Raw genomic sequence first — 55,104 nt, forward strand, 5'->3', positions numbered from 1 at the left:
CGAACGGCAACCGCGTCACCTACCTCGCCGAAGGTGCCGCGACCGGCGGCCTGTTCGGGCTCTACAAGTGGGAGTTCTCGGAGGCGGTGAGCGGTCCCGGCGCCCACTTCCACCGCACCATCGCGGAGTCGTTCTACATCCTCACCGGCGAGGTCACGGTCTACGACGGCAAGGACTGGGTGAAGGCCTCCCCGGGTGACTTCCTCCACGTCCCTCCCGGCGGACTGCACGGGTTCCGCAACGAGTCGGGCGCGGCGGCGTCGATGCTGCTGCACTTCGCCCCGGGGGCGCCGCGGGAAGCCTACTTCGAAGGCCTCGACCGGCTCGCGCGCGGCGAGGAGTGGACGCCGGAGGAGTACGACCGGTTCATGGCCGAGCACGACAACCACTGGACCGACTGAGCCGGCTCACAGCGGGCGGCGCACCACGACCAGGGCGACGTCGTCCTCGACACTCTCGTCGCCCAGGCCGACCGAAATGATGCGGCTGCAGATCGTCTCGGCGTTGTGGCCGGCCGAGAACGCTTGACGGACGAGCTCCAGGCGCTCGCCGTACTGGTCGGGGTGGCGATCGGGTCCGCCTCGGCGCTCGACCAGTCCGTCGGTGAAGAACGCGAGAGCGGTGCCCGGCTCGAGGACGATCTTCTCGCTCTGACGCTGGCCCTCGGGTTCGAGGCCCAGCAGCAGTCCGGTCTGGATGTCGGCGGGATCGGCCGCGGTTCTGCCCGCGCGCGCGATCAGGGGTGCCGGGTGGCCCGCGCTGCAGATGACCACCTGGTCGAAGGGCGGCTCGGTGACCGCGTAGACCACGGTGGCCGAGATCTCGGACTCGAAGTAGCAGAGCTTGCGGTCGAGGCGCTGCACGACCTCGGCCGGGTCGTCGTGATCGAGGGCGTAGGCCCGCAGAGCACTGCGGAGCCGACCCATGACGATGGCCGCCCGGAGCCCGTGCCCCTCGACGTCGCCCATGACAAACCCGGTCTTGCCGTTGGGCAGCGTGAACACGTCGTACCAGTCGCCGCCGAGGTCGCCTTCGGCCGGCAGGTAGCGCACCGCGACGTCCAGGCCGTCGATAGTCGGCGGCGCGGCGGGGAGCAGACTGCGCTGGAGGACCAGCGCGGCGAGGTGGGCGTCGTCCTCGGTCCGATCGGACAGCCGCGCGCCGATCTCCGCCGCCGCCCCCTCCAGCCGCTCTGCGTCGTCGAGGGTGAACTCCCGCGCACCGAGGCTTCCGACGTGCAGGACCCCGAGCAGGCCGTTGCGGCCGAAGACCGGCACGCCGAGCAGCCGCTGGACCCCCGCCTCGCGCAGGATCGGGTTGAGCACCGAGCCCTCGTTGACCTCGTTGACGAACGTCGGTCGGCGGTCCTCGGCGACCTTGCCCGCGAAACCGGACCCGACCCGCACGTGTGGCGCACCACGCCATCGACGGCCGAGCCCGGCCGACGCGGCCGGCTCCAGCACCCTGCCCGTCTCGTCCAGGAGGAGCAGGGTCGCGGTGTCCGAGCTCATCATGGCCCTGACGTTGTCGATCAGGCCTTGAACTGAGACCAGATCCATGGTCACAGGTGTCGCCTCCCCGACCGTCGATCCCGAGGGCCGGTTACTTGGGCCCTGGCGCGCATCCTTGCACAGACGCGTCGTGGACCTGGTGCACGGAGGTGCTCGGCTACCGTGGCGCCATGGCGCGTTACGAGGTCAACGACGGGGCCGTGGCGAAGGCGCGCGCGCTGATCGCCGGGCGGCAGTACGTTCTCGACAGCGACTGGGGCGACGTGCAGCCGGATGCAGAAGCCGGCAACGCGTTCCTCGAGCGGAACTCGTGGGAGCAGTACGCCGCCTGGCACCTCGGTCTGACGGAGGGCGCCAACGACGGGACGAAGGCCCGCTACGCGTTCGTCTACGGCGACTTCCGTCGGGTCCACCGCACCGGACTCATCGCGTGCGTCTACCGGGCCTCGGAGTGGCGCCACAAGCAGGTCGAGCTGGCGGCCCACGACCTGTTGCAGCTGCTCGACCGGACCGCCGGGATCGGCTGACTCAGAGCCCGTCCAGGAGGCCCGGCGCCATCCGGCCTGGGTTCGCAGGCAGCGTCGGCTGCCCGGGACGGCGTACCGACGCGTAGGCGCTGAGCACCGGCGCCAGCTGGCTCGGCGTGGAGCCGTGCAGGATCACGCTGTCGACGCCGGTGATCCCGAACGAGTCAGCCACCTGCTGGGCACAGGATCCGGCGGTGCCCGTGATCGCGCAGTCGAGCCACTCCTGCGGGATCACCCGGTCGGCGAGGTAGGCCAGCTGGTCCGGCGTCGCCACGGCGTCGAACGCGCCCGAGAACCCGGTCACGAGGGGGTCCTCCCGGAACCGCTGCAGGGCTGCCGGGTCCCAGTCGTTGATCCGGACCAGCAGGTCGCCGTACCCCTGGAGGTATGTCGCGAGCCGGCCCACCGTCTTCTTCAGGACCTCCTCGGCGGGGATTGTGTCCTCGACCACCGCGGTGCACGCCCAGATCCGGAGCGCGGCCGGGTCCCGTCCGGCCGCCTCTGCCCCGGCGCGGGCGGTCGCGACGCTCCTGGCCACCGCCGCATCGGTCATGAACGTGTGCAGCACGACTGCGTCAGCCACGCTCCCTGCGAGCTCGAGCGCCTTCGGACCAAGGGCGACCATCAGGACCGGGATGTCCTCGGCGATGTCGTCGTCCATCAGAAACAGGTAGGGATAGGTGCCGGACGGTCCGTCGTGGTCGAACCGCTCCCCCCGCCACAGGCGTCGCTGGACGGCGATCGCGTCGCGCAGCTGGGCATTGGTGATGCGAGGGACCCCCATCAGGTCGAAGAGCATGTCGAAGCCGCGCCCGAGGCCGAGCGCGAACCGTCCGCGCGACATCCGGTGCGCCGTCGTCGCCATCGTGGCCGTGACAAGCGGGTGCCGTGTGTTGTGGTTCGTCGCCGCCGTCGCGATCCCCAGGGTCGTCGTCGCGGCCGCAGCTGCCCCCGACAGCACGGCGGCGTCCTTGTAGTTGAAGCGCTCGGAGAGGAAGACGGCCCCGAGGCCGATCCGCTCCGCCTCACGCACCTCGTCGAGCAGCGCGCGCGGATCGGCGGCGTGGCCGGCCAGGCCGTAGCAGCCCAGCTCGGGGAACTGGTGCGGTTCGTCCACGACGGCTCAGACGTTGGTCGGGATGTGCATGACGGTGCCGCCGTCCACGACGAACTCGGAACCGGTGGCGAAGGACGACTCGTCGCTGGCCAGGAAGACCACGAACGCCGCCACCTCGTCGGGCCGACCGGGACGTCCCAGCGGGATCGGGATCAGGTCCTCGGGCATCTGGTCGGTCGCGGGCGTGCTGATCCGGCCCGGGTGCAGCGAGTTGACCCGGATGCCGTGCGGTGCGAGCTCCATGGCCACCGACTTGGTGAGCCCGGTCAGACCCCACTTGGCAGCCACGTAGCCGTGCGCCCACGGCGTCCCGCGGAGGCCCTCGATCGAGGACGTGTTGATGATCGACCCGCCCCCCGAGTCGATCAGAGCGTCCGCAGCGGCCCGGATGCCGAGGAACGCTCCGGTCAGGTTGACGTCCAGCATCTGCTGCCACTGCTCGCTCTTGTAGCGCTGGAGCTGGCCGCCGTTGAAGATGCCGGCGTTGTTGAACAGGACGTCCAGCCTGCCGAGCTCGGCGACGGTGAAGGCGACCGCGCTCCGCCAGTCCTCGTCCTGGGTCACGTCGAGGTGGACGTAGCGGGCTGCCCCCGGCCCGAACTGCTGGCAGAGGTCATCGGCGAGAGCCTCGCCCTCGTCGTCGAGGAGGTCGCCGATGACGACCCTCGCGCCTTCCTCCACCAGCATCCGTGCACTCGCCCCGCCGATGTTGCGCGCACCGCCGCTGATCAGCACGACCTTCCCGTCCACACGTCCCATGACGTGAAGATAGCCCATGAACTAGAACACGTTCCATTTTCTCTCGTAGAGTCCTCGCCATGACGATTCGAGTCGCCCAGGTCGCCACCGGAAACGCCGGCATGCTCACCCTGCGCCAGCTGATCAGCGACGCCCGGTTCGAGCTCGTCGCGGTGAGCACGTCGACCCCCGGCAAGGTCGGCACGGACGCGGGCGAGCTCGCCGGGCTCGACCTCGTGACCGGGATCGGTGCCGTCGGCGACCTCGACGCCCTGATCGCGGCAGGGCCCGAGTGTGTCGTCTACTGCGCCATGGGCGATACGCGTCCGGTCGAGGCGACCAACGACGTCCGCAAGCTTCTCGAGGCCGGCATCGACGTCGTGGGCTCCGCTCCGGGCACCCTCCAGTTCCCGTGGGGGACGATGCCGCAGAAGGTGATCGACAAGGTCGAGGCCGCGGCCCGGGCCGGCGACGCGACCGTGTACATCACCGGGGTCGATCCCGGCTTCGCCAGCGACCTGGTGCCGCTCGCCCTGGCCAGCACCTGCCAGCGCATCGAGCAGGTCAAGTGCTACGAGCTGGCCGACTACGCGACGTACGACGGTGCCGAGGTGATGTTCGACCTCATGGGCTTCGGCAAGCCGGTCACCGACACCCCGCTGCTGTTCCTGCCCGGTGTCCTCGGGCTCGCCTGGGGCACCGCGATCCGGATGATCGCCTCCGGTCTCGGGATCGAGGTGGACGAGATCGTCGAGCACTGGGAGGTCGAGCCCGCTCCCGAGTCCTACGACGTCGCGGCCGGCCGGATCGAGAAGGGCACCATCGCGGCCCTGAAGTTCTCGATCTCCGGCATGGTCGACGGCCACCCGGCGATCGTCGTCGAGCACGTCACCCGGACCCGCGACGACCTGCGACCGGACTGGGCGAGGCCGGCGTCCGGCGGAGGCTCCTACCGGGTCGAGATCACCGGCGAGCCGAACTACGTCGTCGACATCGTGCCGAGCAGCGAGCACGGCGACCACAACCACGCGGCGATCGTCGCCGCCTGCGGGCGGATCGTGAACGCCATCCCCGACGTCGTCGCTGCGGCTCCGGGCATCCGCACCACCCTCGACCTGCCGCTGCCCACAGGCCGCGGGACCTATGTCGGACAAGGGACGCTCTGACGCCGTTACGCTGCCGCGATGCCGATGACGCTCGCCCATCCCGCGGCGGTCCTGCCGCTGAGGCGCTCGGGGCTGCCCATGATCGCGCTGGTCGCAGGCTCGATGGTGCCCGACATCCCGCTTTTCCTGTCCTGGGTCCGTGGCTACGAGATCACCCACAGCCTCGTCGGCGTCCTCGTGGTCGATGTCGTCCTCGCATCAGTCGTCGTGCTCGTCTGGTTTCGCTGGATCCGTGACGCCGTGGTGGACATGAGTCCCGGCCCCGTCCGCGCCCGGCTGGCCGAACACGTCCGGCTGACGAGCCGGCAGTGGCTGCTGGTGCCGCTCGCCGGATCCGTGGGCGCCGCCACGCACCTGCTCTGGGACTCGTTCACCCATCCCGGGAGGTGGGGTCCGCGCCACATCGAGTGGCTGCGCACCGAGCACGCCGACCTGCTCGGACTGAAGTGGGTCCAGTACGCCTCCGGTGTCCTCGGCCTCGCCGTCGTGATCTGGGTAGCGGTCGCGTACCTGAGGTCACTCGAGCCGCTGCCCGGCACGCGCCGCCCGCCGGCCCTGCCGCCGTCCGTGCTCCCGGTCGTGATCGTGACCGCCGGACTCGTCGGACTGACGTCCGCCGCCGTCAGCGTGCCCGACGGCTTCCACCTGATGGCGTTCAACGGCGTGGTGGACGGCCTGATCGCCGCGACGGCGCTCGGCGCGGCCGCCTGCTCCTGTTGGCACCTGGCTCGCCGGCGCGTCAGCGACCCGTCCGACCGTCAGTCTGCTCAAGAATGACGACGGGCGAGGAACTCATCACTCATTTCGGCGCGCGTCCAGATCGACAACATCTGCCCGGCGCGGCGAACCGCATGCTGCGACGGCTCGAGTGGGCGCCGACAGGCGGCGGTAACAAGCGGGTAGTGCGAGGCCGCCAAGGAGTCGCGGGAGGATGTACCTGACGGTCGAACGGCGCGGTGGCCGGGGTGAGCGCCCTCGATGGCGACACCGCGGAAGCTAGGCAGGAGACTCTTGCCATCGGCGGCTTCCGTTGCGCGGGGTAGCGGCGCAGACTGTCCTGAAAACCCAGGTTGCAACCTGGGGCTCCACTCAGGACCGAGTCATCCGTCACGGAAGCGGGCTGAGTGGGGCGCTGAAGGAAGGGGGTGACGCCGATGTCGACAATCATTCGATTACTCTCGGCATGGCGATCTCCTGGTTCTGGGGCCTGGTTCGCCCAGTCGTTGAAGTGGCAATCGTCCGTGCAACCGGTCAGGCCCTGGGCGTCTAGCTAAGGGCACGCCGTCGCCCCGGCCGATCACCGGGGCGACGGTGCCAGATCTAGGTGTTCGAGTAGGTGTCTCGCTGCCGGGCACCCAACGCACGGGCGAGAACTTGCCGCGGATCATGCCCACTCGAAGTCGCTGTAGAGGCCGAGCCGCCGGGGCCTGGGTACGTCTCTTCGATCCGGCTGCTACGCGGCCCGGCAACCTCGCGCAGGTAGGCCAGCGGGGAAAGACGCAGGCGAACGCGAGCGGAGGCGCCACGGCCGGACACGCCTCAGTCGGCAATCGGTGCGTCGACTCACGACAGGTGCGCCAGATCGATTCGCGAATGTCCCGGAGGCGATCGACGGCGAGCCGGAGATCTTCGCGCTCCCCCGGGCGGCATGGTCATCGCGCTACGGCCCGACGAGCCTGACCGGTCAGGAGGCCGGCTCGAAGAGTTCGACCACGTTGCCGGACGGGTCCTCGCACAGAATCTGCCGACCACCAGGCCCGGTGACGATCTCGTTGCGGAACGACACCCCGTCGGACCGCAGTTCCTCCACGCGACCGCGCAGGTCGTCGAGGGTGACCACGACGCGGTTCCAGCCCCCCGGCTCGGGTTGCCGGCCGTCCGGCATCGGGCGTGCTGCGGACGCCGCCGGGCCGGCGAGCCACAAGTCAAGGTCGTCGCACCGCACGATCGCCATCGCCGGACCGAACTGTTGCACGAGGGTGAAGCCGAGTCGGTTGTAGAACGTGATCGACGCGTCCACGTCGGCCACCAGGTAGCGCATCACTGCCATCCGATCCTCCAGGTCTCGAGCGCCGAAGTCTGTCCAGGGAGTTTGCCACCACCCGAGGCCGAGAAGTGAGCGACCCCGATGCGGCTACTTGGCGCTGGCGCCTCGCGGCGCAAGGACGCACTCCACCCGAAGGACTGACCGCACCCTTGTCAGCGGAGGCGGTGACATCGATGGTGGTGGTGTTCTCGCCGAGATGCTTGGCCGTGGTCAGACGTTCGGGTCCGGGGGTAGCGTGCGGTTGATGAGCGAGCAGGAGCCGAGAGTCGAGGAGCGGGGTTGGCCGAAGAGGTGCCCGCACTGCCAAACCGAACTGCAGACCGCGACCCAAGGTTTCAACCCTGCAGGTGAGGACGACATCGATCACGGCGAGATGGGCGAAGTCCTGGCCGTTGATTTCTGTCCCAACCCAGATTGCCCCGGCAAGGAGACTGACCCGGCCCGGGCCTCTCACGATCAGTGAGGCAGCGACCGGGCCCCGCTCTCGGAAGGACGAACGTCATCCAAGCACCCCGCGCGACTCGGGATGTCCGTGCGCATGCCGCCGCGCTGACCCGCGGAAACACGCACCCCGACTCGGTGGTGTTGGTGCTCGCCTCGAAGTGCCGCGGTCAAAGGCGCACGCTGTCTCCGTCGGGCTGCGCGAGTGTCGCGGAATAGGCTGCCGACGAGTCCGTCTCCAGCGAAGGAACCGCCATGACCGAGATACCGGCCACCATGCGCCAGCTCCGGAGCCTGGTCACACCGGAGCGCGAGCTCCGGCTGTCGGTGGAGGCCGTGGACACACCGCCGCCGGGGGAGCGGGAGGTGTTGGTTCGGGTTGAGACGGCGCCGGTCAATCCCTCCGACTTGGGACTGCTGCTGGCGATGGCCGACGTCTCTCAGGCGGTTGCGGGCGGATCGTTGGACGACCCGACCGTGACGGCACCGATCCCGGAGCCGGTCATGCGCTCTTTGGCGGCGAGGGTCGGCGAGGCCATGACCGTGGGCAATGAGGGGGCCGGTGTCGTAGTCGCGGCGGGGGCGTCGCCGGAGGCAGAAGCGCTGCTCGGCCACAAGGTGGGGTTCATCGGCGGCGCGACGTACGGCGAGTACTGCCTGGCCTCGCCGCGGATGTGCCTGCAGCTGCCCGAGGGCGCCAACGCGGTTGACGGAGCATCGTCGTTCGTGAACCCACTGACCGCCCTGGGGATGGTCGAGACCATGCGCAACGAGGGGCACACCGGGCTGGTGCACACCGCGGCCGCGTCCAACCTCGGGCAGATGCTCAACCGGATCTGCCTGGCCGACGGCGTACCCCTGGTCAACATCGTCCGGCGTCCCGAGCAGGCCCGGCTGCTGCGGGAGCAGGGGGCCGTGCATGTATGCGACTCCAGCGAGTCGACTTTCGAGGTCGATCTGGTCACGGCGCTCAAGAACACCAAGGCGACCCTGGCGTTCGACGCGGTCGGCGGCGGGACGTTGGCTGGCCAGATCCTCAACGCAATGGAGGCGGCCATCGTGGCGCCCGACGCGCCATACAGCCGCTACGGCAGCGACGTGCACAAACAGGTCTATGTGTACGGCGCCTTGGACCCGCGGCCCATCGAACTACGCCGCCGGTTCGGCTTCGCCTGGGGTGTTGGCGGCTGGCTGCTGACGCCGTTCCTCGCGCGGACCAGCGGCGAGGACCTGGTCCGGTTGCGGCAGCGGGTCGCCGCCGAGCTCACCACGACGTTCGCTAGTCACTACACCGATCAGATCTCGTTGCGCGAGGCTTTGGACGTGGAGACGTTGCACCGATACGCGCGCCAGGCCACCGGGGAGAAGTTCCTGCTCCGCCCGCAGCGCTGACTCACGATCAGTCCTCGATCTGCGCTGCGCCCTGCCGCCTCAACGCATCAAGTCCGTCTCGCATGGCTTGCAGCTTCTCCGCGGAGTGACTGACCCAGCCGACGAGCTCGCCGACGACACGCAGCGGCTCGCGGGTGCGGAAGGACTGCGTCGGGTTCCCGGGGAACCTCTTGTCGGTGACGTTGGGGTCGTCCTCGAACTCGCCTGTGGGCTCGACGATGTAGATACGCCCGCGGCCCGCACCCGCTGCGAGCTCGGCGCCCCAGGTCGCGGCGTCGAGGGTCGCGGTGAAGTAGACGTAGTTCATCACGCGGCCCTCCTCGAAGTTCGACTCGCGGCCGGGCACCAGCATGTCGCCGGCAGCGAGATCCACCTTGGTGCCGTGCAGGTAGACACCGGCTTCGTACACCTCGAAGGCCACGGGCTCCCTCGCGACGTTCATGCGCCGACAGTAGCTCCAGCGCCGGGCTGACCAGCGGATGCCACCAACGATCCGCAGACTGCTCGGCCGAGTTGTTCTCGATCTGGGGTTACTGCACTTGCGGCGACGCGGCAGGGCGACTCGACCCTGCGACCTCGGTTGGTCAGCGCGCACGCCGCGGAGTGACCCACGCATCCTTCCCACACCGCTCATGTGTCCGCCCTGGCCGCCCGGGCGTACACGAGGACTGACCCGGGGTCAGCTCTACCTCACCTCCTGGGCAAGCATGACGAGGATGCCGCTGGGGCCGCGCACGTAGGTGAGCTTGTACACGTCCCCGTAGGTCGCCACGCCGCGCAGCGGGTGGCAGCCGTGCCTCGCGGCGACTTCGAGGGCCTCGTCGATGTCGTCGACGGAGAAAGCCACGCGGTGCATGCCGATCTCGTTAGGACGGCTGGGCTCGGTCTCGATCGCATCGGGGTGGATGTACTCGAAGAGCTCGAGACGACCGTTGCCGTCTGGTGTCTGGAGCATGGCGATCTTGGCGTGGTTGCCGTCGAGGCCGACGGCCGTGTCGGTCCACTCTCCACTGACCGTGTCACGGCCGAGGACGGTGAGTCCGAGGTCGGTGAAGAAGGCAATCGTCGCTTCAAGGTCGCGGACGGCGATCCCGACGTTCTCGAGCTTGATGGGCATGCGTTGCACGCTATCGAGTCAATGGCGAACCGCTCGAGCCAACTGACTTCCGGTTCCGGTTCGGCCGGACCAGGGAGCGTCGTGCGGAGCCCGACTGGCGGCGATAGGACGCACTCATCGCGAGTAGCACAATCCGCCTCGCGATCCCTACTCGCTGCACGACCGAGGGCGAGTGTGCATGGCGAAGGAGCGCGGCTGTCACCCTGTTAGGGATGGCAGGCGCGCACCGGTAAGCGCGGGTGCGGCAATCTCCGTGTCTGGCGCGGGACAAGCAGCGATGCCGGCCTCGAGCAGCGCCCCCAGCCGTCGGTCACAGTCGGGGCTGCCGCTCGCGATGACGCCGTCCACGGCGCATCGGACCATCGCCGGCGCGCAGCGCTTGGCGAAGGTGTTTGCGTCGATCCGGCTTCGCACCCCAAGTCGATCGACCCAGGCAGCCGCGCCAGGAACCATCCCGAGTGCGAGCTGAGCCTCCCGTCGGGTGGCGGCCAGATCGGGTCCGGCATCCGCACACAAGCGCTCAGCTTGAAGAAGACCAGCGGCCAGCGCGCGCTGGGTTCCCTCGGGGACATCGAGGACGACCTGCGCCGCAACCGCGACCGCGACCGCGAGCCAGGTCCGGTCGTTCCCACGCCGGTACACGACCGAGGGGATCAGTGGAGCCAGCTTCTGGCGTCCGTCGTCGCTGGTGTGATCGTTCACCAGCCTTGCCAGATACGCGAGTAAGGGATGAGTACAGGAGGGGTGATCGCTCCACCGCTCACCGGCGAGCACCGAGGCGAGCTCCATGAAGCACGCGCCGCGTCGTGGCGTTCGATGCCGGCCACGTGACAGAACCGGGATGCCGTCGGGAATGCTTGAGGGCTTCATCGCAACCTCCTACTGCGAGCATGCGCCGACGCGCTGGCCCGATCAACCCTCGGTACTCATGAAGAACGCGCAGCGGAAACGTGATCTCTGCCGATGACGGGATTGGGGAGGAGGTCGCACTGGTATTAGAGACTTCCTCGAGGGATTGGGCCTTACCGGAGGAGTAGCAGGCCAGCGTCGGGCGCGAGATCGACCTGCGATCCGAGTCCACGGCTGGCCTTGCGCAGAACCCGGTGCAGCCATCTCGCGTCCTCCTTTCGTCGCGCCGCAAGTGCATCTGCCGCGACTGCCAGAGGGCACCATCCGCAGCTCGACCGGGCGAGCAAGCCTGGCGGCACAGCGATCGCTGATCGGTGGCATGGCGTGGCAAGTGAGCACCGCCGCGACTACCGTGCATCCCATGGCAGACGTCGTGCTCCGTGTGCGGTTCACGAGCGGTGACCACACCGATGTCACGTATCAGGACCGGGATGCGACCAATGAAGACGAGCTGATCGAACACGTCGTCTCAACGCTGGCTTCCGACTCCGGTGTCCTTCGTTGCCATCACGGTGATCGGCTACTCGTAATATTCGCGCGCGGCGTTGCCACCATCGAACTAGCACCGCGCGGCGCAATCCTGTAACCGGTCCTGATGGTGAGCGACCCGGACACTGGCGGCGAAAGGACGCATCGCCTTCGCCGAGATAGCCACGGCCGATCGGAGCCACACGGCGGCTCAGTCCCGCGCGGCGATGATCTGCTCGCGCAGGATGTCGCCGTGCCCGGCGTGCCGGGCGAGCTCCTCGACCATGTGCACATACATCCAGCGGAGGCTCACCGGCCCGCGGCGCGGGTGCGCGCCGGTGTCGTCGAGGTCGTGGTCGAAGGCCAGCCGGTCGGACTCCGCGCAGACGCGTCGGAAGTTCTCGATGATCGAGGCGATCGTGTCGTCGGGCGCCAGCCGGAAGCTGTCGTCGATGTCGTCGGGGACGCCGACCTCGGCGCGGGTGCGACCCGGCAGGGTCACGTGGAACCACACCTGCTCCGCGAACGCGGCGTGCTTCACGAGGCCGAGCAGCGTGGTCAGCGACGGCACCAGGCGGCGCCGCGCCTCCTCCTCGGTGACGCCGTCCAGCAGCTCGAGGATCTCCGCCCGGTTGCTGGCGAGGAGGTCGACCAGGGTCTTCCGCTCCGAGGCGGTGGTGTCCTGCTGCTCGCTGCTCACCGGGTCAGGTTACGGGCGCCGCGACGTACCCTGAGCCATGGTCCAGACCCGGGTCCGCGCCACTCTCGGCACGATCGTCTTCTTCTTCCTCGCACCGGGCAGCACCGCAGGTCTGGTGCCGTGGCTCATCACCCGCTGGGAGGGCGACGTCCCGGCGTGGGCGCAGCTGACGGGCGCGACCGTTGTCGTGGCCGGGACGCTGCTGGTGGTCGCCGCGTTCGCCCAGTTCGCGCTCGAGGGCCGCGGGACACCGGCACCCACCGCGCCCACGCAGGAGCTGGTGGTCGGCGGTCTCTACCGCTGGGTCCGGAACCCGATGTACCTCGGCGTGAGCACGGCGATCGCCGGCCAGGCCGTGCTGTTCGGCAGCGTCGGCGTCGGGATCTGGTTGGCGGTCTTCGTGCTCGCCACCACCACGTTCACCCTGGCCTACGAGGAGCCCACGCTGCGCCGCACGTACGGCGCGTCGTACGACGCCTACGCCGCCGCGGTGCCTCGGTGGCGGCCACGGCTGACTCCCCGGCGCCCCTAGTCCGTCGAGAACCCCGCTGCCCCGTCCGGGTCGACGTCCCGGACGTCGACCCGGTCGACGCTCGCTCGGGGGCTGCCGGTGTGGCACCAGCCGACGAGCTCCTCCACGGCTTCCGCCGTGCCTTCGAAATGGCCGCGCACCGAGCCGTCGTTCTCGTTGCGGATCCATCCACGCACGCCCAGCCGCGCCGCCTGGTCGGCGCAGCGGGCCCGGAAGAACACGCCCTGCACCAGCCCGACAACTCTCACCTCGACCGCACGAGGCTCCATGCGGCCATCATCGCGCAGTGGCGGCAGGCGCAACCAGTGCGCCACTAGGACGCGGCGAGGATCAGCCCACTGGTCGGCACACCCGTGCCGGCGGTGACGAGCACATGATGGGCGTCGTCGACCGGGTTGACCGAGGTGCCGCGGATCTGGCGGACGCCCTCGGCGATGCCGTTCATGCCGTGGATGTAGGCCTCGCCGAGCTGGCCGCCGTGGGTGTTGAGCGGGAGGCGGCCGCCCACCTCGATCGCTCCGTCCTTCACGAAGTCCGGCGCCTCCCCGCGGCCGCAGAAGCCGAGCTCCTCGAGCTGCATGAGGACGTACGGCGTGAAGTGGTCGTAGAGCACCGCCATCGGGATGTCGTCCGGCGTCAGCCCGGACTGCCGCCAGAGCTCGCGGCCGACGACGCCCATCTCGGGGATCCCGATGTCGTCTCGGTAGTACGACGTCATCACGAACTGGTCGCGGCCGCTCCCCTGCGCTGCCGCCGCGACGTACGCCGCCGGCTGGGCCAGGTCCCGCGCCCGCTCCGCAGACGTGATCACCAGCGCCACGGCGCCGTCGCTCTCCTGGCAGCAGTCGAGCAGGTGCAGGGGGTCCACGATCATCCGCGACGCCTGGTGGTCCTCGAGCGTGATCGGCTTGCCGTAGAAGAACGCGTTGGGGTTGGTCGCCGCGTGCCGGCGATCGGCGACCGCGACCCTCCCGAAGTCCTCCGAGGTGGCGCCGTACTCGTGCAGGTAGCGGCGGGCCTGCATCGCGACGGTGGCGGCCGGCGTGCCGAGACCCATGGGATAGGTCCACGCGTTGTCGAGCCCGTTGGTGTTGACCTGTGTCGCCGCGGCGACCGAGACCTGCCCGAACCGTGACTCCGACCGCTCGTTGAACCCGCGGTAGGCCACCACCACGTCGGCGACGCCGGTCGCGACCGCCATCGCGGCCTGCTGGACCGTGGCGCAGGCTGCGCCACCGCCGTAGTTGATCCGGCTGAAGAACCGCAGCTCTTCGATGCCGAGCTCGCGGGCGAGGGCGATCTCCGAGGAGGTGTCCATCGTGAAGGTGGTCAGCCCGTCGACGTCGGCGACGGTCAGGCCGCAGTCGGCGAGGGCGTGCTGCACGGCCTCGACCGAGAGCTGCAGCTCGGAGCGGCCGGACTCCTTGGAGAACTCGGTCGCCCCGACACCGGCGATGGCGGCCTTGCCGGAGAGGCTCACCGGGTCACCCCTTGGGCCACCCGGACGGTGCCGGTCACGTGGTCGCCGAGGGAGACCCGCCCCACGACGTCGAGGACCGCGACGCCGTCCTCCACCGCCACGACCTCCCCGCTGAAGGTCAGGGTGTCGTAGGGATGGGCGGGCGCGCCGAGCCGGATGGCGATGCCCTTGAGCTCGCAGTCATGGCCGACCCAGTCGACGACGAACTTCTCGACCAACCCGTTGGTGGTCAGGATGTTCATGAAGATGTCCTTCGACCCGGCAGCCTGGGCGACGTCACGGTCGTGGTGGACGTCCTGCCAGTCACGGGTGGCGATCGCGGTGCTGACGATCGTGGTCGGGGTCATCGGCAGGCTCCACTCGGGGATGACCTGGCCGGGCTCGAGCTTCCTCATCGGGTCTCCTCGACGGCGCGGTTCCAGACAGGCAGCGTCAGGTCGTCGTCGACCCGGTTGAAGTCGACCCGCAGCCGGATCCCGATCTCGATCTCGTCGTCCGCCACGTCGGCGACCTCGCCGACCATCCGCACGCCCTCGTCGAGGTCGATCAGCGCGATCACGATCGGCAGCTCCTTGCCGGGTATCGGCGGGTGCCGGTGCACGACATAGGAGAAGACGGTGCCGAGCCCGGACGCGACGACGTAGCCTCGGTCGAGGGCACCGCACCGGGGGCAGGCGGGACCCGGTGGGTGCCGGAGCACGCCGCACGCGTTGCAGCTCTGGATCCGCAGCTCGCCCTTCTGCGTGCCCTCCCAGAAGTACGCGCTGTCGCGGTTGACCATCGGCCGGATCACGACGAGTCCTTGGGGACGAACTTCAGCACCCGGAACAGCATGCTCGCCACCTTCTCCTCGCCGGAGTACCAGGTGTTGCGGGAGGTCACGAAGTAGCCGAGACCCATGGCGGTGTTCTTGGGGCCCACCACCGAGTCGAGCGCGGTCGTCACCCGCAGCTCCTCACCCACCTTGAGATAGCGCTCGTAGGTCTGCTCGCAGTTGGTGCCGAGCACGGCGGTGAAGCCCTCGCCGGTGAGGACCTCCATCATCCGGCTCAGCGGATCGTCGTCGGGCCGGCGCCGACCGAGGCCGGGCATGGTCCACACCTGTGCCATCGACGGCGGGGCCTCGCCCGACCGGAACCGCTCGTTGTCGTAGCCCATCGCGTCCAGCCAGGCGCCGATCGTCGGCTGGTTGACGGGGTACGGCGCGATGGACTCCGACGCCTCGCCGAGCGCCTTGATCCGATCGGCCTCCGTCATGATCCGCTCATGGCGCTCGTCTCCCGCAGGTTGGCTCATCTCGGCACCCTCGGCAGGCCGAGCCCGAACATCGCGATCAGCTCGCGCTGCACCTCCTGCACGCCACCGCCGAAGGTCAGCACCAGGTTGCGCTTGGCCTGCGAGTCCAGGTAGTCGAGGAGCTCCTTGGTCTCCGGTTCCGCGGCGTCGCCGTGCCGGTGGACGGCGGCGATCAGGTCGGCGATCAGGTGCTGCACGTGGTCGGAGGCGAACACCTTGGAGGCGGATGCGTCGGCGACGCCGACCTCTCCGGACGCCGCGGCGCGCGCGACCGCCCAGTTGAGCAGCTCGTTGACCCGGAAGACCGCCGTGGCCTCGCCGAGCAGCGCGACCAGGTCCGGCTCGTCCCGGACCCCTGCTGCGTCGGCCCAGCGGATCACCCGGTCGCGCAGGCCTTCGATCCGGCCGGCCGGGCCGAGCATCACCCGCTCGTGGTTGAGCTGGGTCGTGATCAGCTTCCAGCCCTGGTTCTCCTCGCCGACCAGCATGTCCACCGGGACGCGCACGTCGTTGAAGTACGTCGCGTTGACGTGGTGCGACCCGTCGGCGGTGACGATCGGGGTCCAGCTGTAGCCGGGGTCCTTGGTGTCGACGATGAGGATCGAGATGCCCTTGTGCTTGGGCGCGTCCGGGTCGGTGCGCACCGCCAGCCACAGGTAGTCGGCCTGGTGGCCGCCGGTGGTCCACATCTTCTGGCCGTTGACGACGTAGCAGTCCGTGGTGGGGTCGAGCCGGGCCGTCGTGCGCAACGACGCCAGGTCGGTGCCCGCGTCCGGCTCGCTGTAGCCGATCGCGAAGTGGACGTCGCCGGCGAGGATCCGCGGCAGGAACATCTGCTTCTGCTTCTCGGTGCCGTAGCGGATCAGCGTCGGACCGACGGTCTGCAGGGTGACGGCCGGCAGGTGCACGTCGTGGTACTGCGCCTCGTTGGCGAAGATCGTCTGCTCGATCTCGCCGAGGCCGTGCCCGCCGTACTCCTTGGGCCAGCCGACACCCATCCAGCCGTCTGCGCCCATCCGCTTGATCAGCCGCTCGTACGACGGTCCGTGACGGTCCCAGGCGCCCTCGACCGCGCCGGGGTCGGACGGGTGGCCGAACTCCTCCGACAGGCCGGCGAACCACTCGCGCAGCTCTGCCTTGAGGGCGCGCTGGTCGTCGGTCAGCTCGAGGTTCTTGGCCGTCGGGTCCTCGACCGGCACCTGGCCGGGCAGGGTGTCGAGCACGTGGGCCAGGTCGGTGCCCCAGCTCGAGTAGCCGATCAGCGGGTAGGTGACGTCGACGCCCATGCCGCCGTGCAGGTGGTGACAGGTGCGGAACGCGGCGGGTGCGACCCGGCTCACCCAGTAGGCCGCGACGGCGAGGTCGTCGGCGGCCGGCAGGCCGTTGGCGACGCGCCACACGGCGTTGTCCGCGGCCAGGTCGAGGGTGCGGCTCGCGATGTAGACGTCGGCCATCTGCAGTGAGACCGCCTGGAACTCGGCCAGGGCGCGACCGAACTGCTCCCTGCCCTTCACGTAGTCGGCGGTCAGGTCGCGGGCGCCGGCAAGCACCCCGGCGGCGGTCACCGTCAGACCCGCCGCCGCCACCGCGCGGAGGTACGCCGCGGCGTCCCCGTCGAGCGCCTCGGCCGGTGCGTCGTCAAGCACCACGCTGAAGGTGGGCGTGCCGGCCGACGAGCTGGCGGGCAGCAGGGTGACACCAGGACCCTGCGGGCCAACGAGGGTGACCATGTCGGAGTCGCCGTCGCGGGCGACGACCAGCAGCGTCGCGGCCGTGTCGGCATAGGTGACCGTTGCCTTGCGTCCGGTCACGCGCCCGTTCGCGTACGTCGTGGCCGCCCCCGGCGCGTCCCTCAGCGCGGGCGTCAGCACGGTCCCCTCGGCGATCGCCGCGAGGTGCTCCTTGCGCTGGGCCTCCGTGCCGTGGGCGGCGAGGGTGAGGGCGGAGCAGCAGATCGTCTCCCACGCCGGCACCCGCTGGGCGCGCCGGCCGGACTCGCGCAGCAGCACCGCGACGGCCTCGAGACCGAGCCCGTCGCCGCCGTACTCCTCCGGAAGCGGGAGCGCGGTCAGTCCGGCCGCCTGCCAGGCAGCCCAGTCGCCGGAGCGGTCCAACACCTCGGTGACGACCGCGCGTACCGCACTGATCTCCTCAGCTTCCACAGGCAGAACTGTAACGTGTTCTACTTCGCGATGCATGTGCGGCTGGTAACAATGACGGCGTGCCGTCCGCCCTCGAGCGTCGCCTCACCGCTCATGTCGACCGCCTCGCCGACGAGCACCCGCCACTGCGCATCGAGGACGTCGACTTCACCGTCCACGACCCGGTCGCCTTCGACGGCCGCTACGGGCACGTCCTCGACTACATGGCGCGGGTCGAGCTCGAGGTGGACCGCAACGTCCTGGAGCTGACCACGATGCTCCCGCACCCGCCGGAGATCGACCGCTACTTCTACGCCGACGTGTGGCAGCCGCAGGAGATCCAGCACGGACGGATCCTCGACCGGCTCCAGGTCGAGCTCGGACGGGCGCCGGCGGTGGCCGACACCGACTCGGTGAGCGCCAAGCTCCGGCTGCTCGGCGCCCTCGCCCACCTCCCGGCGTTCCAGGACGTCTGCCGGATGCTCTACTACCTGACCGGCATGTCGACCGAGCGGTCCGCGGTCCTCGCCTACAACCTCCTGCACAACGGGACCGCCGCGATGGGCGAGCGGGCGGTCGCGGAGACGATCATCGGGCCGATCAAGCGCCAGGAGCCCGGCCACTTCGTGTTCTACCAGCTCTCGGCGCGTGGCCTGTGGGACCAGCTGGCCCGCTGGCAGCGGTGGTTGGTGCGTCGGATGCGCTCGGTCTCCTTCGGGCCGGTGGGCGCCAACACGGACGAGCAGCGCGCGGACCTCGGTGAGGTGATGCTGACGCTCGGCATCAGCGAGGACGCCGCGTTCGCGGCGCAGGCCGTGCGGGTCGAGCGCGAGCTGCTCTGGGCGCAGGACCAGGGCATGGACGTCCCGCCGTACGTCCTGCGGGCGTTCCGGCACGCCGTCGAGCTCGCCCGGGCCCGGGCCGCCGAGCGGGACGCCTGACCCACTCCGGGTGGAACCTGTTCTAGGGTGACGCGCATGGGGGTCACACCGCTTGCTGTCGTCCGCACCCGCATGTACCTGCCGTGGGCCCCGATCCCCGCCGGACGGATGGTCGAGCTGCCCGGCCGCGGCGGATCGACGTACGTCACTGACTCGCCGGGACCCGACGCCCGGTCGCCGACGGTCGTGCTGCTGCACGCCCTGGGGTGCACCGGCCTGCTGAGCTGGTTCCCCGTCATCCGGCCGCTGTCGGAGCGGTTCCGGGTCGTGACGATGGACCAGCGTGGGCACGGCCGCGGCATCGTCACCGACGACTTCTCACTGGCCGAGTGCGCCGACGACGTCGCCGCGCTGATCGACCTCCTCGGCCTCGAGGACGTCATCGTGGCGGGCTACTCGATGGGGTCGATCGTCGCCCAGCGCGTCTGGCGGCAGCATCCCGACAAGGTCGACGGGCTGGTGCTGTGCGCGACGACCGACCGGTTCCAGCTCACTCCTGCCGAACGGGCGTTCTTCGCCGGGATGGGCGCCGGCATGCTGGCGACGCGGAGCATCTCCCGCAGCCGTACGGCGATCGCCGCCGCCCGCGCCGCGTCCGACCGGCTCGACCTCGATCCCACCGACATGCACAAGTGGGCGCTGCGTGAGTTCCGGTCCACCAGCCCGTGGGCGGTCGGTCAGGCGTTGGCGGCCCTCGGACGGCACCACTCGCGACCCTGGATCGGCCGGATCGACGTACCGACCGCCGTCGTCGTCACCACCAGGGACAAGGTGGTCCGTGCCGAGCGTCAGGTCCGCCTGGCCCGCTCGATCCCGGGCGCGACGATGCACGAGGTGCAGGCGGGCCACGCCGCCTGCGTGCTGAGCGCCGAGCGGTTCGTGCCCGCCCTGATCGAAGCCACGCTCACCGTCAACGCCCGCCGCCGGGACTTCCAGCGGCGCAGCCGGAGCGCCTGACTCAGCGCTTGGCCACGGCCGTGCGGAGCCGCTCGAGCTCGCCGGGGAAGTGCTGCACGAGGGCGTCGCCGTCGGGCACGGACTCCCGGCAGGCGATGGCGCCGACGTGCACCATCCCGGCGTTCGACATCACCGTGATGTTGAGGCCGGCGCCGTGGAAGACCGGCCCCAGCGGGTAGAGCGCCTCGATCCGCGCACCCATGAAGTACAGCGGCACCGGTGGCCCCGGCACGTTGGAGATCACCAGGTTGTGGACCACCGGGTGCTTCTCGGCGAGACGCAGGTTGGCGTAGGTGCGCACCGCCAGCCCGAACGTCCGCGGGGCGGCGAACTCCGCCCAGTCCTGGAGCGCGTCCGCGCTGATCGCGTTGTGGTGGTCCTTCGCGTTGCGGTTGCGCTCGGCGAGCATCTCGAGCCGCTCCAACGGGTCGTCGATGTCGGTGCCGAGCTTGGTGAACAGCGCGGACACCTTGTTGGCGCCCTGGGTCCGCTTCGAGGACTCCCGCACGCTCACCGGCACCGTCGCCATCAGCGACGACTCGGGGAGCTCGCCGCGCTCGGCGAGGTAGGAGCGGAGGGCGCCGCCGCACAGGGTGAGGACCACGTCGTTGACGGTGCTGCCGGTCGCCTTCTTGATCTCGCGGATGTCGTCGAGGTCGACGTCGGCGAGGGCGATCGTGCGGTGGGCGGTGATGGTGCCGTTGAACGACGTCCGCGGCGCTGAGAACGGCGCCGCCATGGCGGTGCCCTCGCGGGCGCGACCGATGCTCTTGGTGATCAGCTCGGCCGAGGGGCCGATGACCTTGAACAGGGTGACCGGCCTGGTGGCGACGCCGATCACGCCGCGGGCGAGGAGCTCGGGGCGTTTGGGGTCGCGCGTCGGGCTCGGCTTCTCCTCCGGCGCGAGCGGCGGGGCGTCCGGCTCCAGCGAGCACAGGTGCGAGATCAGGTTCGAGCCGGAGACGCCGTCGACGGTGGCGTGGTGCATCTTCGAGAACACCACGACCTTCTCGTCGCCGGCAGCACCGTCGGGGCCGTCGGGCCGGTATCCCTCGATCACCCACATCTCCCAGAGCGGCCGCGACCGGTCGAGCGGAAGGGCCGCGAGGTGGGCGCACAGGTCCATCAGCTCGCGGTAGCCGCCCGGGCTCGGCACGGCCAGCCGGTGCACGTGGCGCTCGATGTCGAACTGCTGGTCGCGCACCCAGACCGGGTGGTCCAGGCCCATCGGCACGCCGCGGATCTTGCGCGTGAACGCCGGCACGTCGTGGACGCTGTCGTCGATGTGCGCCATCAGGTCGGCGAAGGTGTACGGCGTCGGCATGGTGCTCTGGTCGAGCACCATCACCGCGCAGACGTGCATCAGCTGGGCGGGGGTCTCGAGGTACAGGAAGCTCGCGTCGAGTCCTGACAATCGGTCCATCCGTCGCTCCCATCAGCGCGGGAAGTAGAACGGGTTCTATTCTGCAACAGAAGCCCGATAATCTCCTCATCATGGTCAACGGATACGTCGCGCGCCAGGCGGTCACCGCCGCACTCACCGCCAACGCGATCCGCCCGTTCCCCGGCTTCCGGGCCGGCGTCCCGGCGTTCTTCGCCGGCTGGCTGACCGGCGAGCTCGCCCCGCACGTCCTCGCCCTGACCGCGACCGACACCGCGGCCCAGCTCGCGCGCGGTCGTCGCGACCCGCTCGGCCTCGCCCTTGCGGGCGCGAGCGCGGTCGGGCTGGGCTACCTCATCGGTCAGAGCCGCCGGGCGGTCCACATCGCGGAGGACGCGCTGGTCGAGGCCCTCGGTGTCGACTACGTCGAGCAGCTCGACGAGGCGCCGAGCCCGGCCGACCTCGCGACGCCGTGGGGTCGCGTGGTCAACCCGTTCGCGTTCGGGCGCGCCCGCCGCAAGGCCGGTGTGCAGGTCAAGCGCGACGTGCCGTTCGCGCCGTACGGCAAGCGCGGCATGCTCGACATCTACACGTCGACCAACACCCCGTCGTCAGGTGCGCCGGTCCTGCTCCAGGTCCACGGCGGCGCCTGGGTCATCGGCACCAAGGAGCAGCAGGGCCTCGCCCTGATGGAGCACCTCGCCGCCAAGGGCTGGGTGTGCGTGGCGGTCAACTACCGGCTCGCACCGCGCGACCGGTGGCCGGCGCACATCGTCGACGTCAAGCAGGCGATCGCCTGGATCAAGGACAACATCGCCGGCTACGGCGGCGATCCCGACTACATCGCGATCACGGGTGGCTCCGCGGGCGGGCACCTCACCTCGCTCGCCGCCCTCACCCCGAACGACCCGGAGTTCCAGCCCGGGTTCGAGGACAAGGACACCACCGTGCAGGTCGCGGTGCCCCACTACGGCGTCTACGACATGTCCGGGGTGACCGGCAACCGCAACGTCGAGCTGATGCGGGACCACTTCCTCTCCAAGCGGGTCTTCCCGGAGCCGTACTCAGCCGCACCGGAGGTCTACGAGGCCGCCACCCCGTTGCTGCGGGTCACCCCGGAGGCCCCTGACTTCTTCCTCCTGCACGGCCGCAACGACACCCTCGTCGGCGTCGAGCAGGCGCGTGAGCTCGTGGAGCGGCTGCGGGAGACGTCGAAACGGTCCGTGGTGTACGCCGAGCTCCCCCATGCCCAGCACGCGTTCGACGTCTTCCCCTCGATCCGGTCGCAGCACATCGTGCGCGCCATCGACCGTTACCTGCACTGGCACTGGAACATGTGGCGCGTGGAGCAGGGTCGCAATTAGGGCACGTCTCCTTATCCCGCGCCTGCTACGCGACGTTTCCGGCTCAATCTGGCTGCGTTGGCGTCGTTCGATGGGCGGACAAGCACGACTTCACTCCGCCGCCTTGCCAGATCGGCCGGAACCGCCGCTCGCGACGCCGCCGGATAAGGAGACGCGCCCTAGCGCGCCCGTTCAGCTCAGCGCGGCAGGCCGAGGATCCGCTCGCCCACGACGTTGCGCAGGATCTGCGTCGTACCGCCCGCGATCGACAGGCAGCGGGTGTTGAGCATCTCCCAGACGTCGGCGGCGAGGCCGTCGGCGTCGCGCTCGATCGCACCGGTCGCCGCCACCGCGTCGCCCTGGAGCTCGACGACGAGCTCCGACGACGACTGGCGGCTGCGTACGCCGAGCAGCTTGGCGACGCTCGACTCCGCACCCGGTCCGTGTCCGCCGATCGCGCGCAGCGTGGTCCGGACAGCGAGCAGGCCGCACACGGTCGCCAGCGCGACGGCGTGCCCGACCCGGGCGGCCTCGACGGGTCCCAGACCAGCGCCGGCCAGGTCGACCGCCCGCTCGACGCTCTTGCCCAGCCGGGCGCTCGCCATCGCGACCCGCTCGTTGGCGAGCGTGGTGCGCGCGAGCCGCCAGCCGTCACCGGGCTCGGCGACGACGCAGTCGTCCGGCACGAACACGTCGTCGAGGAACACCTCGTTGAACAGCGCCTCTCCGGTGATCTCGCGGAGCGGCCGCACCTCGATCCCGGGCGACCTCATGTCGACGAGGAAGTAGGTGATGCCCTGGTGCTGGGGAACGTCGGGATCGGTCCGGGCCAGGCAGATGCCCCAGTCGGCCCGCTCGGCGACGGAGTTCCAGACCTTCTGCCCGGTCAGTCGCCAGCCGCCGTCGACCCGCTCGGCGCGCATCCGCAGCGAGGCCAGGTCGGAGCCGGCGCCCGGCTCGGAGAACAGCTGGCACCAGGTGAGCTCGCCGAGGAGCGACGGGCGCACGAACCTCTCGCGCTGCGCATCCGTGCCGTGCTGCAGGATCGTGGGGACCGCCCAGCCGGCGATCACCAGGTCCGGGCGGGCCACGCCGGCGCGGGCGAGCTCCTGGTCGATGACGACCTGGGTCACCGGATCGGCGGCCAGGCCGTACGGCGCGGGCCAGTGCGGAGTGAGGTAGCCGGTCTCGACCAGCGCCGCCCGTTGCTCGGCCGCGGGAAGGCCGGTGATCCGCTCAGCGGTGGCCCGGGCCTCGGCCCGGAGCGGCTCGTCGAGCCCACCGAGGTCGACGTCCACGCGGCGTCGTACTCCCCCGACGGCGGCCTCGGTCAGCCGGGTTGCCGCTGAGTCGGCCGACCCGACCAGCGCCCGCAGAGACACCGCCCGCCGCAGGTAGAGGTGGGCGTCGTGCTCGTAGGTGAAGCCGATCCCGCCGAGCACCTGGATGCAGGCCTTGGCGACCTCGACCGCGCCGCTGAAGCAGACCGCCTGAGCGACGTCGACCGCGAACGCCCACTGCTCGTCGTCCGCTGCATCCGCGGTGCAGGCCGCGTCCCACGCCGCCGCGGTCACGGCCTCGGCCGTCTCGAGCATCTCGGCGCAGAGGTGCTTGATCGCCTGGAAGGACCCGATCGGCTTGCCGAACTGCTCGCGCACCTTGGCGTACTCCACCGCGGTGTCGAGGCACCAGCGGGCCACGCCGGAGGCCTCGGCGGCCGCCAGCGTCACCGCCGTACGGCGGACCCGCTCGTCGATCTCGCCACCTTCGACCGGCGCACCGTGCCGTGCGCTCAGGTCCAGCCCGTCCAACGCGTCGGCGGCCCCTGCGGTCCCGCCGTCCCAGACCAGGCCACCGGGGTGGACCTGCACACCGTGCCGCCCGGGCGTACCGGTGACGATCGCGCCGATGGCCGCACCGAGCAGACCGCCCGGCACCAGCTCGTAGGCGCACGCCTCGAGCGCGACGGCCTCGTCGAGGACCGTGCCGCCGCCCCCGCCAGCCGCCTCGGGCAGGGCGATCGCGGCGACGCCCATCTCCTCGGCGGCGGCCCAGATGTCGTCGAAGCGCTCGTCGACCCGTCCCTCGGCGGCGCGCACCGCCTCGACGGCGCCGAGGCTGGTCGCCCACTTGCGCAGGCTCGCGGCCAGCTCCTGGTGCTCGTCGGTGATCCCGATCGACATTGCACTCCTTGGTCGAAAACTAGAACCTGTTCTAAGACTACTAGAGTCGCGCCGTGACCGACACGATGCCGCCGGACCTGCTCGAGCACGCGCTCGCGGCGAAAGGTTTCATGCCGCCCGACGAGGGGGCGCTCCTCCACCGGGTGGCCCGCGAGCGACTCCCCCACGGTCCGGCGCTCGAGGTCGGCACCTACTGCGGCAAGTCGGCGATCTATCTCGGCGCGGCCGCCCGCGAGGTCGGAGGAGTCGTCTTCACCGTCGACCACCACCGCGGCTCGGAGGAGAACCAGGCGGGCTGGGAGCACCACGACCCGACCGTCGTGGATCCGGAGCTCGGGGTGATGGACACGCTGCCGACGTTCCGGCGGACGATCGCCCGCGCCGGGCTCGAGGACCACGTCATCGCGGTCGTCGGTCGCTCGACCACCGTTGCCGCACACTGGCGCACGCCGCTGTCCCTGCTCTTCATCGACGGCGGGCACGGTGAGCAGCCCGCGCGGGACGACCTCGCGTCATGGGCGCACTGGGTGATGCCGGGCGGCTTGTTCGCCATCCACGACGTGTTCCCCGACCCTGCGGACGGCGGGCGCCCGCCGTACGAGCAGATCTACCTGCCTGCGCTCGAGAGCGGCGCCTTCGAGGAGGTCGAGGTGGCCGGCTCGATGCGGGTGCTGCGGCGGACGTCAGGCGTGGCCGGCGACCCGCTCGGGTGACGGGCAGTCGCACTCCAGCGCAATCTCCTGGAAGTGCGGCGCCAGCGACGTCCCGCGCATGATCCCCGATCCCGGCGTGCTGTGGCCGGCGACCTCGCCCAGCGCGTCCGCGGCGAGGATCACGGCTGCCGCGGTGTATGTCGTGTGCTCGTCGGGCCACGGCACGTTGCGCGGCTCGACCTCGCCGGCAGCGTTGACGACCTCGACCTCCGCCGCGGTCTCGCCGTAGACCCAGCCGGTCCAGTACTTGCCTTCCTCGCCGCGGAGGTGCTGCATGTCGGCGAACAGGCGCTTCGCGCGGCGGTGGTCACCGAGGGTGTCCAGCGCCATCGCGAGCTCGCACGTCTCCGCCCCGGTGACCCAGGGGTTCGTGTCGACGCACCGGATGCCGAGATCGGGCACGACGAAGTCGTCCCACCGCGACTCGAGGAGCTCGAAGGCGTCCCTGCCGCGCACCGCACCGCCGAGGACGGGGTAGTACCAGTCCATCGAGAAGGTGCTCTTGTCGGCGAACAGGTCCCGGTGCACGCGGATGGCGTGGCCGAGCCGCCCGCCCGCGAGCTCCCACTCGGGCTGCGGGTCGTCCATCAGGTCGGCGAGCGCGACGCCCGCTCGCAGGGAGTGGTAGATCGAGGAGTTGCCGGTGAGCAGGCAGAAGTCGTCGACCGGCGTCCACCGGATGCCGCCGAACGGCTCCTGCATCGAGACCACCCAGTCGAGCGCCGCGCGGACCGACGGCCAGTAGCGCTCCACGAATCGGATGTCGTTGCGGACCAGCCAGTGGTGCCAGAGGCCGACGGCGAAGTACGCCGACATGTTGACCTCGCCACGGTGGTCCTCCGGCTCGCCGTCGACGATCTTCATCGGGAACGACCCGTCCGGGCGCTGCATCGTCGGGATCCACGCGTAGGCGCGCTCTGCGGCGGCCACCTGGCCGCCGACGAGCATCGCCATCGCGCCCTCGACGTGGTTCCAGATGTCGACGTGCTCGCCGACCGTCCACGGGATCGCGCCACACGGCTCCTGCATCGAAGCGATCGACGCGGCGGTCTCCGCGATGTCGACGGCGCTCAGCACGCCCTCGACGTACGGCAACCGGGCGAGGGGGACCTCGGAGACCTCACGCACCCTGCGCCGCCTCGGGCTTGCGGAAGTACAGCACCATGCTCTTGCCGATCACCGGGTCCAGCACCTTGCCGGCGAGCATGAGTGCGGTGGGCTGCTTCATGATCTCCCAGACCAGCAGCTTGTGGTACGCCTTGGCGAGCGGGTGGTCGTCGTTGTCGACACCGACCGCGCACTTGATCCACCAGTACGGAGAGTGCAGCCCGTGTGCGTAGTCCTTGCCCTCGAAGATCATCGCGTCGCCCGGGGTGCCGTCGTTGGGGCGGCCGGCCTTGGTGACCTTGTCGATCAGCTCGAGGTCGGTGTAGATCCGGATGTGCCCACCCGTGGCGTCGTGGTAGGCGCGAGAGAGCCTCCAGTTGATGACCTCAGGCAGCCAGCGCGGCACGGAGACGGCGAGCGTGCCGCCCGGTCGCAGCACCCGGACCAGCTCCTTGATCGCGGCGACGTCCTCCCAGATGTGCTCGAGGACCTCGGCGGCGACGATCCGGTCGAACTCGCCGTCGGCGAACGGCAGCGCGAGCGCGTCACCCTGCTTGACGTCGGCCTCGGCGCCCAGCGGCACCTCGCCGGCCTCCCTCATGGCAGCGAACAGGTCGCGCACGTTCTCGAGCTCGTCGGCGTCCATGTCGAAGGCGATCACGTCGGCGCCGCGGCGGTACATCTCGAAGCTGTGACGGCCGGCGCCGGCGCCCATGTCGAGCACCCGGTCGCCCGGCTGCAGGCCGAGGCGGTCGAAGTCAACGGTCAGCATGTTCCTGCTCCTGGTTGTACTGGGTGATGACATCGGCGAGCACGTCGGCGGTCCTGACCGCGACGGCACTCCAGCTGAAGAGGTCCTTGACCCGCTGGCGACCCGCGGCGCCCAAGCACGCACGCCGCTCTGGGTCGTCGAGCAGGGCGCCGATGGCGTGGGCGAGCGCGCCGACGTCGCCGGGCTCGACCACCTCCGCACAGAGGCCGTCGGGACCGACGACCTCCGGGATGGCGCCGGCCCGCGACACGACCAAGGGGGTCTCGCACGCCATGAGCTCTGCCGTCGGCAGCGAGAACCCCTCGTAGAGGGAGGGGACGCACGCCAGCTCGGCCGATCCCATCAGCGCGACCAGCTCGTCGTCGGTGAGGCCGCTGGCGAAGCTCACCTGCCCGGCGATGCCGAGCTTGTCGATGAGCTTCTCGGTGACACCGCCCTCCTTCGGCTTGGTCACCAGGACCAGCTCGAGGTCGCGCTCGGTCAGCAGCTTGGCGAAGGCCTCCAGCAGGATGTGGATGCCCTTCAAGGGTGCATCCGCACTTGCCATGGCGAGGATCCGCCCGGGCACCCGCGGCGCCGTCGGAGGGCTGAACCTCTCGTCGACTCCCAGCAGGATCGTCTCGATCCGCGCCGTGTCGACACCGAACTCCCGTGCGACGTCACGCTTCGACGACTCCGACGGCACGATGACCTGGCGCAGCCGGGGCGCGGTGCGCTTCTGCTGGGCGAGGAACGAGTACCAGCGCCAGACGCCGACCTTGGGGAACTCCAGACGCCACCGCGAGTTCGCTTTCCTCCGCACCCAGGGCGCCACCTCGAGCTCGATGGCCCGGTCCATCGTGATCGGGTGATGAATGGTCGACGCGAGCGGCAGGCCGAAGCTCTCGACCTCGAGCACCGGCGTCGCCAGGGTCTGGTTGTCGAGGACGATGTCGAACTCGTCGCGGCGGGCCCGGAGCAGCTTGACGACGCGCTTGGCGAACGTGAGCGGCTCGGGGAACGCGCCACTGCGCATCCGCAGCCACTCCTCGACGTCGACGAGGTCCCGGAACTCCCGCGGACGCGGGTTGCGGAACTCGTCGCCCGGCCGGTAGAGGTCGAGGCTCGGCACCTTGGTGAGGACGACGCCCTCGTCGAGGTCGGGGTAGGGCTGTCCCGAGAACACCTCGACCGTGTGACCGAGGGCGACGAGCTCACGGCTCAGGCGTCGGATGTAGATGCCCTGCCCGCCCACGTGGGGCTTGCTGCGGTACGACAGCATCGCGATCCGCATGGCCGACTCCTCTTCCCTCATCCCGGCGCTGGCTCGTTGCGCTGAGTCGCGGCGCCGAGCTCCGGGTGGAGCAGGGCCGTCAGAACATAGAACGTGTTCCTATTATGGGTTACGTACGGGTAGCCTATCTACGAGCGTCCCAGCGTGAGGAATGCTGAAGACGCCTCAGATTTCAACATTCCGGCTCGGGTGCGTCATTCAAGTGACGTGAGGCACACCCGAGCTCGCCGACGTCGCAGGGAGACCGTCGTGACCATCGCCAACTCGATCTCGACCGACGACCGCCAGGCCGGCACCGACTCCGCCGGCAGCGCCGCTCAGCGCGACCGGCGGAAGCGGATCCTCGACGCCACCTACGACCTGGCCAAGGAGGGCGGTTTCGACGCCGTCCAGATGCGCGCCGTCGCCGAGCAGGCCGACGTCGCGCTCGGCACGCTGTACCGCTACTTCCCCTCCAAGATCCACCTGCTGGTGTCGGCGCTCGACCGGCAGTTCGAGGAGGCCCAGGCCAGGCTTCAGGTCCGCGAGATCCCCGGCGACACCCCCAGCGAGCGCGTGCTCTACGTCCTGAAGCGGCTCACCCGCGGCATGCAGGGCGACCCCAAGCTCACCGAGGCCCTGACGCGGGCCTTCATGTTCGCTGACGCGAGCGTGGCCAACGAGATCCACGCGGTCGGCATGTCGATGACGACGATCGTCACCCACGCCATGCACGGCACCGTGCCCGACAGCGACGAGATCACCGAGGACGACATCGTGCTGGCCCGGGTGATCGGCGACGTGTGGCTCTCCGCGCTGATGGCCTGGGTCACCGGCCGCTCGACCGCCCCCGAGACCGCCGCCCACATGGAGACGGCCGTCCGGCTGATCCTGCGCTGACGTTCGTCAGTCCTGCGGCACGATGTCGACTACGTCCAGTTCCGTGGCGATCTCACACTTGTAGTCGCGAGGGTGGCAGCCCACCCAAGCGCGACTGCCTGACCGCTTGGTGGCGCCGCGGTGGTTGCGGTGCGGTTCCCCGGGCCCTGCGCGGGCGCCGGGGAGGTCTGGGGTGCTCGTTGTGGTTGCGGCCGCAAGGGGATGTCGGGTGGTGGCGGCAGGTCGGCGGCTTGCGGCTTCGGGACCGGTGTGGGCATGCCTTTGGCCCCGCCGGTGGCGGGGTGCGGGGCTGGGTAGCTAGTTCTCGGGTGGTGTGGCGGTGAGTTGGTGGGTGCCGGTGGGGTCGACCAGGTAGGTGCCGGTGGGGAGGGTCCAGTGGTAGGTGCCGGGGCTGAGCATCCGGTAGCTGGCTCGGCCCGAGGTTTTGTACCGGTGGTGGCCGCGGCAGGCCGGGGAGAGGTTGCAGGCACAGGTCGTCCCGCCCTCGGCGTGTGGGGTGATGTGGTCGAGGTCGCAGGCTTCGGCGGGTTGGGTGCAGTAGGGGAAGCCGCAGTGGTGGTCACGGTCGGTGACCTGGCGGCGGATCCGGTCGGGGATCTCATAGGAGTCGACCGGCTGGTGGCCGGCGAGGTCGACCACCGGCCGCACGACCACAGTGGTGTTGGGGGTGTTGAGCCATTCCTTGACCTGCTCCACGCTGATCGGGGTGCGGGTGTTGCCGAACCGGCCCACGGTCTGGTCGGTGGCGGACAGGTGGACGGTGAGCTCGGTCTTCCGCCCGGGAATGGTCCTAGTGATCTCTCCGGTGTCGGGGTCGGCGACCTCCAGGTCGAGGACCAGGTCCTCCCGGGCGATCTCACCCAGCGCTTTGGCCCGACGGACCTCCAGGGTGTCGGTGTCGCCGAGCTGGCCGGCGAGCTTGGCGCGGCGGGCGATCGCGTGTTCGAGGTCGAGGGCATCCGCGGCGTCCAGGGTGGCGTCGACCTGGGCGGTGCCGTTGTAGCCGACCCGGTCCAGGCCGGTGTGGACGTGTCGGTGGTCCCGGGACTCCCGGCGCCGTTCCTCCGCGGCATCCGGGTCGTAGCGGACCAGGGCTTCCTCGACCAGCCGGTCGACCTGCGCCCAGGTGACCCCGTGCGCGAACGGTGCCAGGTGGCTGTCGACAAACCCGACAGCATTCTGCGGTAGGAGGCGGGTGGCGTCGGCGACCCGCAGGGCTTTCCACACCGGCACCTGCCCGTCGAGGAGGCGGGTCCAGGTCTTGGGGAGGCGGTGGGCGAGCTCGAGGACCTGGCCGACGTAGTTGCGCCCCGAGTCCAGCGACCGCCCCAACAACGCGGAGAGCTCCATCACCGCGAAGTCACTGATCAGCGGTGCACCGGGTCCGGCCAGCGGGAGCCCGGTGTCCAGACCCCGCTCGGTCAACGTCGCCACATCCGCCGCGTCCTCGGCCACGACGTGCTCGCCGGCCCAATCGGCGATCTCGCGGACGGTGGCGATCTCCTGATCGGCAATGACCGTGCGGCGCTGCTTGATGCTGGCCAGCAGCGCCTGGGACCGGGTCACCGCAACCGGCGCGGCGACCTGGTCCGCCACCGGGGCGGTGAGGTCGAAGAGCGGTGCGGTCCCGAGATCCATGAGGCCTATTCAACCCCGACCCTCCGACACAACGAAACGCTCAGAACCCCCCTGTGGACAGGCGATTCGCCGTTCCATGCCTGTGGACGGAAGGTGGTCCGACGGCTTGGTTTCGAGGCTCCTCGCTGCGCTCGTCGCACCTCAACCAGCGGCCACGGTGAGCCGGCCGCGGCGCGCAACCAGCGGCGCTCCGCGTCCTCGTCCAAAGCCTGTCGGTCGCAACCATCCGCGGCGCGCAACCGGCGGACAGAGGGGTCGCGAGAGGGTCGCGAATGCGACCTCCTCGACCAGCGGCGCTTCCGAACCCACCGCAAGCCGGCAGCGGCGCGCAACCAGCGGCGCTCCGCGTCCTCGTCCAAAGCCTGTCGGTCGCAACCCCTGCGGACCGCAACGAGGGCTCATAGGTCCAAGGGATCTCGAGACGGTCGCGGGAGCGCCCTCATCGACCAACGTTGCGGGCGCGGTTTCCTCGTGACGGTCGATGCAACCTTCACCCACGGTCCTACCGCCGCTTAGCCTTCGCGATCGTCTCCTCGACGATCGAGTTGAGCCGCGCACCCTGGGGCCAGCCGGCGTAGTGGCTGAGGAAGACGACGATCTCGCGCAGCGCGTCGTCGTCGAGCTCACCGTTGGCGTGTGCTGCGGGCACCTGGATGCCGAGCACGTCGGCGGCACCCTGGCCGGCGAGCAGGCCGATCAGCAGCAGCCGGCGGTCCCGGTCGGAGAGGCCGGGCCGCTGCCAGATGTCGCCGAAGAGGTGGTCGGCGGTGTAGCGAAAGAAGTCGCCCCCGGCCTCGCCGGGGTCGGTCATGTCGAAGCCGTAGACCTCCTCCATCTTCTCCAGGCCGCGCCGCCGTGCCTCCGGCAGCCCTTCGAACTTGTCGGCCTTGCTCATGAGAGACCCAGTCCCTTCCCCAGTCGTGGCAGCGCCTCTCGGGCGAGAGGTACGTCGACGCCGAGCTCGTCGGCGAGCGCGATCGCGAAAGAGAGATCCTTCTCCCCCAGCGCCGCGACGTGCTGGAAGACGCCGGTCCAGAAGTCGTCCGGCGCCAGCGGCGCCGTTGTCTCGCGGTGAGCGATCGCGCCGGGACCGCCGGTGATCGCGTCGGTGTGCCGCACGATCTCGCCGAGCTCGCGCAGGTCGAGGCCGGCCGCCTCCGCGAGCCGCTGCGCCTCGGTGACGGCGGTGAACGCGACGAAGTGGATCAGGTTCCGTGCCAGCTTCATGCGGGTCCCGGCTCCGAGCGGCCCGGCGTGCACGACCTTCGTGCCCATCAGGTCCAGCGCGGGCCTGGCCGCCACGAAGGCGTCGACGGACCCGCCGACCATGATCGCCAGCGTGCCGTCCGCCGCACCCATGGGTCCACCGCTCACGGGAGCGTCGAGGACCGTCAGTCCACGCGCCGCGAGCTCGGCCGGGGTGCCCGGGGCGACCGTCGAGTGGATGACCAGCACCGGTACGGGGCCTATCTCCTCCGCAACCGTCCGCACCTGGTCGTCGTCGCGCACCATCACGCAGACCACGTCGGCGACCGCGGCGAGCTCGCCGACGCTGCCGACGGCCTTCGCGCCCGCGGCCGTCAGCGCGGCGACCGGTTCGGGCGCGACGTCGTGGACCGACAGGTCGACGTCACCCGATGACGCAGCCGCAGCCAGTCGCAGCGCCATCGGCTTGCCGATGTTGCCGAGCCCGACGAATCCGACGCGCACCATGACTAGAGCCGGAACGTCTGGCCGCCGTCGACCGCCAGGATCTGGCCGGTGACCCACGACGCCTCGTCGGAGAGCAGGAAGAGGCAGGCGCCGACCATGTCGGAGGTCTGGCCCATCCGCTTGATCGCGAGCGAGTTGCGGACGATGTCCTTGGCCGCGTCCCCCGCCTGGATCTTCGTCGCCTCGGTCTCCACCGGCCCGGGCGCGATCGCGTTGACCCGGATGTTCATGCCGCCCAGCTCGTGCGCGAGCTGCTGGGTCAGGCCGTTCACGCCCACCTTGGCCAGGCCGTAGAACCCCGAGTAGAGGTACGCCGCGGTGCTGGATTGGTTGACGATCGCTCCCCCGCCCCGCCGCTGCATCGAGCCGTACACCGCGCGCGTCATGACCAGCGCTCCGTCCATGTTGACGCTCATGAACTTCCGGTAGTAGTCCCAGTCGACGGTGAGGAGGAGGTCGAACTGCATCGCTCCGTAGATCGCGGCGTTGTTGACCAGCCCGTCGATGCCGCCGCACTCCGCATCCGCCCGCTCGACCAGTCCCGTCGCCGACTCGGCGCTCGAGACGTCGCAGGACACGAACATCGCGCGTCCGCCGTCGGCCTCGATCTCCTTGACGACCCGCTCACCGCCGTCGGCATTGAGGTCGGCCACCACCACTGACGCTCCCTCGGCGGCAAGTGCCTTCGCGTAGGCCTCGCCGATGCCCTGGGCCGCGCCGGTGACGACGACCACCTTGTCCTCGAATCGCATGCTGCTCCTCACGTCTTCCGTGGTGTTCACGCGGGCTCCGCGATGGTCTTGGTCTCCAGGTACTCCTCGAACCCGGCCACGCCCATCTCGCGGCCGAGCCCGGACTGCTTGTAGCCGCCGAAGGGCGCGTCGGGACTGAACCACACCCCGCCGTTGACCGCGAGGGTCCCGGTGCGGATCCGCCGGGCGACGCTTTTGGCGCGCTCGAGGTCGGCGGAGTCGACCGAGCCGGACAGGCCGTACTCACTGTCGTTGGCGATGCGTACGGCGTCGTCGTCACCGTCGTGCGGGATCACGACGAGCACCGGCCCGAAGATCTCCTCCTGGGCGAGCCGCGAGGAGTTGTCGAGTCCGGCGACGACCGTCGGCTCCACCCAGAAGCCGGGCTGGTCGACGATCCGGCCGCCGGTGACGATCCGGCCGCCCTCCTCCTCGGCGAGCCGGAGATAGCTCTCGACCCGGTCGCGCTGCACCTGGCTGATGACAGGTCCGCAGATCGCGTCGGGATCGGCTGGGTCGCTGATCCCGATCGACGCCATGGTGGCGGCCGCGACCTCGACCGCCTCGTCGTACTTCTCCCTGGGTACGACGAGCCGCGTGGTCAGCGCACAGCCCTGGCCGGCGTGGATGCACGCGGCGAACGCCGTGGCTCCCGCCGCGGCCGAGACGTCGGCGTCGTCGAGCACGATCGCCGCAGACTTGCCGCCGAGCTCGAGGAACACCTTCTTCAGCGTGGGCGCGGCGGCGGCCATGATCGCCCGCCCGGTCGCGGTCGACCCGGTGAAGGACACCATGTCGATCCGGGGGTCGGAGGACAGCACCGCGGCGACCTCGTTGGAGCGGGGCGTCACCACGTTGAAGACACCTGCCGGGATGTCGGTGTGCTCGGCGACGAACCGTCCCAGCTCGCACGCCACCCACGGGGTGTCCGGCGCCGGCTTGAGCACGACCGTGCAACCGGCGGCGAGCGCGGGGCCGACCTTGGCCAGGTTGATCTGGTTGGGAACGTTCCACGGCGTGATCGCGGCGACGACACCGACCGGCTCGCGGACGACGGTCCGTTGCGTCGGGATGCCCATCGGCTCGGCGATGCCGAGGTCCGTCACCCAGGGGTAGGTCTCCAGCAGGTCGGTGACCCACTTCAGGCCCTCGACGGGGACGTCGAAGCCGGCTGCGCCCATCATGAAGCCGGGCATGCCGACCTCGGCGGTGGTGAGCGCCCGGAACTCGTCGGCGTGGTCGAGCAGCGCCTGGTGGAGCTGCCGGAGGCACCGAACCCTGAGCGCGACGTCCGTCGACCAGTCGGTCTCGTCGAACGCCCGCCGCGCGGCCGCGATCGCGGCATCGACGTCGGCGGCACTGCTGTCGGGCGCCACTCCGATCTGCTCGCCCGTCGCCGGGTTGAGGATCGGGTACGACGTGCCGTCGCTGGCGCCGATCAGCTTGCCGTCGACGAGCTGCTGGGCCGGTGCCCACTCGGTCGCTCCGGTCCCTGAGCCTGTCGAAGGGGTCGAGACCGTCATGCGTCCGTCTCCACGGGCTGCTGGGTGAGGAAGTCGCCGCGTTCGACCGGCGGCGGCCACACCGGCGCGGGGATGTCCTCGAGGTGGTAGTGACCGGGCACGTCGTGACCGGTGACCTTCATCCGCTCGAGGAGCCGGTCACTCGCCTTCCCGGCCTTGAGGATCTCCATGAACGTGTGCGCGGTCGACGGCATGTCGAACCAGTCGCGCTGCCAGGCGAACTTGATCGTCCCCGCGTCGGCGCCGGCCGTCTGCCGCTCGACGCCGAACCACGACCCGCCGATGCCGAGGATCTCGTACTCCTGCCCGGTCTCGTCGTTGATGATCCCCGACCGCTGCTTCCAGAACCCGACGATCATCGCGTTCTTGTCGTCGATCAGTGTCGCTTGGTAGTCGTAGTGCCAGCCGTCGAAGCCGTCCATCTCGATGCCGATCGCCCAGTCGCGGATCTGGTCGCGGCCGACCGCCATGAAGTGCTCGTCGACGGAGTACATCCAGCCGTACGACGCGTCCTCGGCGTACCAGTCGGCCATCACCCGCCAGTCGCCGGTGCGCTCGGCCTCACGGTTGATCGCCAGCCAGGTGTCCCAGAACTCCTCGATCTCGGCCCTGCTCAACGGGGTGGTCAGGTCACTCATCTCAGTCCTCTTCGATCGAAAGGGCGAAAGCAGGGCAGTACTTCACGGCGGTGGTCACGTCCTGGCGACGCGACTCGTCGGGGTGCTCCTCGAGCAGGCGTACGACGTCCGCGTCCTCGTCGAACCCGAAGACGTCGGGTGCCTCGCCCTGGCAGAGCTGGTGCCCCTGGCAGAGGCCGGTGTCGGCGATCACCTTCACTGCGTCCTCCGCCGGTAGCGGACGCGGCACGGCTGCTCCAGCTGGATCACCATCTTGGAGCAGTCGTCGCGGTAGGAGTCGAGCGGCTGAGCGGCTTCGAACTCGAAGTCACGCAGGATCACGGAGAAGATCGCCTTCATCTGCATCATCGCGAACGCGTTGCCGACGCAGCGGTGCTTGCCGGCACCGAACGGGATCCACGTCCAGCGGTTCTGCAGGTCCTCCTGACGCGGGTCGATGTAGCGGCCGGGGTCGAACTCGTCCGCCTTCGGGAAGTCCTCCTCGATCCGATTGGACACCCGCGGCGACGCGGCGACGACGGTGCCGCCCGGGATCGTCGTACCGGCCAGCTCGAACTCCTCCTGCACCAGCCGCATCAGGATGATCAGCGGCGGGTGCAGCCGCAGCGTCTCCTTGAGCGCCGACTCGAGCACGGGGATCGAGCGAAGCGCCTGGAAGGACACCTCGACAGGCCCGGTGCCGTCGGCGTCCGTGTAGAGCTGGTCCAGCTCGGCGACGACGTCGGCCATGACGTCGGGGTGGCGGAGGAGCTCGATCATCGCCCACGACGCCGTACCGCTGCTGGTGTGGTGGCCGGCGAACATCATCGAGATGAAGATGCCGGTGATCACGTCGGCGGTCATGTCGATCGAGATCAGCACGTCGAGCAGGTCGCGGTCCTCGCGGGCGACGGTCCCCCGCTCGTTCCGCTTGTCGATGATCCCCTGCACCAGCGCGACCAGTCGCTCACGAGCCTCGTCGCGCAGCCGGAAGCTGTCGATCTCGGCGTAGGGGTCGACGTAGGCGATCGCGTCCGTGCCCCGCTCCAGCTCGTGGTAGTGGTGCGCGAACGAGGAGTCGAGCTCCTCGCGGAACGGCTTGCCGATCAGGCAGGACGACGTCGTGTAGATCGTGAGCTCGGCGAAGAAGTCGAGCAGGTCGATCTCGCCCTCGTCGCCCCAGCCCGCGACCATCCGCTTGATCTCGGCCTCGATCGTCTGCGCGTGCCCGCGCATCATGTCGCCTCGCAGCGCCTGGTTCTTCAGCATCTGCTGGCGCTCCTCGGGCGAGGCGTCGAAGACGACGCCCTTGCCGAAGATCGGCGTCATGAACGGGTAGGCCGCAGCCTGGTCGAGCACGGAGTCGGGCGCCCGGAAGAACGCCTCGTTGGCCTCGGCGCCGGTGACGAGCACGACGTCCTTGTCGGCCAGCCGGAACCGGCCGATGTCGCCGCACTCGTCGCGGACCCGGGTGAACAGGCCGATCGGGTCGACCCGCATCTCGGGGAGGTGTCCGGTGCCGCGGATGATCTCCGGCACCTCGTCGCTCTGGTCGTCGAGCACGGTCGAGACCTCGGGGATCGCGCTCAATGCATCGCTGGTCGAGCTTGTCGAGACCTTGTTCACGGGTTCTCCACCGGGGCTTCGGGGTTGACGTCGACAGGGCTGATGTGGACGCCGCGCGGCGCGCTGACGACGGTGCTGATCGCATCGGCGATGGCGCGGGCCTTGAGGAAGTGGGAGTGGCGGGCGTGGCCCCACTTGACCCACTGGTTGAGGACGAACGCCGCCTCGTCCGGGTCCCAGTCCATGCCCATCTCGCTCCACGTCGGACCGGGGCGCACGACCGACGCCCGGACGCCGGTGCCCTCGAGCTCCATCTGCAGGGAGGTCGCCAGTCCTTCGAGACCGGACTTCGTCGCGCTGTAGCCGCCCATGAACGGCCGCGCGCGCACAGCGACGTCGGAGGAGACGAAAACGATGTCACCGCGGCGGCGCTCGACCATCGCGGGCACGAAAGCGCGGATCAGCCGGTGGGGTCCGAGGAGGTTCACCTCGACCTCGTCGCGCAGCCGCTCCGGTCCGGTCTCCAGCAGCGAGCCCGGCCCGATCAGCGCCGCGTTGCTCACCACCACCTCGACGTCCCCGAGGTCCGCCGCCACCTTCGCCGCGAAGTCGGCGACGGACTGCTCGTCGGTGACGTCCAGCCGGTGCGCCACGGCTTCTCGGCCGTCACCGCGGATGTCGGCGGCGAGCTGCTCGCACTGATCGACCCGGCGGGCTCCCAGCGCGACCGGGAAGCCGGCGGCGGCGAGCGCCTTAGCGGTCTCGGCGCCGATGCCGGACGAGGCTCCCGCGACGACGGCGGGGCGTCGGGCGGGCTGGTCGTACTTGCCCATCAAGCGCTCCGCTCGACGAAGGTCACCGGCAGCGACGCGAATCCGCGCACGCTGGTGGAGTGCACCCGGACCGCCCGGTCGGCGTGCACCTCGAAGTGCTGCACCCGGCGGACCAGCTCGTTGAGCACGACCTTCGTCTCCAGCCGGGCGAGGTTCGCGCCCAGGCAGAAGTGTCGTCCGGTGCCGAAGCTGAGGATCTGGGCGAGCTCGCCCTTGTCGCGGTGGATGTCGAACCGGGTGGGGTCGGTGAAGACGCGCTCGTCGCGGTTGGCCGAGCCCAGCAGCACCAGCGCCTTCGAACCCGCCGGAATGGTGACTCCCGAGAGCTCGGCGTCCGAGACGACGTAGCGCGCGAGCATCTGGCTGGACGTGTCGTGGCGCAGGGTCTCCTCGATCCACGGCACGACGAGTGCCTCGGGGTCGTCCGGCCGGGCGAGCACCTCCGCCCGCTGGTCGGCGGCGGCCGACAGGTGGAAGAGCGCGTTGCCGAGCAGCTTGGTCGTGGTCTCGTTGCCCGCGACGACCATGAGGAACAAGAACGCCATGATCTCGCCGTCGCGGAGCCGCTCCCCGTCGAGCTCTGCCTCGACCAGGGCCGACGTCAGGTCGTCGGTGGTGTCCCGTCGCCGCTGCTTGACCATGCCGGAGTAGTAGGTCATCAGCTCGATCGAGGCTTCCATGCCCGCCTTCGGCACGTCGCGGACGCCGTCCTCGCGGTGGACGACCAGGTCCGCGAGTCGCCGCACCTCGTCGCGGTCGGACACCGGCACCCCCATCATCTCGGAGATGACGTCCATGGGGAGCTTGCTCGCGAAGTCCCGGATCCAGTCGGCCTCGCCCGCCTCGGCGTTGGTCGCGAGCGCGGAGTCGAGGTAGCGCTCGGTCAGGCTCTGCACGCCCGGGGTGAGCTCCCGGACCCGGCGCGGGGTGAAGGCTGCCGACACCAGCTTGCGCACCCGGCTCTGGTCGGCGCCGTCGAGGGCGAGGAAGGACATCACCTTGTGGGCGTCGGGGCTCCACGCGGTGGCATCCAGCGAGACGCCCATCCGGTTGGAGAAGACCTCGTCGTCACGCAGCGCGGCGAACACGTCGGCATGCCGTGAGATCACCCAGAGGTCGTCGCCGACCGCGTGGTGGACCGGATCCTCGTCACGCAGCCGCCGGTAGAGCGGGTACGGGTCCTCGTGGAAGTCGTAGTCGTAGGGGTCGAAGACCAGTGGGGCGACGACGTCGCTGGCCGGTCGGGTCATCGGTTGCCGCCCAGGATCGTGGCGACGACCGTGTCGAGACGGTCGCCGAGCTCGGCGTACGAGATCAGGCCCATCCCGGCCTGGAGGAGTGCGCCGGAGAACACCAGGACGAGCGCGTCGACGAGCTCGGGCGTGCTGCTCTCTCCGAGAGCGGCGTCGAAGCGAGTCACGAACTCCCCACCGATCCGCAGCCGCAGCCGCTCGACGTCCGGGTCCGAGCCCAGCAGGGCGACGTTGGCCCCGGCTGCTACGTGCGGGTTGCGCTCGCACAGGTCGCTGAGCGCCCGAGTGACGGCCTGCACGCGTTCGGTGGCGCTCCCGCCGCCCGGCACGGGAGGCGTCTGGTCGACGATCGCCCGGTGGAAGAGCTCCGCCAGCAGATGGCTCTTGGACGAGAAGTAGGTGTACGCCGTCGCCGGCGAAACCCCCGCCCGCACGGCCACCTGACGGATGGTGAGCGCCTCGGGACCGACCTCGGCCAGCTGCGCGAGGCCGGCGTCGAGAAGTCGCTGCACGGTCACGGCCTGGCGCTCGTTGAGCTGCTGCCGGGGCATGCTGGTCACCTGACTGGACACATGTCCAACATAGGAGACGTTCACGGCAGGCGCAAGCACATTTCTGAAACACGTTCTATGTTTCATGTCATGCGCAACGGGATCGTCCTCTTCACCTCCGACCGCGGCATCACTCCGGCCGAGCTGGCGAAGGCCGCGGAGGACCGCGGCTTCGACACCATCTACGTGCCGGAGCACACCCACATCCCGGTGCGCCGCGACGCGCTGCACCCGACCGGGGGCGAGGAGCTCCCCGACGACCGCTACCTGCGGACGCTCGACCCCTGGGTGTCGCTGGCCACCTGCGCCGCCGTCACCGAGCGGATCGGTCTCTCCACCGCGGTCTGCCTCCCGGTCGAGTCCGACCCGATCACCCTCGCCAAGACGATCGCGACCCTCGACCACCTCTCCGGCGGCCGGGTCACCATCGGCGCCGGCTTCGGGTGGAACACCGACGAGCTCACCGACCACCACGTCCCGGCCGCCAAACGACGCACCGTGCTCAAGGAGTACCTCGAGGCGATGCGCGCGCTCTGGACCGAGGAGGAGGCGTCGTACGACGGCGAGTTCGTGACGTTCGGCCCGTCGTGGGCCTTCCCCAAGCCGCCCCAGGGCCGGGTCCCGGTCATCATCGGCGCCGGCGCCGGCCCCAAGACGTTCCAGTGGATCGCGCGCAACGCCGACGGCTGGATGACCACACCCACGTCGACCGACGTCTCGGCCAGCGCCGACGCGCTGCGCAAGGCGTGGGCCGACGCCGGACGCGAGGGTCAGCCGGACGTCCGGGTCCTCGTCGCCAAGCGGCCGACCCCCGAGGACCTCGCCGACTGGACCGCGTCCGGCGCCTCCGAGCTGATCTGGGGAGTCCCCGACGCCGACAGGGACACCGTCCTCGGCCACCTCGACAAGATGGCCGGCCGACTGGGGCTGACTGCGTGACGAGCAGTGAGGGCAGCCGCTACGCCGACCTCACCCGCGAGGACCTCGCGGTCCTGGTCCCGGAGCTGCTGCTCACGGGCCAGCTGATCGACCGTTCCGGCATGGCGTGGTGCATCTCGGAATTCGGCCGGGAAGAGATGCTGCAGATCGCCATCGAGGAGTGGGCCGCGGCGAGCCCGATCTACACCCGCCGGATGCAGCACGCGCTCGGCTACGCCCCGGCCGCGCCCGGGCAGGGCGACGTGGTCACCATCTTCAAGGGGCTGCAGCTCGACATCGGCGCTCCCCCGCAGTTCATGGACTTCCGCTACACGGTCCACGACTCCCGCCACGGCGAGTTCCACCTCGACCACTGCGGCGCCCTGATGGACGTCGAGCCGATGGGACCCGACTACGTGAAGGGCATGTGCCACGACATCGAGGACCCGACCTTCGACGCGACGGCGATCGCGTCGCACCCGAGGGCCCAGGTCCGTCCGATCCACCGGCCGCCCCGCAGCGCCGACCAGATAGCAGCCGACCGGCGCCCGCACTGCGCGTGGACGGTGATCATCGACGACTCCTACCCCGAGGCGCAGGGCATCCCGGCGCTCGCGGTCAACGAGCAGTCCCGGGCGGCGACGCTCCACCTGGAGCCGATCGACCCCGGCGACGAGGGCTCGTCCGACTACTCCGGCCCGCTGGTCAGCGACGTCGACTTCACCGCCTTCTCTCGCTCGGCGCTGGTGCGGATCGCCGACGAGGTGTGCCTGCAGATGCACCTGCTCGACCGGGCGTTCGCACTGGCGCTCGAGAAGCGGTGCGCCGACGAGGCGCAGCTGGTCCGGATCCGCCGGCAGCAGCTCACCGGCGCCGCCGGTGTCGGTGCGCTCCGCATCGCCCGGGCGCTCGGCATCAGCCCCGACGAGGCCGGGGCGCGTCGGCTCCTGGCGCTCCACCCGTTGCTCAACCCGGCGGCGTACGTCGCCGCCGACCTCGGCCCCGGAGATGCGCCGGTCGTCGTACGACGCTCGCCGGCGCACGAGGACGGCGCCTGGGTCTCGCTCTGCGGCCCTTCGTGGACCGGTGCGCTCGCCGCGATCGTCCAGGCGCTCGACCCGCACCTCGACGTCGCGGTGGAGGCCGTCGGCGACGACGCCTGGTCGCTCGACGTGGTCCGTCGTGACCAGCCCGCGCCCGAGGCGCAGGAGGTCACCGTGACCAAGTTCAGCAGCGGCGTCGAGTTCGCCTTCCGACCGCGGACCTCGTTGCCGATCACGCCCGTCTGAGGCCGACGCCGTGGCAGCGGCGGCCGCTCAACCTCAGGCGCCGAACGCGTGCGTCGAGGTCACCCCGCCGTCGACGGTGATCTCGGCGCCGTTGATGTAGCCCGACTCGTCGCTGGCCAGGAAGACGTAGACCGGTGCGACGTCGTCCGGGTGACCCACCCGGCGCAGCGGTACCTTGCTGGCGCCGTACTCCATCGCCGCGTCACCACCGTGCACCCGGGTCATCGGGGTGTCGATCATGCCGGGGTGGACGGAGTTGACCCGGATCCCCTTCGGGCCCAGCTCCATCGCCGCGCACTTGGTCATGCCGCGGATCGCCCACTTGGTCGCCGCGTACGCGGTGCAGGACGGCATGCCGGCGATGCCCTCGATCGACGACGCGTTGATGATCGAGCCGCCGCCGTTCTTGCGCATGGTGCGGGCGACGGCCTGCATGCCGAGGAAGACACCGACCTGGTTGACGTTGACCAGCAGCTGGAACTCCTCCAGCGGCATGTGCTCGATCTGCCCGAAGCGGAGGATGCCGGCGTTGTTGGCGAGCACGTTGACCGGCCCGAACCGCGTGTTCGTGTCGTCGACCAGCGTCGTCCACGAGGCCGGGTCGCTCACGTCGTGGTGCGCGAAGTGCGCCGACTCCCCCAGCTCGTCGGCAAGGGCCTGGCCCGCTTCCTTCGCGACGTCGGCGATGACCACCGTGGCGCCCTCGGCGACATAGGCCCGCGCGATCGCGGCGCCCTGTCCCATCGCGGCCCCGGTGACGATGGCGACCTTGTTGTCGAGACGGCCCACTTCAGACTCCTAGCTGCATGATCGAGTCGGCCGCGAAGCCGACCGAGGGGTCGCGATCGGCGAAGAACCCGCCGAGCTGCTTGTCGAGGTCGTCACTCGTCCAGACGTCGCCCGCGGCGTCGAAGCGCTGCGCGACGACCGGAGCGGCCACGACGGCCACCATGCCGCCGTACACGACGAAGACCTGCCCGGTGATCCGCTCCGCCGCCGGCGACGCGAGGTAGGCGACGATCGGGGCGACGTGGTCGGGCGAGTAGGGATCGACGGACCGACCTGACGTGTCCTCGCCGAAGACGTCGGCGGTCATCGCGGTGCGGGCGCGCGGGCAGATCGCGTTGGCGCGGACGCCGATCCGCGACAGTCCGCGAGCCGTCGACAACGTCAGCGCGGCGATGCCGGCCTTCGCCGCCGCGTAGTTGGGCTGTCCTGGCGAGCCGCCGAGGAACGCCTCGGAGGCGGTGTTGACGACGCTGCCGTAGACCGGCGCTCCGACCTCCTTCGACCGGCCCCGCCAGTACGACGCCGCGTTGCGGCTCAGCAGGAAGTGGCCGCGCAGGTGGACGGCGATCACGGCGTCCCACTCCTCGTCGGCCATGTTGAAGAGCATCCGGTCACGCGTCATGCCGGCGTTGTTGACGACGACGTCGAGCCCGCCGTACCCGTCGACGGCAGCGGCGACCATCGCGTCGGCGGTCGCCCGCTCACTCACGTCACCGGCCACGGCGGTGGCCTCGCCGCCCCTGCTCCGGATCTCTTCCACGGCCTCGTCTCCGGCGCCGGGCAGGTCGTTGACCACGACCCGGGCGCCCGCGTCGGCCAGGGCCAGCGCCTCGGCGCGACCGAGCCCGGCTCCGGCGCCGGTGACGATCGCGACCTTGCCGTCGAGGCTGGTGGACCCTCCTTGGCTGGTCGAAGGGCTCGTCTCGTCGGGTGCGCTCACTCGCCGTCCTCCGCCAGGCTGATCGCGGCCCGCGGGCACGCGGCCACGGCCTGCCGCACCCGCTGCTCGTTCTCCGGCGTGACCTCGTCGGTGTTGAGCTGGAGGAAGTCGTCGTCGTCCAGCTCGAACACGTCGGGCGCGAGCGCCTCGCACATGGCGTTGGACTCGCAGAGGTCGAAGTCCACCTTGATCTTCATCCGTTGTCTCCTCACACCATCTTGCGGTGGTCCCACGTGGCGACGTGCTCCGGATGGATGATCACGCCCACCCGCTTCTGTGCCTGCTTCTCCACGGTCTCGCGCCCGAAGTCGCCCAGCGCCTCGAACGACTCGGCGTCGACCATCCGGGTGGCGACCTCCGACCCGATCGAGAAGATCCCGTCGTAGTCGCGCACGATCTCGGCCTTGCCCTTGATCGAGACGCCGCGCAGCTCGAAGTAGTCGGTGCCGTCCTCGACCAGCGCGGAGACCCGCGGGTCACGCTCGAGGTTGCGGATCTTCTGGCTCCGGGCGTAGGTCCAGAACGCGATCTTCCCGGCCCGGACGATGTAGAATAGGGTCGACAGGTGCGGGACCCCGTCCGGTCCGTTGCTCGCCACCTGCACCTTCAGGTTCTCCGCCAGCAGCGCAAGGACCTCGTCCTCGCCCATCTTCACGGCCTCGCGTCCGCCGCCCATGGCTCAGGTTCCTTCCGAGGAGTGTCCGGGGAAGACGTGCGCGCTGGGGTCGATCACGACCGCGGCGTTGTTGACGGCCGTGGCCGCCTCGCCGAACCCCACTGCGATCAGCCGCACCTTGCCCGGGTAGTCCGTGATGTCGCCCGCGGCGAAGACCCGTTCCAGGTTGGTGCGCATCGACGAGTCGACAACCAGGTGCCGCTTGTGGGTCTCGATCCCCCACTGCTGGAGCGGTCCGAGGTCGGCGATGAAGCCGAGCGCGGCGACGACGGCCTGCGCCTTCCGCGTGGTCGCCTCGCCGTCGACGGTGATCTCGACCTCCGCGAGCGCGCCTTCGCTGCCGCCGGCCGCGTCGCGCAGGGCGGTGACCTCGGCCTTGGTGATGATCTCGACCGAGGAGGCGCGCACCTGCTCGACGGTGCGGGCGTGTGCGCGGAACGCGTCGCGGCGGTGCACGAGCGCGACCGAGTTGGCCATCGGCTCGAGGTGCAGCGCCCAGTCGAACGCGCTGTCGCCGCCGCCGACGATCACCACGTCCTTGCCGACGTACGGCTCGAAGCTGGGCACGAAGAACTCCATGCCGCGACCCAGCCAGCCCTCGCCCGCGGGCAGGGCCCGCGGGCTGAACTTGCCGATGCCGGCGGTGATGATCATGACCTTGGCCCGTACGGACGAGCCGTCGTCGAGGCCGAGGGTGACGCCGTCGGCGTCCTGCTCCAGGGTGGTGGCGGTCCGGTCGAGGAGGTACGTCGGCGTGGCGGTGGCGGCCTGCTCGACGAGGCCGGCGACCAGCTCGCGGCCCTTGACGGTCGGGAACCCCGCGACGTCGAGGATCGCCTTCTCGGGGTACATCGCGGTGATCTGCCCACCGAGCTCGGGGAGCGAGTCGACGACGGCGACGCGAAGGCCGCGGAACCCGGCGTAGTAGGCAGCGAACAGCCCGGTCGGGCCCGCGCCCACGATCACGAGGTCATGCTCCACGGAAGAAACTGTAACGTGTTCTACTTCTTCGCGGGGCATGCGCCCTCCTATTTCGTGTCGACCGCGTCGACCAGCCAGCCATCGTCGGTGTGCACCATGGTCAGCACCGCACGGTAGGGCGTGTAGGTGGTCTTCGGGTCCTCGTCCGCACCCGTGATCGTGTACTGGTTGAGGAAGAGCAGCGCCTCGAGCTCGGCGTCGTTGGCGCGGACGACGCTCTGCGCGACCACCCTGACCTGGACCTGGGTCTTCTCGGCGAGGAACTCCCGACGGACGTCGTCGGTGGTCCCGCGGTACTCCTCGGCGAACTCCTCGGTCATCAGGGCCACCGCGTCGTCGACGCCCTGGTCGTAAGACTCCCAGTTGCGCGCGAACATCGTCTGCGCGGCGAGCGCTGCGGCCTCGACACCCTCCTGGACGGCGAGCTGGTTGAGGACGACCGGCCGCCCCTCCGGCACCGAGATCGGGTCGTCCTCGCCGGATTCCTCCGAGACGGAGGACTCCGCCGCTTCAGCGCGGTCGTCGTTCTCACGCCCGTGGAGGAAGAACCACAAGCCCTGGAGGATCACCAGGACGACGAGCACAGCGACCAGGACCAGCAGCGTCCGCGTCGCCCTGGGGCTGGCGAGCACGGTCTCCGTCGGCTCGTCCTCGCCCGTCGACGGCGGCCGCTTCGAGACGGCCGGCGGGGGCTGCTTCGCCACAGGCAGCCGAAGAGGCTTGGCCGGCTCGTTCGGCTCGTTCTGATCCATCGGATCGATCGGCGGAGCAGCTGCCGTGGTGTCGGGCTGGCCCGGGCCGACGTCCCTACCGGCGATCTTGCGCGGCTTGGGGGTGTTGGTACGCGAGGGACGACGCGGTGCGCTTCTGGACAACGACGATCACTCCACGTACTGCAGGTCGCTGGTGAGCCACTCGCCGTCGACGAGATCGAGGTCGAGCTGGAGCCGATAGGTGCGCGCCTGGGGCTCGAAGTCGGTCAGCTCGTTGGTCACGGTGCCGCTGGTCGCGGCGATCACCGTCGCGTCGTCATCGTCGCCGGCGACGAGTCCGACCCACACGGCCTCCCCGGTCTGGGTCGCCTGAGCCCGCCGGGTCAGCTTGGCCAGGTCCTGCGAGGCTCGGGTGTACTGCCGGAGGAACTGACCGGTGGCGAGGGCCTTCACCGCCTCGATGTTGGCCTCGACGTCCTCGTGGCTGATGTTCAGGAAGGCGTTGACCATCTTGGTCGCCCCCTCGAGCTGCTCCGCCGTGCGGACCTGCTCCTCCTCGGGGGCGGGGTCCATCGCCACGACCGTCCCGCGGCCGACGTCCTCGCCCGCGCGGGTGTCGGGCGCCACGGCGACGCGCTCGTCCGTGATCACCGCGATCGCGTCCTCGAGCCAGCTGCCGGACCGGTCGCCACCGTCATCCCGGTGCGCGTTCGACATCAGCACGGACAGGATCACGACGACGCCGAGGCACACGACCATCGCGACGTACAGGACGGAGTTGAGGCGGACTCTGCTTCGACTTCCCTGCTCGCCCGATCCCCCTGGCGTCAACGGGCCACCGGACCCACGAGCAGCCACTTCCACGCATCCCCTCCCAGGACGGACATGTTGCCCGGCTGACGGAACTGCACCTGGCGGCCCTCGTCGTCGAGGACGCCTGGGACGATCCCCGTCACCGGGTCGTAGACGCCACTGTAGACGCGCGGGGTGGAAGCGTTGCCCCGGCGGGCCGGGACGTACTTCGGGCCACGCATGACGTACGGCGGACCCGACTTGCACTGGGCGTGGAAGTACGGCGCGTCGGTGAGGTCGTGCGGCGACCGCCACCGCTCCGGCGGCAGGTATCCGTCGGTGCACGGCGGCACGCTGTAGTCGAACTGGACGTTGATGTGGCCCCACCCGTCGCGGGTGCTGCCCGTCGGGCCGCCGGCCATCAGGGTCGGATAGGTCACGAGGAGCTGCTCCAGGCCGTCGAGGTTGGCGAGCACGACCTGGTCGACCGTGATCAGGTTGCTGAGCAGGACCGGCAGCGTCGGCTCGAGCTCCTCCAGCAGCTTCTGCAGCTCACGGGCCGCGCCGGGCGTGCTCGTGAGCACCTTGCGCAGGTCGCTGTCGCTGCCGCGGAGTGCACCCGTCAGTGTCGCGAGGTCCCGGGCGAAGGAGCGGATGTTCTCCTTCTGACCCTGCTGGGTGCGCAGGACCGTCAGGCCGTTGCGCAGCAAGGTGATCGTCTCGTCGGTGTGCGCCGTGGCCTCGTCGATGAAGACCGAGCCGTTGTCGAGCATCGTCTGCAGGTCGCGCCCGGTGTCGCCGAACAGGATGCCGAGCTCCTTCACCACCACCTGCAGGCTCCGCTTGTCGACCGACCCGACGAAGTCGTCGAGGTCGACCAGCAGGTCCGCCTCGTCGACCGGGAGCGACGACTCGTCGCCGTGGAAGACGGTGCCGTCCTCGGCGTAGGGGCCGTCCTCGTCCTCGGGTTGGAAGTCGAGGTACTGCTCGCCGACCGCCGACAGGTTGTGGACGTAGATCGCCGAGTCGGTCGGCAGCTCCACGTCCTCCTCGATCGCCATCTCGATCTCGACGCCCTCGATCGTCGGGGTCATCTTGGTGACCTTGCCGATCTTGACGCCGCGGTAGGTCACCTCGCTGCCCTCGAACAGTCCGCCGGACCCGGGCAGGGTCGCGGTCACCGTGTGTCCGCTCCCGGTGATCCTGTCGATGAGGCCCAGGTAGGTCGCCGTGATGTAGGTGATGCCGACCGCGCTCAGGACGACGAACGCGGCCAGTCGGATCCGCACGCCGCGACTCATGTGGTCACCCCCAGCAGTCCGGGCGGATCCTCAGCCCGGTACGGGTCCGCGCTGCCGACGAGCTCCCGCGACAGGCCGTTGACGCCGTCCCGGTAGCCGTTGAGGGTGTCGCCCAGTGCGCCACGGTTGAGGAGGCCACCGAGGTCGATGTTCGGCAGGCTGTTGAGGACGCGGCAGACCGGGGAGTTCTCCAGGGCTGGGTCGCGGCACTCCCTCTTCAAGTCCTTGAGGAGGTCGAGGTCGGACAGCACCTTCGCGCACGCCGCACTGGCGAGACTCCCGCTGCGCAGGCAGCGCTGGACCTGGCTGAGGACCTGGCCAGGGTTCGGAAGCTCGATGTTGGGGATCCCGACGTTCTTGAGCAGGTTGTCCAGGTCGAGGTCGACCCGCGCGATCGTGTCCGCGTAGTCACCCTGGACGATGTCGTTGGCCGCCTTGGGGAACGGGAAGCTGACCATCAGGTTGATGCCGGGGCCGAGGGCGTGGCCGGCCTCCCGCAGCTTGGAGAGCACCGGGTAGAGGTGCTCGAGCATCTTGAGGATGTCTTCCTTGCTCGCGTTGATCACCCGGGTGCCGACGCGCCCGAGCCGCTCCAGCGCCCCCAACATCCCGATCAGCTCGTCGTGCTGGTCGGCCAGCACGTCGATCGCCGGTCCCATCGCGTCGAGCGCGTCGCCGATGGTGTCCTTCTCGGCGTTGAGCGTCGCAGCCAGGTTGTTCATCGACTCGAGGGCGTTGATGATGTCGCCCTTCTGCTGGTCGAGCGTGCCGATGACACCCTCGAGCGAGCCGAGCAGCGCCTTGAGCCGGTCCTCCCGTCCGGTCATCACCAGGTTGGCCTCCCGGGTGATGGTGCCCAGCTGGGCGACCCCTCCTCCGCTCAGCAGGAAGGAGAGCGCGCCTAGCACCTCCTCGACCTCCGGGTTGCGCCCCGTGACCGACAGCGGGATCTTGTCGTCCTGCTCGAGCCGGCCCGTCGGCTCCTGCTCGGTCGGCGGCTCCAGCGAGACGTACTTCTCGCCGAGGAGCGAGACCTGCTGGATGTCGGCGATGGCGTTGTCCGGCAGCACCGTGCCGTCCTTGATCCGGAGGACCACCTCGGCGTGCCAGCCGTCGCGCTCGACCTCGGTCACCTCGCCGACGACGACGTCGTCCACCATCACCGGCGAGCGCGGCACGACGTTCAGCACGTCTCGGAACTCCGCGGTGACCTCGAACGACTCGTCCTCGTCGACCGGCGAACCCGGCAGCGGCAGGTCGTAGGCCCCGTCGAAGTCGCAGGCGGACAGCAGGGAGGCGACCAGCGTGGTGGCCAGCAACCAACGAACCGTGCGCATCACGATCCACCTCCCACGAGCCCGGCGAGCGACGGGTCGGAGGTCGGCGCGAACTCGACGTCCGGCATGTCCGGCACGTTCAGCCGCGTCTTGCTCTCCGAGACCGCTTCCTTCGGCGTGAACTCCTCGTAGCCGGGGGGCAGGAACGGCAGGTTGTCGATGATGGGGCTCAGCAGCTGGGCGATCAGGTCGCAGGCGGTGTCCTTGAGCGCTCGCGGCATGCCCGGGTTCTGCTGGATCAGCCCGCAGATGAACCCGTCCGCGGTCCAGATGTTGGCGCCGATGCCGACTCGCGAGTTCTGCGAGCCGCTCGAGTGGTCGAAGCCCAGGTGGAGAGAGTCCATCGCAGCGGGCGCGACCTCGAGTGCGGTGTTGAGGTTGTCCTTCTCTGAGGCGATCGTCGCCATGACGGTGGACAGCTGCCGGATGTCCCTCGACAGCGCCTCCCGGTTGTCGCGGACGAACGACTCGACGCTGCCGACGGCCCTGGCCACGGCGGCCACGGCCTGCTGGAGCTCGTCGCTCTCGGCCGCCAACGTCTGCGAGACGCCGGCGAGATCCGTCATGAACGCCCGGACCAGAGCGTCGTTGTCGGCGAGCGTGGTGGTGAACTCCGCCAGGCTGGTCACGGTCGCGAACAGCGGACCGGCGCTGTCGCCGAAGGTCTCGGCGGCGAGGGCGAGCTCGCGGATCATCTCGTTGCCTGCGGCGCCCTGGCCGTCGAGCGCCTTCCTGCCGGCCTGCAGCAGGTGGTCGAGCGAACCGTCCTTGTTGACCCCGTTGGGACCGAGCGCCCGGGTCAGCGCCTGGAGGCTGCTGTAGATGCGGTCCAGCTCGACCGGGACCCCGGTGTCTGGCAGCTCGATGGTCGCGTCGTCCGCCATCACCGGACCCTTCTCGTAGACCGGCGTCAGCTGGATGAACCGGTCGGCGACCAGGGTCGGGGTCACGATGACCGCCTGTGCGTCGGCAGGCACGTCGTACTCGGCGTCGTACTCCATGTCGACGCGCACCGCGTTGCCGGCGGGGGTGACAGCAGTGACCTTTCCGACGTTGACGCCGAGGATCCGCACGTCGGTGCCCTTGTAGACGCTCACGGCGCGCGGGAACATCGCCGTCACCGTCTTCGTCTCGCGCTCGGTCACGGCGAAGTTGAGCACTGCTCCGACCGCGATCAGGAGCACGACCAGGAGGATGACCCTCCGGTCGACGCGCTGCCAGATCTTCGTCACCATCGTCATCACTCCGCGAATCCGGGCTGGAACTCGCCGGTCGGGATGGAGAGCAGGTTGATGGCCACTGCGTCGAACCACGGTCCGGTGCCGATGATGTTGCTGAGGATGTCGACGTACGGGCCGAGCTCGTGCAGCGTTGCCTTCAGCTGGTCCCGCTTGTCGACCAGCAGGGTGAGCAGCTCGTCGACCTCCGCCAGCGCCGGCCCGATCTGCTCCTCGTTGTCCTCGGCCAGGCCTCTCAGCTCGTCGGCGAGCACGCGTGCGTTGACGAGCAGCCGGTGCACCGCCGCCTTCCGGCTGCGGAGCTCCTTGAAGACCAGGTCGCTGTGCCGCATCAGGTCGACGATGTCCTGGCCGCGCCGCTCGAGGACCTTGGTCACCTGCTGCGAGCTCTCGAAGAGGGTCTGGATCTGCTCGTCGCGCTGCGAGACGCTGCGCGACAGCCGGGCGATGCCGTCGAACGCCGCGCCGATCTCGGGTGCCGAGCCGTCCAGCGTGCCGGAGACGACGTTCAACGCCTCGGCCAGCTGCTGGGTGTCGATCTCCTCGGTGGTCGTGGCCAGGTCGCCGAAGACACCGACGATGTCGTAGGCCGCTTCGGTCCGCTCGAGCGGGATCGTGTCCCCCGCCTCGAGCTCGCCCTCGCCCAGCGGCTGGAGGTCGAGGAACTTCTCACCCAGCAGGTTCAAGACCTCGACCGACGCCGTGGTCTCCGGACCGAAGTCCACGTCGCCGTTGATCTCGAACTTGACCACCACCCGGTCCTCGGCGAGCGAGACCTCCGTGACCCGGCCCACCCGCAGGCCGCCGACCTGGACCATGTTGCCCTTGTGGATGCCACTCGCGTCGCTGAACTCGGCGTAGTAGGTGGTGCCGCGGAAGCCGGGGAACTTCGACAGGTTGAAGGTGGCAGCCGAGATCAGCGCCATCACCACCAGGGTGATGATGCCGAGCCGCATGATCCGGGCATCGCTGACGTCTCTAGCCACGGTCCAGACACCTCGGCACTTCCGAGTGGAACTCGAACTTGGTGATCATTTCCTCGATCTGGTTGATGATCGGGATGTTCCCGAGCGCCGGAAGGTCGATCCTCACCGAGGCGCCGCAGATGTAGTACTGGTACCACGACCCGTAGGTGCCGGTGCGGATCTGGTCCGACATCACCTCCGGCATCCGGTCGAGCAGGTCGACGATCTCCCTGCGCTGCGAGGGAGAGTTGAGGAGAGCGGCGAGGTCGCGGAGCGCGGCGATGTCCTTCTTCAGGAGTGGCCGGCCGCGGCGCAGCAGGTCGGCGACGGTGACCGTGAGGTCGGAGATGTTGTCGAGCGACCCGCCGATCGTCTTGCGGTCCCTGGCGAGGTCCTTCATCCAGTCCTTGAGCTCGATGACCAGGGTGCTGAGCTGCTCGTGCCGACGGTTGACGGTGTCGAGCGTCTCGCTGAGGTTGGTGACCACCTCACCGATCAGCTGGTCGCGGTCGGCCAGCGCCGTGGTGAGCGAGGCGGTGTGCTCGAGAAGGCCGCGGACGGTGCCGCCCTCCCCCTGCAGCACCTGCACCAGGTTCATGCTCAGCTCGTTGACCTGGTCGGGCGTCAGCGCCTGGAAGAGGGGCTTGAACCCGTCGAACAGCACGGTGAGGTCGAGCGAGGGACGGGTGTTCTCGACCGGGATGGTGTCTCCGTCGTCGAGCGTCTCTGCGTCGGTCGCGCCGTCGCCCTCCTCGAGCGCCATGTAGCGGTCGCCGACCAGGTTGAGGAACCGGATCTCGGCGGTCGACGCCGTGGTCAGCTCGATGTCGTCGTCGATCCGGAAGGTGATCAGCGCCATCGCCCGTTCGTGGTGCTCGACCTCCTTGACCTCGCCCACGCTCACACCGGCGATCCGGACGTCGTCGCCCTTCTCGAGGGTGCTCGCGTTGGTGAAGACGGCTTGGTAGGTCTTGCCGCCGCCGAGCCCGATGTTGCCCATGATCACCGCGAGCAGTCCGGTCATGAAGATCGAGACCACGGTGAAGATCGAGAGCTTGATGCCGGCGGAGATGAAGGCGGCGTTGCGGCTGTGACGGGACGTCATCCGGCCGACCTCCCCTCGCGGACCACCGGGCCGTAGAGCAGAGGGCCGAGCGCGCCGTACTGGTCCGGCTCCTCGCCGGTCCGACTGGCCAGCAGGGCGTTGACCACCTGCTGGTCACCCTCGCTCCCGGCGAAGCCGCTCGTGAGGTCGATCTCCGGCAGCGCGCCGAAGTTGGGGAGGGGGCTGGTCGGCGGGTTCTCGTCGATGTCGCTGCCGTTGTCGAGCGGCACCCGGTCGCCGGGGACCTTGAACTTCGGCAGCCCGAGGCACCACGGGCCGTGCCCGACCTCGCCGAACTCCATGAAGTCCGACTCGTCGAAGTGGCGGAACTGCCTGTTGCCGAACTCGAAGTACTGCTTCACGACGTTGCCCTCGAAGGTCCGCGACAGGATCGGCGCGTACGCCGCCGCGCCCTTGATCAGGCACGGGAACTGCGGCGAGTAGGAGCGGAGGAGAGCGAGGATCGGCTCGGTGACCCGCCCGACCTCGATCATGTTCTGCTCGTTGGACTTCAGGATCCGGGTGGAGACGTTCGCCAGTCCGGCCAGGTCGGAGAAGAAGACGTCGAGGTCCTCTGCCTTCTCGGTGATCGTCTTGCTGGTGACGGTGACGTTGTCGAGCACGTTGAGGAGGTCGGGCGCCGCCAGGTCGTAGGCGTCCGCGACGTCCGCGAGCGCGATCAGGTCCTGCCGCAGCGTCGGCAGGTGGTCGTCGATGGCGCCGAGGTAGACACCCAGGTCGTCCATGGTCTCGCCGATCTGCTCGCCGCGTCCCTCGAGCGCGGTGGCAAGGGCGCTGAGGGTGGCGTTGAGGTCGGCCGGCTGCACGGCGCGCAGCAGCGGGAACAGCTCGGCGAGGATCTGGCTCAGCTCGACGTTGGTGTCCACCCGGTCGGCAGGGATCACGTCACCGTCGCTGAGCGACTCCGCGGACGGGTCGGGCGGACGGTTGAACGCGATGTACTTCTGCCCGAAGAGGGTGGTCGGAAGGATCTCGACGGTGATGTTGGCGGGGATCTTCTCCGCGGCGTCGGGATCGAGCGCGATGTGGATCTCGGCCTCGTTGCCGTCCTGGGTGACCTTGCGGACCTGGCCGACGAGGGCGCCGTGGATCCGGACGTCGCCGAACTTGGCGAGCTGGAGACCGGCGCGGTCGGCCTTGACCGTCACCATCGTCACCCGGTCGAACTCCTTGTTGTAGATGGCGATCGAGAGCCAGATCAACAGGGCGATCGACAGGAGGAAGCCGATGCCGGCGAGGAGCAGCCGGTTGTGCTCCTTGGCCGAGTCGTGGTGGACGTTGACGAGCATCTAGCCGTTCACCCCGTGATCCTGACCGTCGTGGTCGAGCCCCAGATCGCGAAGCTGAGGAAGAAGTCGGCCACCACGATCGTGACGATGCTGGTCCGGATCGCGCGGCCGACCGCGCGACCGACACCCGCGGGCCCGCCGGACGCGGTGTATCCGTAGTAGCAGTGGATGAGGATCACCGCGACCGCGAGGAAGAGCAGCTTGAAGAACGACCAGAGCATGTCGATCGGTGGCAGGAACTGCAGGAAGTAGTGGTCGTAGGTGCCCGGGGACTGCCCGTAGATGTAGACGACGATCAGGCGCGGGGAGAGGTACGACGCGCAGAGGGCGACGATGTAGAGCGGGATCACCGCGATGAACGCCGCGATGATCCGGGTCGTCACCAGGAACGGCAGCGACGGGACCGCCATCACCTCGAGCGCGTCGATCTCCTCCGAGATCCGCATCGCGCCGAGTCGGGCGGTGTAGCCGCACCCGACCGTTGCCGCGAGCGCGATCGCCGACACGAGCGGTGCGACCTCGCGGGTGTTGAAGTAGGCCGAGATGAAGGCGCTGAACTTCGCGACGCCGATCTGGCTCAGCGATGCGTAGCCCTGGAGGCCGACCTCGGTCCCGGCGAAGAACGACATGAACGCGATCACGCCGACCGACCCGGCGATCACGCTCAGGCCGCCGGCGCCGAAGGCGACCTCGGCCAGCGTGTTCCAGATCTCCCGCGGGTAGCGCTTGATCGCAGCCGGCACCCAGACGATGGCCTTGACGTAGAAGAGCAGCTGGTCGCCGTACTGCTCCAGCGTGCGGCGACGCCCTTCCACTGCGCCGCTGACGAACTCGGTGACCGCTGCCATGTCAGAGCCCCACCGGCGGCACGACCTGGAAGTAGATCGCGGAGATGACGGCGTTCAGGAAGAACAGCAGCATGAAGGCGACGATCACCGCCTCGTTCACAGCACGACCGACGCCGAGCGGGCCGCCTCCCGCGTTGAGGCCCTTGTAGGCGCCCACGATCGCGGCCAGCCAGCCGAAGACGATGGCCTTGACCATCGCGATGTAGAGGTCGGGCAGGGACGCGAGGGCAGTGAAGGAGGAGAGGAACGCGCCCGCCGAGCCGCCCTGCACGATGACGGTGAAGAAGTACCCGCCGCCGATACCAGCGCAGATGACGATCCCGTT

Annotated in this window: 60 protein-coding genes (2 of these 60 only partly in view); 15 read left to right on the forward strand and 45 right to left on the reverse strand. The window is 69.8% G+C overall.

All coding sequences use genetic code 11. From position 1 onward, the window contains the following. Positions 1-401, forward strand: the 3' portion of a protein-coding gene (locus tag SHK19_RS12580; protein ID WP_322455308.1) for a cupin domain-containing protein. Its footprint begins 91 nt before the window's first position; 401 of the gene's 492 nt are visible here — the last part of the coding sequence; its start codon lies off the left edge, out of view; its stop codon occupies positions 399-401. 6 nt (positions 402-407) lie between these two features. Here the strand turns inward: SHK19_RS12580 and SHK19_RS12585 are convergent, their stop codons facing one another. Then, complete coding sequence (locus SHK19_RS12585; RefSeq protein WP_322938693.1) at positions 408-1,559, reverse strand: PP2C family protein-serine/threonine phosphatase; 1,152 nt, start codon at positions 1,557-1,559, stop codon at positions 408-410. Positions 1,560-1,681: 122 nt separating this feature from the next. On the opposite strand from SHK19_RS12585, the gene SHK19_RS12590 reads away from it, so the two are divergent. Continuing rightward, positions 1,682-2,038, forward strand: coding sequence for a hypothetical protein (locus SHK19_RS12590; RefSeq protein WP_322455309.1), 357 nt, complete (start codon positions 1,682-1,684; stop codon positions 2,036-2,038). Position 2,039: 1 nt separating this feature from the next. On the opposite strand, the gene SHK19_RS12595 is transcribed toward SHK19_RS12590, so the two are convergent. Then, on the reverse strand, positions 2,040-3,155 hold the full coding sequence (locus SHK19_RS12595; protein WP_322455310.1) for a TIGR03857 family LLM class F420-dependent oxidoreductase: 1,116 nt from the start codon (positions 3,153-3,155) through the stop codon (positions 2,040-2,042). A gap of 6 nt (positions 3,156-3,161) precedes the next feature. After that, positions 3,162-3,914: an SDR family oxidoreductase gene (locus SHK19_RS12600; RefSeq protein ID WP_322936420.1), complete on the reverse strand. Its 753-nt coding sequence runs from the start codon at positions 3,912-3,914 to the stop codon at positions 3,162-3,164. Between the two features lie 59 nt (positions 3,915-3,973). Between SHK19_RS12600 and SHK19_RS12605 the strand changes: the two genes are divergently transcribed. Then, entirely contained in the window at positions 3,974-5,059 is a 1,086-nt protein-coding gene (locus SHK19_RS12605) for an NAD(P)H-dependent amine dehydrogenase family protein (RefSeq protein WP_322936421.1), read from the forward strand. 18 nt (positions 5,060-5,077) lie between these two features. Continuing rightward, complete coding sequence (locus SHK19_RS12610; RefSeq protein ID WP_322936422.1) at positions 5,078-5,836, forward strand: DUF4184 family protein; 759 nt, start codon at positions 5,078-5,080, stop codon at positions 5,834-5,836. 907 nt (positions 5,837-6,743) lie between these two features. On the opposite strand, the gene SHK19_RS12615 is transcribed toward SHK19_RS12610, so the two are convergent. After that, entirely contained in the window at positions 6,744-7,109 is a 366-nt protein-coding gene (locus SHK19_RS12615; protein ID WP_322455314.1) for a VOC family protein, read from the reverse strand. A 241-nt stretch (positions 7,110-7,350) separates the two neighbouring features. Here SHK19_RS12615 and SHK19_RS12620 point away from each other — a divergent pair, with 241 nt between their 5' ends. Both SHK19_RS12620 and SHK19_RS12625 read left to right on the forward strand, forming a co-directional pair. Further along, complete coding sequence (locus SHK19_RS12620) at positions 7,351-7,569, forward strand: hypothetical protein (RefSeq protein ID WP_322936423.1); 219 nt, start codon at positions 7,351-7,353, stop codon at positions 7,567-7,569. A gap of 233 nt (positions 7,570-7,802) precedes the next feature. Beyond that, on the forward strand, positions 7,803-8,939 hold the full coding sequence (locus tag SHK19_RS12625) for a zinc-binding dehydrogenase (protein WP_322936424.1): 1,137 nt from the start codon (positions 7,803-7,805) through the stop codon (positions 8,937-8,939). A gap of 7 nt (positions 8,940-8,946) precedes the next feature. On the opposite strand, the gene arr is transcribed toward SHK19_RS12625, so the two are convergent. From arr to SHK19_RS12640, 3 genes are all read right to left on the reverse strand, one after another. After that, complete coding sequence (arr, locus tag SHK19_RS12630) at positions 8,947-9,381, reverse strand: NAD(+)--rifampin ADP-ribosyltransferase (RefSeq protein WP_322936425.1); 435 nt, start codon at positions 9,379-9,381, stop codon at positions 8,947-8,949. A gap of 243 nt (positions 9,382-9,624) precedes the next feature. Further along, entirely contained in the window at positions 9,625-10,056 is a 432-nt protein-coding gene (locus SHK19_RS12635) for a VOC family protein (protein WP_322936426.1), read from the reverse strand. A gap of 198 nt (positions 10,057-10,254) precedes the next feature. After that, on the reverse strand, positions 10,255-10,926 hold the full coding sequence (locus SHK19_RS12640) for a hypothetical protein (protein WP_322936427.1): 672 nt from the start codon (positions 10,924-10,926) through the stop codon (positions 10,255-10,257). 400 nt (positions 10,927-11,326) lie between these two features. Here SHK19_RS12640 and SHK19_RS12645 point away from each other — a divergent pair, with 400 nt between their 5' ends. Next, a complete protein-coding gene (locus SHK19_RS12645; protein ID WP_149749852.1) occupies positions 11,327-11,551 on the forward strand; it encodes a hypothetical protein in 225 nt (74 codons plus the stop codon). 93 nt (positions 11,552-11,644) lie between these two features. Here SHK19_RS12645 and SHK19_RS12650 read toward each other — a convergent pair whose 3' ends face one another. Then, on the reverse strand, positions 11,645-12,133 hold the full coding sequence (locus SHK19_RS12650) for a DinB family protein (RefSeq protein WP_322455320.1): 489 nt from the start codon (positions 12,131-12,133) through the stop codon (positions 11,645-11,647). 37 nt (positions 12,134-12,170) lie between these two features. On the opposite strand from SHK19_RS12650, the gene SHK19_RS12655 reads away from it, so the two are divergent. Then, positions 12,171-12,665 (forward strand): methyltransferase family protein, encoded by a 495-nt coding sequence (locus SHK19_RS12655; protein ID WP_322455321.1) that lies wholly within the window; start codon positions 12,171-12,173, stop codon positions 12,663-12,665. Here SHK19_RS12655 and SHK19_RS12660 read toward each other — a convergent pair. From SHK19_RS12660 to SHK19_RS12685, 6 genes are read right to left on the reverse strand one after another with little or no spacing between them, the layout of a single operon-like run. Then, positions 12,662-12,934 (reverse strand): acylphosphatase, encoded by a 273-nt coding sequence (locus SHK19_RS12660; RefSeq protein ID WP_322455322.1) that lies wholly within the window; start codon positions 12,932-12,934, stop codon positions 12,662-12,664. The genes SHK19_RS12655 and SHK19_RS12660 overlap by 4 nt on opposite strands. A gap of 44 nt (positions 12,935-12,978) precedes the next feature. Continuing rightward, the gene (locus tag SHK19_RS12665) at positions 12,979-14,145 is read right to left on the reverse strand and encodes a lipid-transfer protein (protein WP_322936428.1); all 1,167 of its coding nucleotides are present in this window, start codon (positions 14,143-14,145) and stop codon (positions 12,979-12,981) included. Continuing rightward, on the reverse strand, positions 14,142-14,540 hold the full coding sequence (locus SHK19_RS12670; RefSeq protein ID WP_322936429.1) for a MaoC family dehydratase: 399 nt from the start codon (positions 14,538-14,540) through the stop codon (positions 14,142-14,144). The genes SHK19_RS12665 and SHK19_RS12670 overlap by 4 nt, the downstream gene beginning before the upstream one ends. Next, positions 14,537-14,938 carry a Zn-ribbon domain-containing OB-fold protein gene (locus tag SHK19_RS12675; RefSeq protein WP_322936430.1) on the reverse strand — a complete coding sequence of 134 codons (402 nt, stop codon included), beginning with the start codon at positions 14,936-14,938 and terminating at the stop codon, positions 14,537-14,539. The genes SHK19_RS12670 and SHK19_RS12675 overlap by 4 nt, the downstream gene beginning before the upstream one ends. Then, positions 14,935-15,441, reverse strand: coding sequence for an FAS1-like dehydratase domain-containing protein (locus SHK19_RS12680; RefSeq protein ID WP_322936431.1), 507 nt, complete (start codon positions 15,439-15,441; stop codon positions 14,935-14,937). Before SHK19_RS12680 ends, SHK19_RS12675 begins: the two co-directional genes overlap by 4 nt. Next, on the reverse strand, positions 15,438-17,603 hold the full coding sequence (locus tag SHK19_RS12685) for an acyl-CoA dehydrogenase (protein ID WP_322936432.1): 2,166 nt from the start codon (positions 17,601-17,603) through the stop codon (positions 15,438-15,440). Before SHK19_RS12685 ends, SHK19_RS12680 begins: the two co-directional genes overlap by 4 nt. Positions 17,604-17,662: 59 nt before the next feature. Between SHK19_RS12685 and SHK19_RS12690 the strand changes: the two genes are divergently transcribed. Next, positions 17,663-18,523: a GTP-binding protein LepA gene (locus SHK19_RS12690; RefSeq protein ID WP_322936433.1), complete on the forward strand. Its 861-nt coding sequence runs from the start codon at positions 17,663-17,665 to the stop codon at positions 18,521-18,523. A 36-nt stretch (positions 18,524-18,559) separates the two neighbouring features. After that, the gene (locus SHK19_RS12695; RefSeq protein WP_322936434.1) at positions 18,560-19,480 is read left to right on the forward strand and encodes an alpha/beta fold hydrolase; all 921 of its coding nucleotides are present in this window, start codon (positions 18,560-18,562) and stop codon (positions 19,478-19,480) included. Position 19,481: 1 nt separating this feature from the next. On the opposite strand, the gene SHK19_RS12700 is transcribed toward SHK19_RS12695, so the two are convergent. Beyond that, positions 19,482-20,903: a WS/DGAT/MGAT family O-acyltransferase gene (locus SHK19_RS12700; protein WP_322936435.1), complete on the reverse strand. Its 1,422-nt coding sequence runs from the start codon at positions 20,901-20,903 to the stop codon at positions 19,482-19,484. Positions 20,904-20,974: 71 nt separating this feature from the next. On the opposite strand from SHK19_RS12700, the gene SHK19_RS12705 reads away from it, so the two are divergent. Then, complete coding sequence (locus SHK19_RS12705) at positions 20,975-22,225, forward strand: alpha/beta hydrolase (RefSeq protein WP_322455331.1); 1,251 nt, start codon at positions 20,975-20,977, stop codon at positions 22,223-22,225. Positions 22,226-22,401: 176 nt separating this feature from the next. Here SHK19_RS12705 and SHK19_RS12710 read toward each other — a convergent pair whose 3' ends face one another. Continuing rightward, complete coding sequence (locus SHK19_RS12710; RefSeq protein WP_322936436.1) at positions 22,402-24,387, reverse strand: acyl-CoA dehydrogenase; 1,986 nt, start codon at positions 24,385-24,387, stop codon at positions 22,402-22,404. 53 nt (positions 24,388-24,440) lie between these two features. Here SHK19_RS12710 and SHK19_RS12715 point away from each other — a divergent pair, with 53 nt between their 5' ends. Then, on the forward strand, positions 24,441-25,100 hold the full coding sequence (locus SHK19_RS12715) for a class I SAM-dependent methyltransferase (RefSeq protein ID WP_322936437.1): 660 nt from the start codon (positions 24,441-24,443) through the stop codon (positions 25,098-25,100). Here SHK19_RS12715 and SHK19_RS12720 read toward each other — a convergent pair. The 3 genes from SHK19_RS12720 to SHK19_RS12730 are packed head-to-tail and all read right to left on the reverse strand — an operon-like array spanning position 25,071 to position 28,252. Next, positions 25,071-26,228, reverse strand: coding sequence for a prenyltransferase/squalene oxidase repeat-containing protein (locus SHK19_RS12720; RefSeq protein WP_322455334.1), 1,158 nt, complete (start codon positions 26,226-26,228; stop codon positions 25,071-25,073). The two genes, SHK19_RS12715 and SHK19_RS12720, sit on opposite strands and share 30 nt — an antisense overlap. After that, positions 26,221-26,979, reverse strand: coding sequence for a class I SAM-dependent methyltransferase (locus SHK19_RS12725; protein WP_322936438.1), 759 nt, complete (start codon positions 26,977-26,979; stop codon positions 26,221-26,223). The genes SHK19_RS12720 and SHK19_RS12725 overlap by 8 nt, the downstream gene beginning before the upstream one ends. Beyond that, positions 26,966-28,252 carry a glycosyltransferase family 4 protein gene (locus SHK19_RS12730; protein ID WP_322936439.1) on the reverse strand — a complete coding sequence of 429 codons (1,287 nt, stop codon included), beginning with the start codon at positions 28,250-28,252 and terminating at the stop codon, positions 26,966-26,968. The genes SHK19_RS12725 and SHK19_RS12730 overlap by 14 nt, the downstream gene beginning before the upstream one ends. A 249-nt stretch (positions 28,253-28,501) precedes the next feature. Here SHK19_RS12730 and SHK19_RS12735 point away from each other — a divergent pair, with 249 nt between their 5' ends. Next, a complete protein-coding gene (locus SHK19_RS12735) occupies positions 28,502-29,131 on the forward strand; it encodes a TetR family transcriptional regulator (protein WP_322936440.1) in 630 nt (209 codons plus the stop codon). Between the two features lie 297 nt (positions 29,132-29,428). Here SHK19_RS12735 and SHK19_RS12740 read toward each other — a convergent pair whose 3' ends face one another. From SHK19_RS12740 to SHK19_RS12790, 11 genes are all read right to left on the reverse strand, one after another. Next, positions 29,429-30,769 carry an HNH endonuclease signature motif containing protein gene (locus SHK19_RS12740; RefSeq protein ID WP_322936441.1) on the reverse strand — a complete coding sequence of 447 codons (1,341 nt, stop codon included), beginning with the start codon at positions 30,767-30,769 and terminating at the stop codon, positions 29,429-29,431. Between the two features lie 502 nt (positions 30,770-31,271). Beyond that, on the reverse strand, positions 31,272-31,664 hold the full coding sequence (locus SHK19_RS12745; protein ID WP_322936442.1) for a carboxymuconolactone decarboxylase family protein: 393 nt from the start codon (positions 31,662-31,664) through the stop codon (positions 31,272-31,274). Then, entirely contained in the window at positions 31,661-32,482 is an 822-nt protein-coding gene (locus SHK19_RS12750) for an NAD(P)-dependent oxidoreductase (RefSeq protein ID WP_322936443.1), read from the reverse strand. The genes SHK19_RS12745 and SHK19_RS12750 overlap by 4 nt, the downstream gene beginning before the upstream one ends. 2 nt (positions 32,483-32,484) lie before the next feature. Continuing rightward, entirely contained in the window at positions 32,485-33,234 is a 750-nt protein-coding gene (locus SHK19_RS12755; protein WP_322936444.1) for an SDR family oxidoreductase, read from the reverse strand. 26 nt (positions 33,235-33,260) lie between these two features. Continuing rightward, on the reverse strand, positions 33,261-34,757 hold the full coding sequence (locus tag SHK19_RS12760) for an aldehyde dehydrogenase (protein WP_322936445.1): 1,497 nt from the start codon (positions 34,755-34,757) through the stop codon (positions 33,261-33,263). Then, entirely contained in the window at positions 34,754-35,395 is a 642-nt protein-coding gene (locus tag SHK19_RS12765) for a hypothetical protein (protein ID WP_322455343.1), read from the reverse strand. The genes SHK19_RS12760 and SHK19_RS12765 overlap by 4 nt, the downstream gene beginning before the upstream one ends. A 1-nt stretch (position 35,396) precedes the next feature. Continuing rightward, positions 35,397-35,594 (reverse strand): ferredoxin, encoded by a 198-nt coding sequence (locus tag SHK19_RS12770; protein WP_322455344.1) that lies wholly within the window; start codon positions 35,592-35,594, stop codon positions 35,397-35,399. After that, complete coding sequence (locus SHK19_RS12775) at positions 35,591-37,000, reverse strand: cytochrome P450 (protein WP_322936446.1); 1,410 nt, start codon at positions 36,998-37,000, stop codon at positions 35,591-35,593. The genes SHK19_RS12770 and SHK19_RS12775 overlap by 4 nt, the downstream gene beginning before the upstream one ends. Then, positions 36,997-37,773 carry an SDR family oxidoreductase gene (locus SHK19_RS12780; RefSeq protein ID WP_322936447.1) on the reverse strand — a complete coding sequence of 259 codons (777 nt, stop codon included), beginning with the start codon at positions 37,771-37,773 and terminating at the stop codon, positions 36,997-36,999. Before SHK19_RS12780 ends, SHK19_RS12775 begins: the two co-directional genes overlap by 4 nt. Further along, positions 37,773-39,023 carry a cytochrome P450 gene (locus tag SHK19_RS12785; protein ID WP_322936448.1) on the reverse strand — a complete coding sequence of 417 codons (1,251 nt, stop codon included), beginning with the start codon at positions 39,021-39,023 and terminating at the stop codon, positions 37,773-37,775. Before SHK19_RS12785 ends, SHK19_RS12780 begins: the two co-directional genes overlap by 1 nt. Next, a complete protein-coding gene (locus SHK19_RS12790; protein WP_322455348.1) occupies positions 39,020-39,577 on the reverse strand; it encodes a TetR/AcrR family transcriptional regulator in 558 nt (185 codons plus the stop codon). The genes SHK19_RS12785 and SHK19_RS12790 overlap by 4 nt, the downstream gene beginning before the upstream one ends. 90 nt (positions 39,578-39,667) lie before the next feature. Between SHK19_RS12790 and SHK19_RS12795 the strand changes: the two genes are divergently transcribed. Both SHK19_RS12795 and SHK19_RS12800 read left to right on the forward strand, forming a co-directional pair. After that, positions 39,668-40,516 carry an LLM class F420-dependent oxidoreductase gene (locus SHK19_RS12795; protein ID WP_322936449.1) on the forward strand — a complete coding sequence of 283 codons (849 nt, stop codon included), beginning with the start codon at positions 39,668-39,670 and terminating at the stop codon, positions 40,514-40,516. After that, on the forward strand, positions 40,513-41,784 hold the full coding sequence (locus SHK19_RS12800; RefSeq protein WP_322936450.1) for a hypothetical protein: 1,272 nt from the start codon (positions 40,513-40,515) through the stop codon (positions 41,782-41,784). The genes SHK19_RS12795 and SHK19_RS12800 overlap by 4 nt, the downstream gene beginning before the upstream one ends. Positions 41,785-41,817: 33 nt before the next feature. Here SHK19_RS12800 and SHK19_RS12805 read toward each other — a convergent pair whose 3' ends face one another. The 15 genes from SHK19_RS12805 to SHK19_RS12875 form a co-directional block, all read right to left on the reverse strand. After that, positions 41,818-42,573, reverse strand: coding sequence for a glucose 1-dehydrogenase (locus SHK19_RS12805; protein WP_322936451.1), 756 nt, complete (start codon positions 42,571-42,573; stop codon positions 41,818-41,820). Between the two features lies 1 nt (position 42,574). Beyond that, complete coding sequence (locus SHK19_RS12810; RefSeq protein ID WP_322936452.1) at positions 42,575-43,513, reverse strand: 3-oxoacyl-ACP reductase; 939 nt, start codon at positions 43,511-43,513, stop codon at positions 42,575-42,577. Continuing rightward, a complete protein-coding gene (locus tag SHK19_RS12815; protein WP_322455353.1) occupies positions 43,510-43,710 on the reverse strand; it encodes a ferredoxin in 201 nt (66 codons plus the stop codon). Before SHK19_RS12815 ends, SHK19_RS12810 begins: the two co-directional genes overlap by 4 nt. Before the next feature lie 11 nt (positions 43,711-43,721). Continuing rightward, positions 43,722-44,189: a pyridoxamine 5'-phosphate oxidase family protein gene (locus SHK19_RS12820; RefSeq protein ID WP_322936454.1), complete on the reverse strand. Its 468-nt coding sequence runs from the start codon at positions 44,187-44,189 to the stop codon at positions 43,722-43,724. A gap of 3 nt (positions 44,190-44,192) precedes the next feature. Beyond that, positions 44,193-45,170 carry an NAD(P)/FAD-dependent oxidoreductase gene (locus SHK19_RS12825; RefSeq protein ID WP_322936455.1) on the reverse strand — a complete coding sequence of 326 codons (978 nt, stop codon included), beginning with the start codon at positions 45,168-45,170 and terminating at the stop codon, positions 44,193-44,195. A gap of 47 nt (positions 45,171-45,217) precedes the next feature. After that, the gene (locus SHK19_RS12830; protein WP_322455356.1) at positions 45,218-45,922 is read right to left on the reverse strand and encodes a hypothetical protein; all 705 of its coding nucleotides are present in this window, start codon (positions 45,920-45,922) and stop codon (positions 45,218-45,220) included. 129 nt (positions 45,923-46,051) lie between these two features. Further along, positions 46,052-46,642 (reverse strand): hypothetical protein, encoded by a 591-nt coding sequence (locus SHK19_RS12835; protein ID WP_322455357.1) that lies wholly within the window; start codon positions 46,640-46,642, stop codon positions 46,052-46,054. A gap of 68 nt (positions 46,643-46,710) precedes the next feature. Further along, a complete protein-coding gene (locus tag SHK19_RS12840) occupies positions 46,711-47,976 on the reverse strand; it encodes an MlaD family protein (RefSeq protein WP_322936456.1) in 1,266 nt (421 codons plus the stop codon). Then, positions 47,973-49,313: an MCE family protein gene (locus tag SHK19_RS12845; protein ID WP_322936457.1), complete on the reverse strand. Its 1,341-nt coding sequence runs from the start codon at positions 49,311-49,313 to the stop codon at positions 47,973-47,975. Before SHK19_RS12845 ends, SHK19_RS12840 begins: the two co-directional genes overlap by 4 nt. Then, positions 49,313-50,548 (reverse strand): MCE family protein, encoded by a 1,236-nt coding sequence (locus SHK19_RS12850; protein WP_322455360.1) that lies wholly within the window; start codon positions 50,546-50,548, stop codon positions 49,313-49,315. Before SHK19_RS12850 ends, SHK19_RS12845 begins: the two co-directional genes overlap by 1 nt. A gap of 5 nt (positions 50,549-50,553) precedes the next feature. Next, positions 50,554-51,537, reverse strand: coding sequence for an MlaD family protein (locus SHK19_RS12855; RefSeq protein ID WP_322455361.1), 984 nt, complete (start codon positions 51,535-51,537; stop codon positions 50,554-50,556). After that, positions 51,530-52,621 (reverse strand): MCE family protein, encoded by a 1,092-nt coding sequence (locus SHK19_RS12860; protein WP_322455362.1) that lies wholly within the window; start codon positions 52,619-52,621, stop codon positions 51,530-51,532. The genes SHK19_RS12855 and SHK19_RS12860 overlap by 8 nt, the downstream gene beginning before the upstream one ends. Then, entirely contained in the window at positions 52,618-53,931 is a 1,314-nt protein-coding gene (locus SHK19_RS12865) for an MCE family protein (RefSeq protein ID WP_322455363.1), read from the reverse strand. The genes SHK19_RS12860 and SHK19_RS12865 overlap by 4 nt, the downstream gene beginning before the upstream one ends. A gap of 8 nt (positions 53,932-53,939) precedes the next feature. Further along, entirely contained in the window at positions 53,940-54,779 is an 840-nt protein-coding gene (locus SHK19_RS12870; protein WP_322455364.1) for an MlaE family ABC transporter permease, read from the reverse strand. 1 nt (position 54,780) lies between these two features. Further along, positions 54,781-55,104 carry the 3' end of an MlaE family ABC transporter permease gene (locus SHK19_RS12875; RefSeq protein WP_322455365.1) on the reverse strand. 399 nt of this gene lie beyond the right edge of the window, so 324 of the gene's 723 nt are visible here — the last part of the coding sequence; its start codon lies off the right edge, out of view — the gene reads right to left on this strand; its stop codon occupies positions 54,781-54,783.

This window comes from Nocardioides bizhenqiangii, assembly GCF_034661235.1.
Taxonomy (GTDB): Bacteria; Actinomycetota; Actinomycetes; order Propionibacteriales; family Nocardioidaceae; genus Nocardioides; species Nocardioides bizhenqiangii.

Bases quoted from the DNA above. Each gene is read 5' to 3' on its own strand.
- SHK19_RS12585 (WP_322938693.1), bottom strand. From the start codon at position 1,559: ATGGATCTGGTCTCAGTTCAAGGCCTGATCGACAACGTCAGGGCCATG.
- SHK19_RS12590 (WP_322455309.1), top strand. From the start codon at position 1,682: ATGGCGCGTTACGAGGTCAACGACGGGGCCGTGGCGAAGGCGCGCGCG.
- SHK19_RS12600 (WP_322936420.1), bottom strand. From the start codon at position 3,914: ATGGGACGTGTGGACGGGAAGGTCGTGCTGATCAGCGGCGGTGCGCGC.
- SHK19_RS12605 (WP_322936421.1), top strand. From the start codon at position 3,974: ATGACGATTCGAGTCGCCCAGGTCGCCACCGGAAACGCCGGCATGCTC.
- SHK19_RS12610 (WP_322936422.1), top strand. From the start codon at position 5,078: ATGCCGATGACGCTCGCCCATCCCGCGGCGGTCCTGCCGCTGAGGCGC.
- SHK19_RS12615 (WP_322455314.1), bottom strand. From the start codon at position 7,109: ATGGCAGTGATGCGCTACCTGGTGGCCGACGTGGACGCGTCGATCACG.
- SHK19_RS12620 (WP_322936423.1), top strand. From the start codon at position 7,351: ATGAGCGAGCAGGAGCCGAGAGTCGAGGAGCGGGGTTGGCCGAAGAGG.
- SHK19_RS12625 (WP_322936424.1), top strand. From the start codon at position 7,803: ATGACCGAGATACCGGCCACCATGCGCCAGCTCCGGAGCCTGGTCACA.
- arr (WP_322936425.1), bottom strand. From the start codon at position 9,381: ATGAACGTCGCGAGGGAGCCCGTGGCCTTCGAGGTGTACGAAGCCGGT.
- SHK19_RS12635 (WP_322936426.1), bottom strand. From the start codon at position 10,056: ATGCCCATCAAGCTCGAGAACGTCGGGATCGCCGTCCGCGACCTTGAA.
- SHK19_RS12640 (WP_322936427.1), bottom strand. From the start codon at position 10,926: ATGAAGCCCTCAAGCATTCCCGACGGCATCCCGGTTCTGTCACGTGGC.
- SHK19_RS12645 (WP_149749852.1), top strand. From the start codon at position 11,327: ATGGCAGACGTCGTGCTCCGTGTGCGGTTCACGAGCGGTGACCACACC.
- SHK19_RS12655 (WP_322455321.1), top strand. From the start codon at position 12,171: ATGGTCCAGACCCGGGTCCGCGCCACTCTCGGCACGATCGTCTTCTTC.
- SHK19_RS12660 (WP_322455322.1), bottom strand. From the start codon at position 12,934: ATGGAGCCTCGTGCGGTCGAGGTGAGAGTTGTCGGGCTGGTGCAGGGC.
- SHK19_RS12670 (WP_322936429.1), bottom strand. From the start codon at position 14,540: ATGAGGAAGCTCGAGCCCGGCCAGGTCATCCCCGAGTGGAGCCTGCCG.
- SHK19_RS12680 (WP_322936431.1), bottom strand. From the start codon at position 15,441: ATGAGCCAACCTGCGGGAGACGAGCGCCATGAGCGGATCATGACGGAG.
- SHK19_RS12695 (WP_322936434.1), top strand. From the start codon at position 18,560: ATGGGGGTCACACCGCTTGCTGTCGTCCGCACCCGCATGTACCTGCCG.
- SHK19_RS12700 (WP_322936435.1), bottom strand. From the start codon at position 20,903: ATGGACCGATTGTCAGGACTCGACGCGAGCTTCCTGTACCTCGAGACC.
- SHK19_RS12705 (WP_322455331.1), top strand. From the start codon at position 20,975: ATGGTCAACGGATACGTCGCGCGCCAGGCGGTCACCGCCGCACTCACC.
- SHK19_RS12710 (WP_322936436.1), bottom strand. From the start codon at position 24,387: ATGTCGATCGGGATCACCGACGAGCACCAGGAGCTGGCCGCGAGCCTG.
- SHK19_RS12725 (WP_322936438.1), bottom strand. From the start codon at position 26,979: ATGCTGACCGTTGACTTCGACCGCCTCGGCCTGCAGCCGGGCGACCGG.
- SHK19_RS12730 (WP_322936439.1), bottom strand. From the start codon at position 28,252: ATGCGGATCGCGATGCTGTCGTACCGCAGCAAGCCCCACGTGGGCGGG.
- SHK19_RS12740 (WP_322936441.1), bottom strand. From the start codon at position 30,769: ATGGATCTCGGGACCGCACCGCTCTTCGACCTCACCGCCCCGGTGGCG.
- SHK19_RS12745 (WP_322936442.1), bottom strand. From the start codon at position 31,664: ATGAGCAAGGCCGACAAGTTCGAAGGGCTGCCGGAGGCACGGCGGCGC.
- SHK19_RS12750 (WP_322936443.1), bottom strand. From the start codon at position 32,482: ATGGTGCGCGTCGGATTCGTCGGGCTCGGCAACATCGGCAAGCCGATG.
- SHK19_RS12755 (WP_322936444.1), bottom strand. From the start codon at position 33,234: ATGCGATTCGAGGACAAGGTGGTCGTCGTCACCGGCGCGGCCCAGGGC.
- SHK19_RS12760 (WP_322936445.1), bottom strand. From the start codon at position 34,757: ATGACGGTCTCGACCCCTTCGACAGGCTCAGGGACCGGAGCGACCGAG.
- SHK19_RS12765 (WP_322455343.1), bottom strand. From the start codon at position 35,395: ATGAGTGACCTGACCACCCCGTTGAGCAGGGCCGAGATCGAGGAGTTC.
- SHK19_RS12780 (WP_322936447.1), bottom strand. From the start codon at position 37,773: ATGGGCAAGTACGACCAGCCCGCCCGACGCCCCGCCGTCGTCGCGGGA.
- SHK19_RS12785 (WP_322936448.1), bottom strand. From the start codon at position 39,023: ATGACCCGACCGGCCAGCGACGTCGTCGCCCCACTGGTCTTCGACCCC.
- SHK19_RS12790 (WP_322455348.1), bottom strand. From the start codon at position 39,577: ATGCCCCGGCAGCAGCTCAACGAGCGCCAGGCCGTGACCGTGCAGCGA.
- SHK19_RS12795 (WP_322936449.1), top strand. From the start codon at position 39,668: ATGCGCAACGGGATCGTCCTCTTCACCTCCGACCGCGGCATCACTCCG.
- SHK19_RS12815 (WP_322455353.1), bottom strand. From the start codon at position 43,710: ATGAAGATCAAGGTGGACTTCGACCTCTGCGAGTCCAACGCCATGTGC.
- SHK19_RS12820 (WP_322936454.1), bottom strand. From the start codon at position 44,189: ATGGGCGGCGGACGCGAGGCCGTGAAGATGGGCGAGGACGAGGTCCTT.
- SHK19_RS12830 (WP_322455356.1), bottom strand. From the start codon at position 45,922: ATGGATCAGAACGAGCCGAACGAGCCGGCCAAGCCTCTTCGGCTGCCT.
- SHK19_RS12835 (WP_322455357.1), bottom strand. From the start codon at position 46,642: ATGGTCGTGTGCCTCGGCGTCGTCGTGATCCTGTCCGTGCTGATGTCG.
- SHK19_RS12840 (WP_322936456.1), bottom strand. From the start codon at position 47,976: ATGAGTCGCGGCGTGCGGATCCGACTGGCCGCGTTCGTCGTCCTGAGC.
- SHK19_RS12845 (WP_322936457.1), bottom strand. From the start codon at position 49,313: ATGCGCACGGTTCGTTGGTTGCTGGCCACCACGCTGGTCGCCTCCCTG.
- SHK19_RS12850 (WP_322455360.1), bottom strand. From the start codon at position 50,548: ATGGTGACGAAGATCTGGCAGCGCGTCGACCGGAGGGTCATCCTCCTG.
- SHK19_RS12860 (WP_322455362.1), bottom strand. From the start codon at position 52,621: ATGACGTCCCGTCACAGCCGCAACGCCGCCTTCATCTCCGCCGGCATC.
- SHK19_RS12865 (WP_322455363.1), bottom strand. From the start codon at position 53,931: ATGCTCGTCAACGTCCACCACGACTCGGCCAAGGAGCACAACCGGCTG.
- SHK19_RS12870 (WP_322455364.1), bottom strand. From the start codon at position 54,779: ATGGCAGCGGTCACCGAGTTCGTCAGCGGCGCAGTGGAAGGGCGTCGC.